Here is a 55,026-nt window from a genome sequence, read left to right on the forward strand (position 1 = left end):
TCCCGGCGGCGCCGGTGGCGGCGCGGGTGCCGGCGGCTTCGCCCAGCGTCCGGGCGGCGGCTACGCCGGTCGTCCCGGCGGCGGCGGCGGTCGCGGTCGTGGACCCGGCGGCGGCACGGCCGGCGCGTTCGGCCGCGGTGGCGGCAAGAGCAAGGCCCGCAAGTCGAAGCGCACGAAGCGCGCAGAATTCGAGATGAGGGAGGCGCCGTCGCTCGGCGGCGTCGCGATCCCCAACGGCAACGGGGCGATCATCCGCCTCCGCCGCGGTGCCTCGATCTCGGACCTCGCGGACAAGATCGAGACCCTGACGAAGATCTCCGTCCAGCCGGGCGCGCTCGTCACGGCGCTGTTCCACCTCGGTGAGATGGCGACCGCGACCGAGTCGCTCGACGAGGCGACCTTCGGCGTGCTCGGCGACGAGCTGGGCTACAAGATCCAGATCGTCTCGCCCGAGGACGAGGACAAGGAGCTCCTCGAGGGCTTCGACATCGACCTCGAGCAGGAGCTCGCCGACGAGGACGACGCCGACCTGGAGATCCGCCCGCCGGTGGTCACCGTCATGGGTCACGTCGACCACGGAAAGACCAAGCTGCTCGACGCGATCCGCCAGGCGAACGTCGTGGCGGGCGAGGCCGGCGGCATCACGCAGCACATCGGCGCCTACCAGGTGTGGACCGAGCACGAGGCCATCGAGCGCGCGATCACCTTCATCGACACCCCGGGTCACGAGGCCTTCACGGCCATGCGAGCCCGTGGTGCCCAGGTGACCGACATCGCGATCCTCGTGGTCGCCGCCGACGACGGCATCATGCCGCAGACGGTGGAGGCGCTGAACCACGCCCAGGCGGCCGGCGTGCCGGTCGTGGTCGCGGTCAACAAGGTCGACAAGGAGGGGGCCAACCCCGCCAAGGTGCGCCAGCAGCTCACCGAGTTCGGCCTGGTCGCGGAGGAGTACGGCGGCGACGTCATGTTCGTCGACGTGTCCGCCACGCAGAAGACCGGCATCACCGAGCTGCTCGACGCGGTGCTCCTCACCGCGGACGCCGGGCTCGACCTGCGCGCGAACCCGAACAAGGACGCGCGCGGTGTCGCCATCGAGGCGAAGCTCGACAAGGGACGCGGCGCCGTGGCGACCGTGCTCATCCAGTCGGGGACGCTGCGCGTCGGCGACGCGATCGTCGCGGGCACGGCCTACGGCCGCGTGCGGGCGATGATGGACGAGAACGGCGACCCGGTCGACGAGGCCTGGCCCTCGCGTCCGGTGCAGGTGCAGGGACTCTCGTCCGTGCCGCGCGCCGGCGACACCTTCCTGGTGACCGAGGAGGACCGCACGGCCCGCCAGATCGCCGAGAAGCGCGAGGCCGTCGAGCGCAACGCCCAGCTGGCGAAGGCGCGCAAGCGCATCTCGCTCGAGGACTTCACCCGCGCCCTCGAGGAGGGCAAGGTCGAGAGCCTCAACCTCATCATCAAGGGCGACGTGTCCGGTGCCGTCGAGGCGCTGGAGGAGTCGCTCCTCAAGATCGAGGTCGATGACAGCGTCCAGCTGCGCATCCTGCACCGCGGCGTCGGCGCGGTCACCGAGTCGGACATCGACCTGGCGACCATCGACAACGCGATCGTGATCGGCTTCAACGTCCGTCCGGACGTGAAGGCGCGCGAGCGGGCGCAGCGCGAGGGCATCGATGTGCGCTTCTACAGCGTCATCTACGCCGCGCTCGAGGACATCGAGAACTCGCTCAAGGGCATGCTGAAGCCGGAGTACGAGGAGGTGCAGTCGGGCGTCGCGGAGATCCGCGAGGTCTTCCGCTCCTCCAAGTTCGGCAACATCGCCGGTGTGCTCGTCCGCTCGGGCACGATCACCCGCAACGCGAAGGCGCGGGTCATCCGCGACGGCGTCGTGGTGGGCGACAACCTGGCGATCGAGTCGCTGCGTCGGTTCAAGGACGACGTCACGGAGGTCCGCACGGACTTCGAGGCCGGCATCGGCCTCGGCAAGTTCAACGACATCCAGATCGGCGACGAGATCGAGACGATCGAGATGAAGGAGAAGCCGCGCGCCTGACGCACGGCGATCGGGATGGTGCGGGCTCCGGCCCGCGCCATCCCGTCCTTCGTCACGGCAGCAGAGCGAGGTGACGCACATGGCGAACAACGACAGAGCGGCGAAGATGGCCGACCGGATCCGCGAGATCATCGCGCGGCGGCTCGAGAAGGGCCTCCGCGATCCGCGGCTCGGCTTCGTCACGATCACGGACGTGCGCGTGACGGGCGACCTCCAGCACGCCTCGGTCTTCTACACGGTGTACGGCTCCGACGAGGAGCGGGTCGACTCGGCCGCGGCGCTCAAGGCCGCGACGGGGATGCTGCGCACCGAGGTCGGCCGCAACATCACCGCGCGTCTCACGCCGTCGCTCGAGTTCATCGCCGACGCGGTGCCCGAGAACGCGGCGGCCATCGAGTCGCTGCTGCGGGAGGCGTCGGACCGCGACGCGGCCGCGGCGACGCTGGCCGCGGGCGCCAGCTACGCGGGAGACGAGGACCCGTACGTGAAGCCGCGCGACGACGACGACGACGAGGACTGATCGCGTGATCGTCCGCGCCGCCGTGCCCGCCGACGCCGAGGCGATCGCGCGCGTGCACGTCGTCGCCTGGCGCGAGACCTACGCGGGTCTGGTTCCGGGCGAGGCCCTCGCCGCGCTGCGGATCGAGGACCGGCTCGCGATGTGGACCGGGATCCTCGGGCGCCCGGAGGCGACGGTCGCGGTGGCGGTGCACCCGTCCGCGGGGCTGGTCGGCTGGGCCGGGTCGGCTCGTGCGGACGATCCCGGCGCGATCCGCCCGGAGGTGCTCAGCGGCATCTACCTGCTCGCGGCGCACCACGGCAGCGGCGCTGCCCAGGAGCTCCTCGACGCGGTGCTCGGCCGCCGGCCGGCCTCGCTCACGGTCGCCCTCGAGAATCCCCGCGCGCAGGCCTTCTACCGCCGGAACGGCTTCCGCGACGACGGCACGCGCGAGACGCACCAGCTCGCCGGACATCCGGTGGAGGCGCTGCGGATGGTGCGCTGAGCGCGCCGCTACTTCAGCAGCCGCGAGAGCACGCGGTCGGCGAGCGGCTTGCCGCCCGTCTGGCAGGTCGGGCAGTACTGGAACGTCGAATCGGCGTAGACCACCTGCTTGATCGTGTCGCCGCACACCGGGCACGGCTCGCCGAAGCGGCCGTGCACCTGCAGGTTCGTCTTCTTCTCGGCCTTGAGCTCCGACGCCGCCACCCCGTCCGCGCGGGCGACGGCGCCGGCCAGCGTGTCGCGGAGCGAGTTGTAGAGCACGTGGACGTCGTCCGGTCCCATGTCGGCGCCCTTGAACGGCGACATCCGGGCCGCGTGCAGGATCTCGTCGGAGTAGGCGTTGCCGATGCCCGCGATCACGTGCTGGTTGCGCAGCACGCCCTTGATGCGCTCCCGTCCGCGTGCGGCGAGGATCGCCGCGAACGCCGCCTCGGTGAAGGCGTCCTCCATCGGATCGGGACCGAGCGTGTCGATCCGCGGCACCTCGGACGGGTCGCGCACGAGCCAGATCGCGACCGACTTCTTCGTGCCGGCCTCCGTCACGTCGAAGCCGGAGCCGTCGTCGAGCACGAGCCGCGCCGCGAGCGGCCCCTTGCCCGGCCTCGTCATCGGCGCGGGCGCGCTCTGCCGCCAGCGGAGCCAGCCGGCCCGGGCGAGATGGATGATGAGGTGCAGTCCGTCGTCGTCTCCGGCGCCGTCGACGAGCAGGTCGAGGAACTTGCCGTGCCGGGTCGCGCCGGTGAACTCGCGACCCGCGAGGTCGGACACCGGCGGGTCGTAGGTCTTCAGCACCGCGAACGAGACGAGCTGGAGCCGCTCGATCCGGCGGCCGGTCAGGCGCGCGCCGAGGTCCGCCGCGAGGGCGTGCACCTCCGGGAGCTCCGGCATCGCTCCAGTGTGCCCCGTCCCGGCGACATCCGCTCGTGCGGATCCCGTCGTCGCGGTCAGCTCGCGCGGCTGAAGCGGACCGTCGCGGAGGCGATGTCGGCGGTCTCGAGCCGGGCGCGGATGCGCGTGCCCGGCTCGAGCTCTCCCGTGCAGGACGCGCTGACCGCCGGGTCGTCGAGCTGGATCGTGCCCTTCCCGGGCGAGGCCGCGATCACGGTGGCGTCGAACTCCTCGCCCACCCGCGGGGCGAGCAGCCCGGCCTCGACGGTGTCGATCGCCGCCCGGTCGAGGCGCCCGGCGAGGGCCCCGGATGCCGCCATCGCGGGCGGGAGCGCGGGCAGCGCATCGCGGACCGCGTCGTCCGGGGTGCCGCCGGCGGCGAGGGCGGCGCAGACGAGCAGCCCGAACCGGTCGACGAGGCGCCGGATGGGCGCCGTGACGTGCGCGTACGGCGCGGCGAGCGCGCTCTGGATCGGGTCGGGCGGCGCCGCGACGCCGCGGGCGGCATCGAACGCGACGTAGCCGGCGCCGCGGAACAGCGACGCTGCGGCGTGGAGCACCGCCAGCGAGCGGGGGTCGTCGAGGTCGAGGCCGGCCAGGTACGCGCCGTACGGCGCGTCCCCGGGCCACGGCAGCCCGAGCGCCGCGGCCTGCCGCCGGAAGCGCGCCAGGGCCTCCGGCTCGGCGGCGGGCATGGTGCGCAGGATGCCGACGCCGCCCGCGAGCATGAGGTCGGCCGCCGCCATCCCGGTCATGAGCGAGAGCTGCGCGTTCCAGCCCTCGACGGGGAGCGGTCGCCGCCGCGTGAGCCGGTAGCCGTCCCCGTCGGGCTCGATCTCCACCTCCGGCGTCGGCAGGCTCGCGCCGCCGCGGAGCAGCTCCTGGTGCCGGCGGGCCGCGCCGACCGCCGGCAGCAGCGCGACGGGCCCGGTCGCCCGACCGGCGTCGAGGTCGCCCTGCACGCCGGCGTAGTCGAGCCGCGCGCGGCTGCGCACGCGCGACCGGGTCAGCGCGGTCTCGCGCACCACGCCGTCGCCGTCGAGGCGGAACCGCCAGAGGAACGCCCCGCGCAGCGCGCCCTCGAGCAGCGACGCCGCGCCCTCGCCGAGCACGGGCGGATGCAGCGGGATGCGGCCGTCCGGGGCGTACAGCGTCTGCCCGCGCCGCCGGGTCTCGGTGTCGAGCGGACCGCCCGGGGCGACGAACGCGCCGACGTCCGCGATGGCGTAGTGCACGATCCAGCCGGCGCCGTCGCGCTCGATGCCGAGCGCCTGGTCGAGGTCGAGCGACCCCGGCGGGTCGATCGTGACGAGGTCGACGTCCGTCGCGTCGTCGTCGGGCAGCACCGGGGCGGCCGCGGCGCGCTGCGCCTCGGCGAGCACCTCCGGCGGGAAGTCCGGGGCGATCCCGAGTGAGGCGGGGAGCGCCGCGAGGGCGGTGCGGAGGGCGTCGTCCGCGTCGGCGCGGGTCAGCCGGACGGAGGTGGCGGTCACTCCGCCAGCGTGTCACACGGCGGCGCGCTCAGTCCGGCAGCGTGTAGCCGCGCCCCGCGTCGCCGACGACGAGTCCGTCGCGCACCAGGCCGGCGAGCGCGCGCCCGCGCTGGTCGGCGTCCGGCCAGACCGCGTCGAGTGCCGCGGCCGGCACCGGCGTGTCCGACCCGCGGAGCTCCCGCAGGAGCAGTCCGCGCACCTGCCGGTCGGACCCCTCGAAGCGCGCCTGCCGCGGCGGACGCGGCGCGTCCGGCTCGGCGGCCGGATAGCCGGCGGCGCGCCACGCGCAGCGGTCCGCGATCGGGCAGGCGTCGCACTGCGGCGAGCGGGCCGTGCAGACGATCGCGCCGAGCTCCATCGTGCCCGCGTTGACGAGCGCGGCCGTGGCCCGATCCTCGGGCAGGAAGGCCTCCATGAGCGCGAGATCGCGGCGGGTGGACGGCGGACCGGGCAGCGCCCGCCCCTCGACGGCGCGGGCCAGCACCCGGCGCACGTTCGTGTCGACGACCGGATGCCGGTGGCCGTAGGCGAAGACCGCGATCGCCCGTGCGGTGTACGGCCCGATGCCGGGGAGGGCGAGCAGCTCGTCGACGTCGTCGGGCACCACGTTGCCGTGGTGCTCGGCGATCGCGGTCGCGGCGGCGTGCAGCGCGAGCGCGCGGCGCGGGTAGCCGAGCCCGCCCCAGGCCCGGATGGCCTCGCCGGCCGGCGCGGCGGCGAGATCCGCCGGCGTGGGCCAGCGCTCGAGCCACTCCTCCAGCCGGGGGATCACGCGGGAGACCTGGGTCTGCTGGAGCATGAACTCGCTGACGAGCGAGCCCCACGCCGGGAAGCCCGGCCGGCGCCAGGGGAGGTCGCGCGCCGCTCGAGGGAACCACTCCGCGATCGCCCCGGCCGCATCCACCCGCCCACCCTAGGCTGAGCGGCATGGCGAGATGGGCTCCGGCGAAGCGGGACACGCTCCGCGCCGTGGCAGGCGAGTTCCTGCAGCACTACGGCCGCGGCCGCGTGATCGTCGCGGTGACCGGCGGACCAGCCGACGGGGTCGTCGAGCTGGCGCACGATCTGGTCGCGGAGCTGCGCGACGAGGGCCGCACGGCGTTCGCGGCCGAGACCGCGCGGTTCTCCCGGCCCTCGTCGCAGCCGATCGAGGGCGACGGCGCGCTGACCGGCTACGGCGAGCGGCTCGACGTGCTCGCCCTGCGCCGCGCGCTGATCGACCCGTTCCGCCTCGGCGGCGGCGCCGGCTTCCAGCTCGGCGTCTACGACCCGGCCCGCGACGCCCACGTCGAGTCCGAGTGGGTGACCGCCGGACCGGATGCCGTGCTCGTCGTCGCGGGACGCCACCTGCTGCGGCCCGAGCTGCGACGGCTCTGGAACTGGTCGCTCTGGGTCGACCTGCCCACGGGCGGCCGGTACGACGACGCCGGCCGTGCGGTGGCGGACGACCCGGAGTGGTCTCGCGCCCTCGCCGATCAGGATCCGCGCGGCGCGGCCTCCGCGCTCGTCGACGGCCGCGATCCGGAGCACCCGCGCCGGATCTTCGCCGACGCCTGCTGACCGGCCCGCTAGGCCGGCACGCGCCGGGTGACCTCGTCGGGCGGGACGAAGCGGCCGGTGTCCTCCACCTCGTGCACGAGCGCCGTCAGGGCGGCGGAGATCGGGGCGTCGAGCCCGTGCTCGCGGGCGACCCGCACGACCGCGCCGTTGAGCGCGTCGATCTCGGTGCGCACGCCGCGGCGGATGCTCTGCAGCGTCGAGCCGGGATTCGGCACCGGCCCCATCCGGCGCGCCATCGCGCGGGGGAGCAGGCCTCCGAGCGCGAGCGGGGCCGCGCCGACCAGCGTGAGGATGCGGTCGTCCAGTCCGCCGAGCTCGGCGAAGCGCACGCCGGCCGCCCGGGCGATCCGCACCGACTCGCGCATGCTCGCGGTGAGCACGCGGCGCAGCCCGGCGTCGGCGATCGTCTCCTGCACGCTGAGGCCCGTGATCGCGGGCAGCGCGTTGACGTGGTTCACGAGCAGCTTCGTCCACTGCGCGCCGGCGAAGTCGTCGACGACGCGGATCGGGATGCCGTCGGCGAGCAGCTCGGCGGCCGCGTCGCGGGGCGCGACGTCGTCGCCGGCGGCCACGCCGAGCACGGTCGGGAGCCCCGTGGTGACCGTGACCTCGCCGGGGCGCAGGAAGGAGGCCGCGATCATCGAGAGCCCGCCGACGATCCGCGCCGCCGGAACCGCCTCCTGGGGCACGCGGATGCCGTCGAGCCCGTTCTGCACGACGACGACCGGGATGCCCGCGAGGCTCTCGGCGCTGGAGCGCAGCGCGGCCGGCGCATCCGCCGCCTTCGTGGCCGCGACGACGAGGTCGAACGCGCCGTGCAGCACGTCGTCCGCCTCCGGGTGCGCGACGTGGTCGCCCCAGGCGCCGGAGAGCGACAGCCCGAGCGCCCGGATCGCGGCGAGGTGCTCGCCGCGTGCGGTGACCGCGACCTCGTGCCCCGCCCGGTCGAGGGTGGCGGCGATCGTGCCGCCGATGGCGCCCGCCCCGAGAACCCCGATCCGCACGGTCCGAGCCTAGGGCTGGGCGGGGGAGCGGCGGGGCCCGACTGCTAGCGTGGCGGGCGTGACCGACCGGCCGTCCCGCCCCGACCGGCCGAAGCCGGACAGCGGCGTCGTGCTCGTCGACAAGCCGCTCGGCATCACCAGCCACGACGTGGTCTCGCTCGTGCGCCGCGCCGCCGGCACCCGCAAGGTCGGCCACGCCGGCACGCTCGATCCGCTCGCGACCGGGCTGCTGCTGCTCGGCCTGGAGAGCTCGACGCGGCTGCTGACCTACCTCGTCGGGCTCGACAAGGACTACACGGCGACGATCCGGCTGGGGGAGTCGACCACGACCGACGACGCCGCGGGCGAGACGATCGAGCACGCGGACGCGTCCGCCATCCGCCGCGCCGACATCGACGCCGGCATCGCGCGCCTCACCGGCGACATCGAGCAGGTGCCCTCGACGTTCAGCGCCATCAAGGTCGACGGGCGCCGCGCCTACGACCTCGCCCGCAACGGCGAGGAGGTCGAGCTGAAGTCGCGCCGCGTGCGCGTCGACGACTTCGAGGTGCTCGAGGAGCGCCGGCTCGGCCGGGCTGTCGAGCTCGACGTGCGGGTGACGGTCTCGTCCGGCACCTACGTGCGGGCCCTCGCCCGCGACCTCGGCGCCGACCTCGGCGTGGGCGGTCACCTCCGCGCACTGCGGCGCACCCGGATCGGCCCGTTCTCGGTCGAGGATGCGGTGCCGCCCGACGACGAGGTGCTGCGTTCCCGGCGCGAGCCCGCGGCCGTCGCGACGGCGCTCTACCCCGGCCTCACGCTCGAGGAGACGGCCCTCGGCGAGCTCATGCAGGGCAAGCGGCCGGTGATCGCGGATCCGGCCGATCCGCTCGCCGACGCTCCGGTCGTCGCCGCGCTGACGCCGGACGGCCGTCTGGCCGGGCTCGTGGAGACCACCGCGGGCCGGGCGCGCGTGCTCGTGAACTTCCCGACCGCGGAGGTGCTGGCGTGATCCTCGGCTACACGATCGCCGAGGTCGCGCTCGCGCTCATCGTCGGGCTGCTCTGCGTCGTGCTCGGACTGGCGGGGCGCCGACCCGGCGACGCGAGCGTGCTGCCGCTCGCCGTCGTCGAGCTCGCGCTGGTCGCGCAGATCGTGATCGCGATCGCCGCCCCGTTCGCCGGCAACCCGCCGACCGGCAATCCGGTCGAGTTCTGGGCGTACCTCATCGCGGCGGCGATCATCCCCCCGGGCGCGCTCGTCTGGGCGCTGACGGACCGGACGCGCTGGGGCACGGTCGTGCTCGGCATCGCGGCGCTGGCGGTCGCGGTCATGCTGTGGCGGATGCAGATCATCTGGACCGTGCAGGGCTCCTGAGCAGCCCGCCGTGTCCGGTCGCGGCCGCGCGGTTTCAGTACTGTGGGAGCCGATGAACCGCTCCTCCCGCTCCCGGGGCCTCGGCCGCGTGCTGGTCGCCGTCTACGCGATCCTCGCGATCGGCGCGACCGGCCGCAGCGTCACGCAGATCCTGACCCGGTTCGGGGAGGCGCCGGTCGCCTACTCGCTGTCGGCGATGGCCGCGGTCGTCTACCTGCTCGCCACGATCGCGCTCGTCGCCCCCGGCGAGGGCTGGAACCGCGTGGCCTGGGCGACGATCGGCTTCGAGCTGGTCGGCGTGCTCGTCATCGGCACGATCAGCCTCGTCGCGCCGCAGCTGCTCGGCATCAGCGACCCGAACCCGTTCGGCCGCCAGTCGACGGTCTGGAGCTGGTACGGCGCCGGCTACCTCGGCATCCCGCTCGTGCTCCCCGTGCTCGGACTGCTCTGGCTGCGCTCGCGCCGGACGGGACCGGCGGAGGCGGCGGCGTGACGCTCTACCGCGGCGCCGAGGAGGTGCCGCCCGGCTTCGGCCCGTCCGCCGTCACGATCGGCAAGTTCGACGGCGTCCACGTCGGGCACCGCGCCCTCATCGGGCGGCTCGTCGCGGAGGCGCGGGCGCGGGATCTGGTGCCCGTCGCGATCACGTTCGACCGCAACCCGCTGGCGCTCATCGCCCCCGACCGCTGCCCGCCGGAGCTCGTGTCGAGCGCCCAGCGCGCCGAGCTGCTCGCGGAGGCGGGAGCGGAGGCCGTGATCGAGTTCACCTTCGACCACGCGTTCGCGGCGCAGACGCCCGAGGAGTTCGCGGCGCACGTGCTCGAGGACGTGACGCACGCCCGCCTGGTGCTCGTCGGCAGCGACTTCCGCTTCGGATCGGGCGGCGCGGGCGACGTCGACGTGCTCCGCGAGCTCGGCCCGCGGCTCGGCTTCGAGGTGCTCGTCGTCGACGACGTGCCGGTCGGCGAGGCACCGCGCGCCTCCTCGACGATGGTGCGGACGCTGCTCGACGAGGGCCGCGTCGCCGAGGCCGCGGAGGTGCTCGGCCATGCGCCGTCCGTCCGCGGCGAGGTGGTGCACGGCGAGGCCCGCGGCCGCACGCTCGGCTATCCGACCGCGAATCTCGCCCAGGCGCACGAGGGCTACCTGCCGCGCGACGGCGTGTACGCGACCCGGGTGCGGGTCGACGGCGACGCGCGGGTGTTCGGCGCGGCGACGTCGATCGGCAACAACCCGACGTTCGAGGGGGTGCCCGAGAAGCAGCTCGAGGCGCACCTGCTCGATGAGCGCCGCGACCTCTACGGCCATGTCATCGAGGTCGAGTTCGTCGAGTACATCCGCCCGATGAACCGCTTCGAGTCGGCGGACGCGCTCGTCGAGCAGATGCACGCCGACGAGGTGCGCATCCGCGAGCTGCTCGGCTACCCGCCGACCTCCGGCACCGCCCGGCTGCCGCAGTGACCGCGGCGTCCGCGCGCGCCCGGGGCGGGGTGCTCGCGTTCGCCGGCATCGTGCTCATCGCCGTCTCGCTGCGCACCGCCGTCTCGTCGATCTCGCCGATCGTCGACGACATCCGCGCCGACATCGGGCTCTCGACGCTCGTCATCTCGGTGATCGGCGCGCTGCCGCCGTTCGCGTTCGCCGCGAGCGGGCTGCTCGTGCCGCTCGTCGTTCGCCGGGCCGGTCTCGAGCGGACGCTGCTCGGCGCCATCGGCCTCATCGTCGTGGGGCACCTGCTGCGCACCGTCGCCCCGAGCGAGTGGGTGCTGCTGGCCGCGAGCGTCGTGATCCTCGCCGGCATCGGCGCCGCCAACGTGCTCGTGCCGCCGCTCGTGCGGCGCTTCTTCCCCGACCGCGTCGGCGCGGTCACGGCGCTCTACGCCGCGATCCTGTCGGTCTCCACGGCGGTGCCCGCCTGGGTCGCCGTGCCGGTCGCCGACACCGCCGGCTGGCGCGTCTCGCTCGCGGTCTGGCTCGCGGTCGCCGTGCTCGCGGCACCGCCGTGGATCGCGCTGCTGGCCGGACGCCGCCGCGCGGCGATCGCCGAGGTCGAGGCGGCGGCCACCGCCGAGATCGAGCAGGTCGAGGCCGCACCGCGCGGCGTCGGGCGCTCGCGCACCGCCGTCGCCATCGCGCTCGTGTTCGGCACGTCGAGCACGGCGGTGTACGTCGGGGTGGCCTGGCTCCCGCAGCTGCTGGTCGACCTCGCGGGCGTGGATCGCGCGGAGGCGGGCACGATGCTCGCCGTGTTCGCGGCCGCCGGCATCCCGGGCTCGTTCCTGGTGCCGCTGCTCGCCTCGCGGCTGCGCAGCGTGCTGCCGATCGTGCTCGTCTGCGTCGCCTTCCTGCTGCTCGGCGCCGGCGGCCTGCTGCTCGCGCCGGCGGCGGCGCCGTGGCTGTGGGTGCTCGTCTACGGGCTCGGCCCGAGCCTGTTCCCGCTCGCGCTCTACCTCATCCCGACCCGGGCGCGCACCGCGCTCGGCGGGGTCGCGCTGAGCGGCTTCGCGCAGGGCGTCGGCTACATCGTGGGCGGACTCGGGCCGCTCGTCGTCGGCCTGCTGCACGACGCGACCGGGGGATGGACGGCGTCGCTGATCTACCTGCTGGTCATCGCGCTGCCGGCGGTGCCGGCCGCGGTGATGCTGCGCCGCCCGTCGTACGTCGAGGACGAGCTCGCCGCCCGCCGTTGAGCGGGCTCAGACGGTGCGGCCGAGCACCTCGGGCCGGTGCACGAGCGCGGCCGCGCCGACGAGCGGGCCGTCGCCGGACAGGCCGGACGGCACGATCCGCACCTTCGTGACGAAGCCGAACACGACCCGCTTCGCGACCGCCGCGCGCATGGCGTCGAAGAGCGCGGGGGAGACGTGCGAGAAGCCGCCGCCGATCGCGACGAGCTCGAGGTCGATGAGGGCCGTCGCGGAGGCGAGGCCCTGGCCGATCGCGCGGCCGGAGCGCTCGACGGCCGCGATCGCGATCGGGTCGCCGGCCGCGTGCGCCGCCGCGAGGTCCTCGCCGGTCGTGCCGGTGAAGCCCTGCGACCGCGCCCAGCGCACCGTGTTCGGACCGGAGGCGATCGCCTCGAGGCAGCCCGCGCCGCCGCAGGGGCACGGGTCGTCGAACCCGGCCGCCTCGACGTGCCCGATGTGGCCGGCGTTGCCGGTCGGGCCGGCGACGGTGCGCCCGCCGAGGATGAGGCCGCCGCCGATGCCGGTCGACACGATCATGCCCATCACGTTGTCGACGCCCTGCGCGGCGCCGACCCAGTGCTCGGCGAGCGTGATGCAGACGCCGTCCATCTCGAGCCGGACGGGCAGCCCGGTGAGCTCGGCGACGCGGTCGCGCAGCGGGAAGTCGCGCCAGACGGCGAGGTTGAGCGGCGAGACGAGGCCCGAGGCGACCGTGATCGGCCCGGCCGAGCCGATCCCGACGCCGGCGACCTCGGCGCCGACGGGACGGGCGGCGAGGGCGTCGGCCACGACGCCGGCCACGGCCTCCCAGAGCTGGTCCGACGAGGCGGCGGGCCCGGTCGGGCGCCGGAAGCGGGTGCCGGCGACGACGGCGCCGTCGGCCCCGACGAGTGCGGCCTCCGCCTTCGTGCCCCCGAGGTCGAGGGCGAGTGCGAGGGCCGGCGTCGTCGCGGTCATGGCGTTCAGCGTAGCGGCGTGGCGCGGCCCGCACGCCGCGCCGGCAGCGCCCCGCCGCCGTACAATCGCCGCATGGCCCGGGCGGTGGTGGAGCGCAGGATCGACATGCCGCGCGCGCTCGTCTGGGAGGCCCTGGTCGACCCGGTGCTGGTCGAGGGCTGGCTGCATCCGACGGCCCGGCTCGTCGACGGATCGGACGTGCTCGAGCTCGAGGAGCCCGCGTCGCTCGCGGTCGCCTCGGACGACCTCGGCGAGGTCGCGGTGACGCTCACGGAGGCCGTCGGCGGCTCGCGCGACAGCTCGACCGACCTCCGCATCGAGATCGGGCCCGACATGGACGCCCCGTTCCTGCCGCCGCGCATCGCCTCGTGGAGCACCCGGCTGGACCAGCTCGAGGACCTGCTGCGCGGGCATCCGGTGAACTGGGAGCGCTGGGAGCTCGACCGCGGCGCCGACTACGCGGCGCACCTCGCCGACGCCGAGGCGCGGATCGCCCGCTGACCCCGCGGCCGGGGCCACGGCATAGGGTCGTTGCATGACCACCACCCCCGACTCGCTGGCGCTCGCGCCGGCGGATCGCGCCGTGCGGCTGCTCGGCGGCGATCTCACGGAGACGAGCCTCCGGCTCCACCTCGAGGGCCTCAGCGGCGTCGACGCCGTCGGCCTCGAGCAGCGCGCCGCCGGACTCGGCACGCGCTCCATCAAGACCACCTCGAAGGCCTGGGCCCTCGACAGGATCATCGCCCTCATCGACCTCACGACGCTCGAGGGCGCTGACACCCGCGGGAAGGTCCGCTCCCTGGTCGCGAAGGCGCTGACGCCCGACCCGGCCGACCCCGGCACGCCGCGGGTCGCGGCGGTCTGCGTGTACGGCGACATGGTGCCGAACGCCGTCGAGGCGCTCGGCTCGGCGCACGGCGACCCGGACCACGGCGGCATCTCCGTCGCGGCCGTCGCCACCGCGTTCCCGAGCGGCCGTGCCTCGCTCGCCGTGAAGCTCGCCGACACCCGCGACGCGGTCGAGGCCGGCGCCGACGAGATCGACATGGTCATCGACCGCGGCGCGTTCCTCGAGGGCCGCTACGGCAAGGTCTTCGACGAGATCGTGCAGGTGAAGGAGGCGTGCCGCCGGCCGGACGGGTCGAGCGCGAGCCTCAAGGTCATCCTCGAGACGGGCGAGCTCGCGACGTACGACAACGTGCGCCGCGCCTCCTGGCTCGCGATCCTCGCCGGCGGCGACTTCATCAAGACCTCGACCGGCAAGGTCAGCCCCGCGGCGACGCTGCCCGTGACGCTGCTCATGCTCGAGGTCGTGCGCGACTGGCACCGCCTCACCGGCGAGCGGATCGGCGTGAAGCCGGCGGGCGGCATCCGCACCTCGAAGGACGCCATCAAGTACCTCGTGACCGTCGCCGAGACGGCGGGCGAGGAATGGCTGCAGCCGCACCTGTTCCGCTTCGGCGCGTCGAGCCTGCTCAACGACGTGCTGCTCCAGCGCCAGAAGCTGACCACCGGCCGCTACAGCGGCCCCGACTACGTGACGATGGACTGACCATGAGCTTCCTCGAGTACGCCCCGGCGCCCGAGTCGACCGCGCTGCTGCACCTGCGCAAGGACTACGGGCTGTTCATCGACGGCGGGTGGAGCGCGGGATCCGGCACGCCCTTCGCCACCATCTCGCCCGCCACCGAGAAGAAGATCGCGACCGTCGCGACCGCCGGCGCCGACGACGTGGACCGCGCCGTCGCGGCCGCGCGCCGCGCCTACGATCGCGTCTGGTCGAAGACGAGCGGCGCCGATCGCGGCAAGTACCTGTTCCGGATCGCGCGGCTGCTGCAGGAGCGCGCCCGCGAGTTCGCGGTCGCCGAGAGCCTCGACAACGGCAAGCCGATCCGCGAGAGCCGCGACGTCGACGTGCCGCTCGTGGCCGCCTGGTTCTTCTACTACGCCGGCTGGGCCGACAAGCTCGACTACGCGGGCCTCGGCGCCGGGCCGAAGCCGCACGGCGTCGCCGCGCAGGTCATCCCGTGGAACTTCCCGCTGCTCATGCTCGCGTGGAAGATCGCTCCCGCCCTCGCGGCCGGCAACACGGTCGTGCTGAAGCCGGCCGAGACGACCCCGTTGACCGCGCTGCTGTTCGCGGACGTGGTGCAGCAGGCCGACCTGCCGCCGGGAGTCGTGAACATCATCACCGGCGCCGGCGACACGGGCCGCGCGCTCGTCGAGCACGGCGACGTCGACAAGATCGCCTTCACCGGCTCCACCGCCGTCGGCCGCCAGATCGCGCGCAGCGCGGCGGGCACGGGCAAGAAGCTCACGCTCGAGCTCGGCGGGAAGGCGGCGAACATCGTGTTCGACGACGCCCCGATCGACCAGGCCGTCGAGGGCATCGTCAACGGCATCTTCTTCAACCAGGGCCACGTCTGCTGCGCCGGCTCCCGCCTGCTCGTGCAGGAGAGCGTGCACGACGAGGTCGTCGACCGCCTCAAGGCGCGGATGACGACCCTCCGGCTCGGCGATCCGCTCGACAAGAACACCGACATCGGCGCGATCAACTCCGCCGAGCAGCTGCAGCGCATCACGGAGCTGTCGGCCGCGGGGGAGGCGGAGGGCGCCGAGCGCTGGAGCCCCGCCTGCGACATCCCGGAGAACGGGTTCTGGTTCGCCCCGACGATCTTCGACGGCGTCTCGACCTCGTCGCGCATCGCCCGCGAGGAGATCTTCGGCCCGGTGCTCAGCATCATGACGTTCCGCACGCCGGCCGAGGCGATCGCGAAGGCGAACAACACGCCGTACGGCCTCTCCGCGGGCATCTGGAGCGACAAGGGGTCGAAGATCCTCGCCGTCGCCGACCGGCTCCGCGCCGGCGTCGTCTGGGCGAACACGTTCAACCGCTTCGATCCGGCGTCGCCGTTCGGCGGATACAAGGAGTCCGGCTACGGCCGCGAGGGCGGCCGGCACGGGCTGGGCGCCTACCTCGAGCCGGCTGGCGCGCCCGCGCCGGCCCGGTTCGTCGACGCGCGGCGGGCCGACGGGGCCGCGCGCATCGAGCGCAAGAAGGGATCCGCGAAGTGAGCCGCCTCGCCGTGCCGAAGACGTACAAGCTGTTCATCGGCGGGAAGTTCCCGCGCTCCGAGAGCGGCCGCACCTACCCCGCGCTGACGCCGAAGGGCCAGTTCCTCGCGAACGTCGCCCAGGCGAGCCGGAAGGACGCGCGGGATGCGGTGGTCGCGGCCCGCGCGGCCGTGTCCGGCTGGGCCGGCGCGACCGCCTACAACCGCGGCCAGGTGCTCTACCGGATCGCCGAGCTCCTCGAGGGGCGCGCCGAGCAGTTCGCCGAGGAGGTCCGCGCGTCGGAGGGCGTGTCGCTCGCGGCCGCCCGCGCGCAGGTCGACGCGGCCGTCGACACCTGGGTCTGGTACGCGGGCTGGGCGGACAAGTACGCCCAGGTCGCGGGGGCCGGCAACCCGGTCGCCGGGCCGTTCTTCAACATCTCGGTGCCCGAGCCGACCGGCGTCGTCGCGGTCGTCGCGCCGCAGGAGGAGAGCGGCGCGAGCCTGCTCGGCCTCACCGCCGTGCTCGCGCCGGCGCTCGTCTCCGGCAACGCGGTCGTCGTCATCGCGGACGAGCAGCATCCGCTCGGCGCGATCAGCCTGGCGGAGGTGCTCGCGACGAGCGACGTGCCCGGCGGCGTCGTGAACATCCTCACCGGCTCGCCGGCGGAGATCACACCGTGGCTCGCCTCGCACGCCGACGTCAACGCGCTCGACCTCGCCGGCGCCGGCGCGCTCGAGTGGGTCGACCTGGTGATCGCGGCGGCGGACACGCTGAAGCGCGTGTCGGACCCGCAGCCGGGTGTGCCCGCGCGGTCGCTGCAGCGGGTGCTGCGCTACACGGAGACGAAGACGGTCTGGCACACGAAGGCCATGATCTAGCGCGCGGTCAGCTCCGCGACGAACGCGTGCGCCTCGACGACGAGGTCGTGCCACAGCTCGTCACCGGCGTCGAGCCCGAGCGTCGCCCACTCGCGCATCGGGCGCCCGCGCATGACCATCGGACACGCCTGCCCCGACTCGTCGAGCTCCGCCACGCGTGCCTCCGGCAGCTTCACCACGAGCGCGCCGGTCGAGTCGGCGAACGCGAACACCTTGCCGTTCACCGACAGGCCCTCGGCGCCGAACATCCGCATCCACGAGATCCCGGGGCGCGCGAGCAGCTCCTGGGCGATGACGTCGAGCCGCGCGCGGCCCGCCGCGCGCTCCGGGGTGTCTGGCATGCGCCGAGCATGGCACTCCGGCGCGCGGAGCGGAACGGCCGGGGAGCTCAGAGCGAGCGGACGAGCGCGCCGAGGATCCGCACGCCCTCGTGCCACGCGGCGACACGGATGCGCTCGTCGATCGCGTGGAGGCTCGCGAGCTCGTCGGCGGAGATCTCGAACGGGCTGAACCGGTAGACCGCCGGGCACCAGCGCGCGAACCAGCGGGCGTCGGTGGCGCCGTTCTGCACGTAGGGCACCGGGACGACGTCGGGGCGCACCGCCGCGACGGCGGCCGTGATCCGCTCCCAGGCCGGCCCCTCCGCGGGGCTGATCGGGGAGGGCTCGCTGCCCTCGACGAGCCGCACGGCGACCTCGGGATCCGCGACGGCGCGCTCGATGTCGGCGACCGCCGCCGCGAGCGTGCTGTCGACCGCGACCCGCACGTTGACGATCGCGCGCGCCCGCTCGGCCAGCACGTTGTCGGCCGCGCTGCCACTGAGCCGGGTGACCGCGCGCGTGGTGCGGACCATCGCCGCCGTCTGCTCGCCGCGGGAGGCCAGCACCGCCGGCAGCACCGGACGCAGCAGCCGCGCGCGCCGCAGCACCGTGCCGAGCACGCCGCCGGCGTGCGGCGCGAGGGTGAGCAGCATCTGCAGCACCGGCTCGGGCAGCGACGCCCGGGCGGGCCGCCGTCCGAGCCGGACGATCGCGGCGGCCAGGCGCTCCGTCGCCGTCGTGCGCGGCGGGGTGGACGCGTGCCCGCCGCGCTGCTCCACGACGAGCTCGACCGAGGCGATCCCCTTCTCGCTCACGCCGATCGCGGCGAGCGGCGCGGTCACGCCGGGGAAGACGCCGCGCACGATCGCCCCGCCCTCGTCGAGCACCAGAGCGGGTTGGACGCCGCGCTCCCGGAGGGTGTCCGCGAGCGCCCGGCCGCCCGTGCCGCCGACCTCCTCGTCGTGCCCGAACGCGAGCCAGACGTCGTGCTGCGGCACGATCCCGTCCGCGAGCGCGGCCTCCACCGCCTCGAGGAGGCCGGCCAGCATCCCGGTGTCGTCGATCGCGCCGCGCGCCCAGAGCACGCGCTCGTCGCGCGCGCCGACCACCTCGCCGCTGAGCTCGGCGCCGAAGGGCGGATGCCGCCAGCCGCCCTCGTCGGCCGGCACGACGTCCTGGTGCGCCATCAGCACGGACGGCGCATCGGGGGACCGGCCGGGCCAGCGCAGCAGGAGCGAGCGGCCGGCGATCAGCTCGGGCCCGAGTGCCTGCACCCGCGGGTACAGCCGGGCGATCGCCTCGTGGAGCGCGGCGAGGGCGGCGTCGTCCGAGCCCTCGGGGCGCGACACCGTCGGGATGCGCAGCAGCTCGCGGAAGCGCTCGAGGGCGGCGTCCTCCTGACCGGTCGGATGCTCGGAAGGCATGGTGCGAGCCTAGGTCGGCCGCGGACGGGAGGACCGCGTCGCGGCCGTAGGCTTGCGAGGTGGCATCGGGACGCGGGACGACGCAGCGGCGCTACCCGGACGCCCCCTTCCGGCGCTACGCGCTGGCGCCCGGCCTCGTCGCGATGATCGCGCTGCTGGCGGGCACGCTGCTGCTCACCTCGGACGCCTTCCTGATCATCCGGTTCCTCGTCGCGATCCTCGGCCTCATCGTGGGCTGGTTCGTGCTGCAGGCGAGGCACTGGTGGTGGCTGCCCGTGATCGCCGCGATCGTCGTGATCTGGAACCCGGTGCTGCCGTTCGAGTTCTCCGGCCCGTGGTGGGGCGGCGCGCAGTACCTCGCCGCGATCGCGTTCCTCGCGATCGGCATCACCGTGAAGCAGCGCAACACCGAGGACCGCAACGCGGCCCGGGGAAGCGGCGCCCGCCGCTGAGCGCCGCGAGGCTCCGCCGTCCCGCGACGCGCCCGGATGCCCGGATTCCCGGCCCTCCGAGGCAGACCGTGCGGTATGCTCGTCATCGGCGCACGACTCACCGGTCTGAAGACCGGGTCTGAGATCGCAGAGCCCGACCGCTCGTCGGCGCCGAAGCAGAACCGATCCGCATCCGACGGGTCGAACAGTGGGCGCCGCCGAGGCGGAGCCGAGGAGAACGATGGCCCCATCTGGCCAGAAGCAGGCCCCGCGCACGTCGGGGCACCGCTCGCAGCAGCAGCGTCGCCGCGTGCATGCCGACGAGGCGGGCATCATCCCCGTCCTCGCGCGCACGGTCCGTGCGATCGAGAGCGCGGCCGAGCGCGGGAAGGTCAACGCCTCCGGGCGCGTCCGGTTCCGCGTCGTCGCGATGCTGGTGCGCGAGGAGCGCGCCCGCATCAAGGCGGACCGCACCCTCGCCGACGGCGAGCGGACCAAGGAGCTGACGCGGCTCGAGGGCATCGCGACGATCATGGCGAAGAGCGCCGCGCGCGACACGAGCCTGATCCAGCTGCTCACCGACACGTCGCCCCTCACCGCCGCCGCGCAGGAGGTGCGGCGCGGGATGCTGCTCGACGCCGGCACGGAGCTCAGCCCCGACGACCTCGTGATCGCGGCCGAGCCGGCGCCGAAGCCGACCGAGGAGCAGGCGCGCCAGGTCGTGCCGCAGTCGGTGCGGCAGTACCGGATGTCGAACCCGTTCCTCGCGCCCGACTTCAGCGGCGTGCAGGCCAAGCCGCAGATCACCGGCCGGCTCTCGAACTGGGAGCTCATCGACCCGCTGTTCCGCAGCTTCGAGATGGGCGGCAGCGCGGCCACCATGGACCTGCCGGGCACCGGTCCGCTGCAGACGCCGGGCGGCCTCGAGCTCATGCGCCACCAGGCGCGCTTCGTGGAGAGCGCCAAGGAGGGCCACCGCACCTACCTGCTCGCCGACGAGCCGGGCCTCGGCAAGACGGCGCAGGCGCTGCTCGCCGCGAGCGTGACGAACTCGTACCCGCTGCTCGTCGTCGTGCCCAACGTCGTGAAGATGAACTGGGCGCGCGAGGTGCAGAAGTGGACGCCGCGTCGCGCGGTCACCGTCGTGCACGGCGACGGCCGCGACCTCGACGCGTTCGCCGACATCGTGGTCGTGAACTACGAGGTGCTCGACCGGCACGTGAGCTGGCTCTCGAACCGCGGGTTCAAGGGCATGATCGTCGACGAGGCGCACTTCATCAAGAACCGCGACTCGCAGCGCTCGCGCAACGTGCAGACGCTCTCGAAGAGCATCCGCGGACGCCTCCCGAACGCCCTCATGATCGCCCTCACCGGCACGCCCCTGATCAACCAGATCGAGGACTTCCGGATGATCTGGCAGTACCTCGGCTGGATCGACGAGAAGCAGCCCCTGCCGGAGCTCATGCACCGGCTCGAGGACACCGGGCTCACCCCGGGCGACCCCGGCTTCTTCGCCGCGGCCCGCAGCGCCGTGGTCGAGATGGGCATCGTGCGCCGCAAGAAGAGCGACGTCGCCGCCGACATCCCCGCCCGCCGCATCGCCGACATCCCGGTGGAGCTCGACGGCGAGGAGGGCCGCTCGATCCGCGAGGCCGAGCGCGCGCTCGTCGCCCGCCTGCTGGAGCGCTACCGCCGGGTGCGCGCGACGCGTCCGGACGCCGATCCCGCCGACCTCGTGCGGCTCGTCGCGAACGCGGAGCTCGAGGAGAGCCGCGCGACCGGCGGCGAGGGCGCCAAGGGCGACAACGTCTTCACGATGGTGCGCCGGATCGGCCAGGCGAAGGCCTCGCCGGCGGCCGACTACACGATCAACCTCGCCCGCAACGTGGGCAAGGTCGTGTTCTTCGCGAAGCACATCGACGTGATGGACCGCGCGACCGAGCAGTTCCGCCAGGCGGGGCTGAAGACGATCTCGATCCGCGGCGACCAGACCGCAACCGCCCGTCAGGGGCAGATCGACGCGTTCGCCAACGACCCGGAGGTCGCGGTCGCCGTCTGCTCGCTCACGGCGGCCGGCGTCGGCGTGAACCTGCAGGCCGCGTCGAACGTCGTGCTCGCCGAGCTGAGCTGGACGGATGCGGAGCAGACCCAGGCGATCGACCGCGTGCACCGCATCGGCCAGTCGCTGCCGGTCACCGCGTGGCGCATCATCGCCGCGCAGACGGTGGACGGCCGCATCGCCGAGCTGATCGACGCGAAGGCGGGTCTCGCGGCCCGTGCGCTCGACGGCGAGACGGGCGACGACACGGTCGCCGGCTCGGTGCAGCTGGAGGCCCTGGTCGCCATGCTGACCGAGGCCGTCGAAGCCTCAACCATCTAGTCAGAGTTGACGTCTTGCGCGGCCTCGGTCGCGCTGGGATAGTCATCTCACTGCGGAGAACGGAAGCCGAAAGGCGGATGAACTCCCGGTGACAGAACGGCCCTCGAGGCCTCGACGAACCCGGTCGCCGCGGTGCGCTTGCGCATCGTCGCGACAGCTCGCGCCGTGCATGACGGCGCGTGGCAGCGCTCCCGCTTGCGGGTGGCGCGCGCCGCGCGATCGCCCGCACAGCCGGGGGGAACGCGGGCGCGGGGGCCGTTCGTCATGTCCGGCGCGTCCCCCGATCGGGGGTGACCCCATGTGGGGGGAGCGGCGGCCGCGCACCGCCGGATAGCTTCGGTTCTGCACTAGTCGGGGGACTAGAGGCGGCGGTGATCCCGTCGAAGTGCACCGGGAATACGGGGGTAGCCCCGGTCGTGAATTCCGGATCACCGCCGCCAGTGTGCACCATCGTCCTCTGGAGGGACAGCCGCGCGAGACCTGGTCTCGAATGGGCGGGAGGGGCCGGGAGACCGGCCCCTTTCTCATTCCCGCGCACGCTCGCGCGGCCCGTTCCCTGAGAATCCCTCCCCCTCGGCGCCGGATCGACGTACTGTGCCCCGTATGGGGGACAACGGAACAGATCGGAACGAGCGACCGGCCTTCCCGAACGACCCGTTCAGCTGGGTCGTGGGGGCTGCGGCCGGACTGGTGCTCGGGATCGCGCTCGGCATCGGCATGCACGACATCGGCGGGGGAGTCGCCGTGGGGCTCGGCATCGGAGTGGCCTTCGCGGTCGTGCTCGGCGCGTCTCGCGCTGACGCCCGTCGGCGACATCATCATCGGCCGCACTAGCCGGCCGCCGGCCTCGGGGTCGGGCGCGCTACTCGGTGCGGGCGAGCAGGAACGCGTTGCCCGCGGCGGTGAGCTCGCGGTCGACGTCGAGCCGTCGGTCGTCGATCGTGTGCAGCGGCGCGGCGTGCCGCACGCTCGACACGAGCCAGGCGGCATCCGCGTCGTCGAGCGCCGACACCGGCAGCCGCCGGTACGCGGTCGGGATGCCGGCCCCCTCCGCCCAGCGGAACAGGTCCGCCTGCGACGTGCCGGGCAGGATGCCGAGCTCGAGCGACGGCGTGACGAGCTCGCCGGCGACGCGGAGGACGAGGTTCGCGGTGGGGCCCTCGAGCAGGAAGCCGTCGGTGGAGGTGAAGATCACGTCGTCGGCGCCGCGCCGAGCCGCCTCGCGCTTCGCCGCCATGTTGACGCCGTAGCTCAGGGTCTTCGCGCCCGCGAGCAGCCACGGCGAGGTCGCGGCGGCATCCGAGCGGAGGCCGCGGTCGAGCGTCACGGCGCGGATGCCGTCGGCCCGCGCGGCGCGGTGATCCGGCGAGGCGGCGCCCCAGGCGAATCCGCTCGGGATCCCGGAGCCCTCCACGCCGCGGGAGAGCACGATCTTGACCCATGACTCGGGCTCGGACGCCATCGCCGTCGCGACGTCGCGCACGACCGCCCGCCAGCCGTCGATGTCGACGGCGCCGAGGTCGAGCATGATCGCGGACCGCGCCATCCGGGCCAGGTGCGCCTCGAGGGCCTGCGGGTGCCCGTGCGCGATGCTGACGGTCTCGAAGACGCCGTCGCCGCGCGTGGCGGCGAGGTCGGCGGCGCTGAGCACCGCGGCGGTCGAGTCGACGCGCCGGGAGCCGCGGACCAGTCCGTCGGCGGCGATATCGAGCACGACGAGCACGGCGCTCATGCGCTGCGCCGCTCGTCGAGGCGGCCGATCATCGACCACACCGTGGTGGTGAGGGCCGGGTAGGCGAGCGCGATCTGGCGGAGCATGCGGTAGTCCCGTTCGGAGGTCGGCAGCCGCGAGCCGTCGCGGCGGATCATCTCGGCGCGGAGCGTCCAGACGACGAGCTCGTCGACCGACGGGATCTCCTCCATGAAGGCCCAGGGGTCCTCGCCGGCGTGGAGCCGCTCGAGCACCACCGTGCCCAGCTCGTCCTGCGCCTCGGCGCGCAGCACCTCGAGGCTGGCTCGGCGCTGGTGTCCGCCGTCCGGATCGAAGTCCATGTCATCGACCCTACGCCCGGCCGCCGAGCGCACGCGGCAGGCGGCGACGGCGCTGCGGAGTCCGCCCCACGAGCTCAGCGGGAGGAGTTCGCGGTGCGCCCCCGCACGATTCCGACGAACACCGGGATGAGGGGATGCTGGTCGTCCTCGCGCCAGGCCAGGCCGATGCCGGTGTCGGGCGCGTCGCGCACGGGCCGGGCGACCACGTCGCGGCGGGAGGCGTCGCGCGCGATCGGCCCGGGCATCAGCGCGAGTCCGGCGCCGGTCGCCACGATCTCGACGACGGCGGCGTCCGCGCCCTCGAGGATCGGCTCGCCGGTCAGGTCCGCGAGGTCGAGCTCGTCGAACGCGGCGACCGGATGATCCTTCGGCGCGACGACGACCGGCGTCTCGCGGTAGAGCGGGATGACGTGCAGCGGCGCCCGGCCGTGCGCACCAGGCTGCTCGCCGCGCTCGACGTCGCGGAGGAAGGCCATCCGCACCTCGCCGGCGAGGAGGGCGCCGAGCGCCTCGTCCTGCGGCAGCGGGCGCAGCTCGAACGGCTCGCGCGGCATCCGATCGCGCCAGGCGCGCCCCCACTTGCCGGGCGCGACGCCGGGGACGAAGGCGACGGTGAACACGTCTCGAGACTAGCCCGGGCCTCGGCCCCGGGCCGCTCGACGGGAATGCGCCGAGGCGGCTGCGCGGTTGTGCCGGTCATGAGCCTGATCGCCATCACCGGAGCCACCGGCCACGTCGGCAGCCGCGTCGCCGCACAGCTCGGCGGTGCGGTCGGACGCCTCGTCGTGCGCGACCCGGCGCGGCTGCCGGAGGCGCAGCGCGGGATCGCCGTCGCGGCCGGCTACGGCGACGCGGAGGCGGCCCTCCGCGCCCTCGAGGGCGTCGACGTGCTGTTCATGGTGTCCGGCTCCGAGTCGCCGACTCGGCGCGACGAGCACCGAACCTTCATCGACGCGGCGTCCCGCGCCGGCGTGCGGCACATCGTCTACACGTCGTTCGCGGGCGCGGCGCCGGATGCCTCGTTCACGCTCGGCCGGGACCACTTCGACGCCGAGCAGGCGATCCACGAGAGCGGGATGCGCTTCACGATCCTGCGCGACAGCTTCTACAGCGACTTCTTCCCGATGTTCGCCGGCGACGACGGCGTGATCACCGGACCGGCGGGTGATGGCCGGGTCGCGGGCGTCGCGCGTGCCGACGTCGCGGATGTCGCCGCGGTGGTGCTGCGCGACCCGGAGCCGCACGAAGAGAGCGTCTACGAGCTCACGGGTCCGGAGGCGATCACGCTGACGGAGGCCGCGGTGCGGATGAGCGATGCGCTCGGGCGCCCGTTCCGGTTCGTCGACCAGACGCTGGACGACGCCTACGCGTCGCGGCGGCAGTGGTCGGACGAGCAGTGGCAGCTCGACGCCTGGGTCTCGACCTACACCGCCATCCGCGACGGCGAGGTCGACCATGTCTCGGATGCCGTGCAGCGCATCACGGGACGCCCGGCGCGCACGCTCGAACAGGCGCTGGCGGGGGAGTAGTCCGCGCGGGCCGGCAGCCCGGGCGTTCGGCTCAGCCGGCCTCGGGGTCGAAGGCGCCGTCGCCGTACTCGGAGCCGTCGTCGGGGCCCTCGCCGGCGTCGTCGAAGACCTCGTCGCCGTCATCCGAATCGGGCTCGGTCGCGCCCAGGTCCAGGTCGTCGTCACGCGGATCGCTCATCGGCTCGCCTTCCGTCGGTGTGCGCTCAGTGTGTCGCACCGCGGCGCTCGCCCGCGGCCGTTGACAGGCTCCGCTCATGCGCCTATCGTAATCAACGAAGCAGTTGATCAAGGGAAGGGTTGACGGCTTGGACGAGGACCAGCGGCTCGACCGGGCGTTCCTCGCCCTGGCCGATCCGGTGCGACGCCGCATCATCGCGCGGCTGAGCCGCGGGTCCGCGACCGTCAACGAGCTCGCCGAGCCGTTCGAGATCACCAAGCAGGCCGTGTCCCGGCACATCGCCGTGCTCGAGCAGGCCGGGCTCGTGACCCGGTCGCGCGACGCGCAGCGTCGTCCGGTGCACCTCGCTCCGGATGCCCTCGAGCGGCTCACCGCCTGGATCGACCGCTACCGCCTCGTCGCCGAGCAGCGCTTCCGCTCGCTCGACGCCGTCCTCGCCGACGCCGGCGACGACGACGCAGCACACCAGAACCAGCGCAAGGAGAAGGAATCATGAGCCACCCCGTCGAGATCGACGCCCCCGTCGGTCTGCCCTTCATCGACATCGTCCGCGAGTTCGACGCACCCCTGGAGCGGGTGTTCGAGGCCCACCGCGATCCGGACCTGGTGCGCCGCTGGCTCGGGCCCGACGGCTACGAGATGGACATCGAGCGCTGGGACTACGTCGACCAGGGCGGCTACCGCTACACGCACCACACGCCGGAGCACGGCAGCTTCTCGTTCCGCGGCACCTTCCACACGGTGCGCCCGGAGTTCTCCATCCAGACGTTCGAGTTCGAGGGGATGCCCGACGTGGTGGCGATCGAGGCGCTGACGCTCGAGCCGCTCGACGGCGGCGCCCGCACCCGCGCGCGCATCCACTCGGTGTATCCGACGGTCGAGGCCCGCGACGGCATGGTCGCCAGCGGCATGGAGACCGGCCTCACCGAGGGCTACGCGCGCCTCGACGGCGTGCTGGCCGAGGTCTGAGGCGCTCACCATGGAGGTCATCGCCGATATCACCGTCTCGCTCGACGGATTCGTCGCCGGCCCGGATGCCGGCGTCGGCAACGGGCTCGGGAACGGCGGCGAGCCGCTGCACCGCTGGGTCTTCTCCGGACACGCGGACGACCAGCGCATCCTCGACGCCGCCATGGAGCGCACCGGCGCCGTCGTGATGGGCCGCAACCTGTTCGACGTCGTGGACGCGCCGGACGGCTGGAGCGAGGAGCTCGCCTACGGCGGACCCGGATCGACCCTGCCGCCGCCGCCCGTCGTGGTCGTGACCCGGCGCCCCGTCGAGCGGGTGCGGCTGGCCGACCGGTTCCGCGACTTCGCGCCCACTGTCGAGGAGGCGGTCGAGATCGCCCGCCGTCACGCCGGCGACCGCGACGTGATCGTGATGGGCGGCGGTGCCGTCATCCGGTCCTGCCTCGCAGCGGGGCTCGCCGACCGGCTGACGCTGCACGTCGCGCCGTTCGTGCTCGGCGGCGGCACGCCGCTGTTCGCGTCCGACTGCGTGATCCCCGCGCTCGGTCGCCTCGACCTCGTGCCCGACGGCGTCGACGTGACGCCGTCCGCCACCCATCTGCACTACCGGACCCGCTGAGAGGACACCGCCATGGACTGGACACTCGAGGTCGTCATCCTCCCCGTCTCCGACATCGACCGCGCCGTCGCGTTCTACCGCGACCAGGTCGGCTTCCACCTCGACCACGACACCACCAACGAGTTCATGCACGTCGTGCAGCTCACGCCGCCCGGCTCCGGCTGCTCGATCGTGTTCGGATCGCTGCCGGCGCAGAACGAGATGGCGCCGGGCTCGATCCGCGGCCTCCAGCTCTGCGTCGCGGACGGCGCCGCGGCCCGCGACGAGCTGGTCGGACGCGGGGTCGAGTGCTCCGAGCTCATGACGTTCACCCCGGACGACGGCGGCACGTTCTTCGGCTTCGCCGACCCGGACGGCAACACCTGGGCCGTGCAGGAGCTGCGCGTGCGCGGCGAGCGGCCGCTCATCCCGCACGACGCGCGAGGGCGCTTCGGCGAGGGCGTCGAGCTGTCGTGAGGGAATCGTCCGCCCGGTTCATGCGTTCGCATCCATCGTGAAGCGAATCGGGTTCCTCTCCTTCGGGCACTGGCAGGACGTGCCGGGATCGCGAGTGCGCACCGCCGCCGATGCGTACCAGCAGGCCGTCGAGCTCGCCGTCGCCGCGGAGGAGGTCGGCGTCGCGGGCGCGTACTTCCGGGTGCACCACTTCGCCCGGCAGTCGGCGGCGCCGTTCCCGCTGCTCGCCGCGGCCGCGGCCCGCACGAGCACGATCGAGCTCGGCACCGCGGTCATCGACATGCGGTACGAGAACCCGCTCTACATGGCGGAGGAGGCGGCCATCGCCGACCTCGTCAGCGCCCACGCCGGCGGTGAGGGCCGCCTGCAGCTCGGCGTGAGCCGAGGGTCACCGGAGCCCGCGCTCCGCGGCTCGGAGGCCTTCGGCTACGTGCCGGGGGACGGCGAGACGGATGCCGACCTCGCCCGCGCGAAGACCGAGCTGCTGCTCGCCGCGCTCGAGGGCCAGGGCGTCGCGATGTCCGATCCGAAGGTCACGGGCCTGAGCCGTCCGCTGCCGATCGAGCCGCGCTCGCCCGGCCTCCGCGACCGCATCTGGTGGGGCGCCGGCACCCGCGCGACCGCCGTCTGGGCGGCCGAGCAGGGCATGAACCTCATGTCGTCGACCCTGCTCACAGAGGACACCGGCGTGCCGCTCTCCGACCTGCAGGCCGAGCAGATCCGGATGTTCCGCGACGCGTGGGCGTCGGCCGGTCACGAGCGCACGCCGCGGGTCTCGGTCAGCCGCAGCATCATCCCGATCATCGACGACGAGACGCAGCGCTACTTCGGCGTGCGTGCGCAGGCCGACGCCGAGGACCAGGTCGGCTACCTCGATGCCGCGACCCTGGCGCGCTTCGGCCGCTCCTACATCGGCGAGCCGGACGTGATCGCCGCCGAGCTGGCGCAGGACGCCGCGGTGCAGGCCGCCGACACCGTGCTCGTCACCGTGCCGAACCAGCTCGGCGTGGCGTTCAACGCCCGCATCCTCGCCTCGATCGTGAGGGACGTCGCGCCCGCACTGGGGGAGCAGCCGGGCCGGCCCGTCGCCGACGAGACCGAGTCGCCCCACCGGCGGCGCCACGGGGAGCATCCCGGTCGCTAGGCTGGCGCGGGTCGCCGTCGTCCGGCGCCCGTGCCGGGCGCCCGAGTCATCCGGAGCCGCCCGTGAGCACCACGTCCCCCGCCCCCGAGTCGCAGCAGGAGCCCGCCCCGCAGTCGGGGCTGAAGGCCCGGCTCGACAGCTGGTTCTCGATCACCGAGCGCGGGTCGACGATCCCGCGCGAGATCCGCGGCGGGCTGGTCACGTTCTTCGCGATGGCCTACATCGTGATCCTCAACCCGCTCATCATCGGCGGGTTCAGCAACGACCAGGCGTCGGTCGACGTGGTCGGCGACTGGCTGCCGAACGCGCAGGTGGCGGCGTCGACCGCGCTCGTGGCCGGGCTCCTCACGCTCGTCTTCGGCGCGATCGCCCGACTGCCGTTCGGCCTCGCGGCCGGACTCGGCATGAACTCCTTCCTCGCCGTCAACGTCGTGAAGGAGGTCACCTGGCCGGAGGCGATGGGCCTCGTCGTGATCAACGGCGTGATCATCGTGCTGCTCGCAGCCACCGGGTTGCGGACGATGATCTTCGCGGCCGTCCCCGCCGAGCTGAAGACGGCCATCACGGTCGGCATCGGCCTCTTCATCGCCTTCATCGGGCTGGTGGACTCCGGACTGGTCCGCTCGAGCGGCGCGAACTCGCCGCCGGTGCAGCTCGGGCTGGCGGGGTCGATCTCCACGCTCCCGACGCTGACGTTCCTCATCGGACTCGTGCTCATGGGCGTGCTCGTCGCGCGGAAGGTGCGCGGCGCGCTGCTCATCGGCATCGTCGGCACGACCGTGCTGGCGATCGTGCTGGAGGCGATCTTCCACGTGGGGTCGAGCGTGAAGAACCCCGCGGGCTGGAACCTCAACGTGCCGGCGCTGCCGTCGTCCGTCTTCGCGCTGCCCGACCTCGGCCTGATCGGCCACGTCGACCCGTTCGGCGCGTTCGCGCGCATCGGGCCGCTGTCGGCGATCATGCTCGTCTTCACCCTGCTGTTCCTCAACTTCTTCGACGCGATGGGGACCATGACGGGACTCGCGAAGGCCTCCGGCGTCGCGGACGCGAAGGGCGATTTCCCGCGCCTCCGCTCGGCGCTCGTCATCGAGGGCGCCGGCGCGATCGCGGGCGGGGTCGGATCGACCTCCTCGAACACGGTCTTCGTGGACTCCGCCGCGGGCATCGGCGAGGGTGCGCGCACCGGGCTGGCCTCCGTCGTCACCGGCGCGCTGTTCCTCGCGGCGATGTTCCTCACCCCGCTGACGCAGGTCGTGCCGCTCGAGGTCGCCGCGGCCGCGCTGGTCGTCGTCGGCGCGCTGATGGTCTCCCAGATCAAGGACATCGACTGGACCGACTTCTCGTCGTCGCTGCCGGTGTTCCTCACGATCATCGTGATGCCGATGACCTACTCGATCGCGAACGGCATCGGCGTCGGCTTCCTGAGCTGGGTGCTCATCCGCAGCCTGTCCGGCCGCGCGCGGGAGATCTCGCCGCTGCTCTGGATCGTCGCCGCCGGCTTCGTGCTCTTCTTCGCCCGCGGCCCGATCGAGTCGCTCATCGCCGGCTAGGCGGCGGTCCGCACCCGGGCCGGCCGCGCATCCCGGATCAGGTCAGGCGCTCCTGCTCGGTGCCGCGCAGCCGTGCGATCGCCGTCATCACGTGGTAGACGACGATCGCGGCGACGGTGCCGAGCACGATGCCGGTGAAGCTGACCTCGCCGGTGCCGGTGGAGATGCTGATCGTGAAATCCGCGATGCCCATGATCAGCGCGATGCCGGCAGCGAGCTGGTTGCGCGGCTGCGAGAAGTCGACCCGGTTCGCCACCCAGATGCGCACCCCGATGATGCCGATGAGGCCGTACAGCGCGGTGGTGACGCCGCCGAGCACGCCCGGCGGGATCGTGAAGATGAGCGCGCCGACCTTCGGCGAGAGGCCGAGCAGGATGGCGACGATCGCCGCGACCCAGTACGCCGCGGTCGAGAAGACGCGGGTCGCCGACATGACGCCGATGTTCTCCCCGTAGGTGGTGGTCGGCGAGCCGCCGCCGAGTCCCGCGAGCACGGAGGCGACCCCGTCGGCGAGCAGCGCGCGACCGGTCAGCGGCGAGAGGTCGCGGCCGGTCAACTCGCCGACGCCCGTGATGTGGCCGACGTTCTCGGCGACGAGCGCGAGCACGACCGGCAGGAACATCAGGTACAGGCCGAGGTGGTCGAGCGAGAACGTCGGCGTCGTGAACTCGGGGAGGCCGATCCAGGCCGCCTTCCCGACCGCGGAGAAGTCGACCTCGCCGGCGACGACCGCCGCGACGTAGCCGACGACGACGCCGATCACGATGGAGAGGCGGCCGAGCAGGCCCTTGAACAGCACCGCCGACAGGATGATCGCCGCGAGCGTGATGACGGCGATCACCGGCGACGCCGTGAAGTTGTTCTTCGCTGCCGGTGCCAGGTTGAAGCCGATGAGCGCAACGATGGCGCCCGACACGACGGGCGGCATGAGCAGGTCGATCCAGCGCGTGCCGACGACCTGCACGACGATGCCGACGACCGCGAGGAGCGCGCCGACGACGATGACGCCGGCGAGGGCGGACCCGCGGCCGCCCGCCGCCGTCGCGGCGGTGATCGGCGCGATGAACGCGAACGACGAGCCGAGGTAGCTGGGCAGCCGGTTCCGGGTGATCAGCAGGAACAGGATCGTGCCGACGCCGGAGAACAGCAGCGTCGTCGACGGCGGGAACTTCGTCAGCAGCGGCACGAGGAAGGTCGCGCCGAACATCGCGACGACGTGCTGGGCGCCGAAGCCGATGGTGCGCGGCCAGCTGAGCCGCTCCTCCGGCTGCACGATCTCGGTGGCGGCGACGGACCTGCCGTCGCCGTGGAGGGTCCAGGGGAGCTGCGGCATCGCGGTGGGTCCTTCGGTGGTGCGGCGGTACGGGCGGGTCGGCCGGGCGCGGACGCCGGGTCGGACCGAGCGTAGCGGCGCGTAGCGTGGCGGCATGGCTCTTGCGATCACGAACGCCCGCATCGTCCCCGTCACCGGACCGGAGATCGAGGGCGGGGTGATCGTCGTCGGCGACGACGGGCGGATCGCCTCCCTCGGCCCGGCATCCGCGGTGGCGGTGCCCGAGGGCGCGCAGATCGTGGACGCGGGCAGCCGGCCCGTGCTGCCCGGCTTCCTCGAGGCGCACGGCCACGTCGGCATCCACGAGGAGGCCAACGGCCCGGCCGGCGACGACACGAACGAGATGACGAACCCGACCACGGCCGGCGTGCGGGCGATCGACGCGATCGACATCGACGACGAGGGCTTCCGCGACGCGCTGCGCGGCGGGGTCACGAGCGTCGTCGTGAAGCCGGGCAGCGGCAACGTCATCGGCGGGCGCACCGTCGCCATCAAGACCTGGGGCGGCCGCACGATCGACGAGCAGCTCATCAGCGACCGGGTCAGCGTGAAGTCGGCGCTCGGCGAGAACCCGAAGCGCGTGTACGGCGGCCGGACCCAGACGCCGTCGACCCGACTCGGCATCTCCTACGTGCTGCGCCAGGCGCTCGAGGACGCGCGGTTCTACGCCGCGCAGCGGGCCGAGGCCGCCACGGAGGGCAAGCCGTTCAAGCGCGACCTCGCGCTCGAGACGCTCGCCGACGTGCTCGACGGCGAGCTCGTCTGGGACCAGCACGTGCACCGGCACGACGACATCGCCACGGCACTCCGGCTCGCCGACGAGTACGGCTACCGGCTCGTCATCAACCACGGCACGGAGGCGCACAAGATCGCGGACGTGCTCGCCGAGCGCGGGATCCCGGTGATCTTCGGGCCGATGTTCACCAGCCGGTCGAAGGTGGAGCTGCGAGACCGGGCGATCGCGAACCTCGCGGCCATCGCCGCCGCGGGCGTGACGGTCGCGATCACGACCGACCACCCCGTCGTGCCGATCGACTTCCTCGTGCACCAGGCGTCGCTCGCGGTGAAGGAGGGGCTCCCGCGGCAGACCGCGCTCGAGGCGCTGACGATCAACCCGGCGCGGATGCTGGGACTCGACGGCCGGATCGGGTCGCTCGAGCCCGGCAAGGACGCCGACCTGGTCGTCTGGTCCGGCGATCCGCTGGATGTGAACTCCCGCGCCGAGCACGTGATCATCGGGGGCCGCACGGTCTACACCTGGGATGCGGCGGCCGGCGCCGGCCGCACGGTCGAGCGCGCCGAGCGGTTCGCCTGAGCCGCGGCGAGGTCCCACCCGGTCTCGCCCGTCGGCCCTCGCACCGAGCGCGTCGGCCCCGGGGGATAGCGTGGAGCGGTGACCAGCATCGACTCCCGCACCGCCGCCCTCGACGCGATCTCTGAGGAGCGCCTCCGCGGCGCGGGCCTGCGCCTGTCGCTCGTCGACACATCCGACGCCGCGGCGTTCGGCACCTGGATGCAGGCGGACTCCCGCGGGTTCCACGGCGGGCGGGTCGGCGATGACATGCTCCGCCGCATCGTCGAGCAGACCGCCTTCCGCCGCACGACGGGCGTCTTCGACGACGACTACCGCGCCGACGAGCCGATCGCGACCTCGCAGTCGTGGGTCGCCGAGCTCACCGTGCCGGGGGAGCGGACCGTGCCCGCCTGGGCGATCAGCTCCGTCACGGTCGCCCCGACCCACCGTCGCCGCGGCGTCGCCCGCGCGATGCTCGAGGCGGAGGTGCGCACGGCCGCGGCGGCCGGGGTGCCGATCGCCATGCTCACCGTGTCGGAGGCGACCCTGTACTCGCGCTACGGCTTCTCGCCGTCGGCGAACGTGTCGACCTGGAAGGTGGAGACGAAGCGCGTGCGGTGGACCGGTCCGACGCCGGAGGGCGCCGTCCGCTTCATCGACCTCCCCACCGCGCGCCGGGAGCTGGCCGAGCTGCACGACCGCACGCGGCTGACCCGTCCGGGCGACATCGAGGTGTGGGACCTGCGGTGGGACCAGATCGCCGGCATCGCGACCGAGGACGAGGGCTCGGCGAAACGCCTCCGCGCGGTGCACTGGACGGATGCGGCCGGGGCGGTGCGCGGCGTGGCCCTCTACCGCGTGGCCGACGACACGGACGACTTCACGAAGCACACGCTCACCGTCGAGCACATCGTCACGGAGGGCGCCGACGCGTATGCCGCGCTCTGGCGGTGGCTGCTCGAGGTCGACCTGGTGGGCACCGTGAAGGCGGAGCTCCGGTCGCCGGACGAGCCGCTCTGGTGGATGATCGGCGACTACCGCGCGGCGACGGTGACCCTCCGCGACCACCAGTGGATCCGGATCGTCGACCCGGTCGCCGCGCTCGGTGCGCGCCGCTATGCGACTGCCGGCCGCTTCGGCCTCGACGTCGTGGACGACCTCGGCGTGGCCGCGGGACGGTTCGTGCTGTCGGTCGACGAGGAAGGGCGCGGAACCGCGGTCGCCGCGGACGAGCTGCCGGACGGCATCCCCGCCCTCGAGGTGCCGGTCACGGCGCTGTCGTCGATCTACCTCGGCGGGATGTCCGCCGCCACGCTCGCGGCCGCGGGACGGCTGCGGGAGCTGGCCCCCGGATCGGCGGATGCCGTCGACGCGGCCTTCCGGTCGCCCCGGACGCCGACGCTGACCGTCTGGTACTGAGCGGTCAGACGCGGTGGCGGCCCGCGCCGACCGGAGCCTCGATCGGCTCGGTGTGCGTCGCGAAGCAGGCGCTGCACTGGAACACGTAGACGCCGTCGATCTCCGTCGACAGGTGCGCGCCGTCCGCGTCGCAGAGGAAGCAGTAGCGGAGCTCGAAGACCTCCGCGGTGCGGCCGGCTGTGCTGTGGTTTCCCATGATCGTCCCCCCGTCGGATCCGGTGAGACGAGTGTCCGCCCGTGCGAGGGTGCGCGGGAATCCCCAGAGCCGGGGCGACCCGCTCGGGGGACAGCCCCGCCGGTCTACTTCTGCTGGGGCGTCCAGCCGGGCTGGCCCTGGGGGATCGGGGTCACGACGACGGCGGTGCCGTACGCGCAGACCTCGGTCCAGTTCTGGCCCAGCTCGCTCGCGTCGAAGCGCATCGCGACGATCGCGTTCGCGCCGCGCTGCTCCGCCTCGATCACCATGCGGTGCATGACCTCCTGGCGGCTCTCGTAGAGCGCGCGGGTCATCTCCGGCAGCTCGCCGCCGCCGATGGCGCGGAAGCCGGCCATGAAGTTCGCGCCGATGTCGCGCGAGCGGACGGTGAGCCCCATGACCTCGCCGAAGACGGCGTCGATCCGGTAGCCCGGGACCTCGAGAGTGGTGACCACGATCATGGGTCGAGGCTAGGACGCGCGGAGGTCATCCGTCGCGCGGCGCGCGGATGACAGATGCTCAGGAGGCGGGGAGCACCGTGATGGTGGCCGAACCGCCCTGCACGATCTCGACTGCGATGCGGGAGACCGCCCCGTCGGCGCCGGTGCCCGTGCAGTCGAACTTCGACCCGACGGCGACCTGCACGTCGGCGGCCGAGCAGTCGACCGTCATCGGCATGCCCTTCGAGGCGAGCTCGGTCTCGATCGTGTTCTCCACGGCGTTCTGCGCGGCGGCGGCGAACGGATCGGCGCCGGGAGCCGCCGGAACCGCGCCGAACGCCGCAGGACCGAACGACTGGTTCACGAAGAACAGCCCGCCGCTGAGCAGCGTGGAGGCGATCAGGTACGCCACGAGCGGTCCGACACCGCGGCCCGGTCCCGGGTTGAGCCGCGTGATGCGGCGCACGAGGTACCAGAACGTGCCGAGCAGGTGCCAGCCGGCGCCGGGCGCCGGATAGCCGCGCGAGCGCAGCTGCGCGCCGTCGAGGATCTCGAACAGCAGCTGCAGCGGGAGCGGGATCAGGGCCGCGAACACGAGCAGCGCGGGCACGGCGCCGATCGAGTGGAGTCCGACGAGTGCGAGCAGGAGCGCGAGGGAGACGGCGGGCATGAGCGCCGCGGCCCAGGCGCGACCGGCGAGCGGCGGCGGGTCCGGGATGCCGTCCTCGTCGCGGTCGAAGCTGATGTAGGTGCGGCCGTCCGCCATGATCGTCGTCGCGCGGGGACCCTCGACCACCGGCTTCGTGCTGCTCGAGCGCGACGTGTAGAGCGTCAGCTCGTCATCGGTGTAGTTCGAGGTCCAGCGGGCGGACGAGGAGTCGGTCGACGGCACGGGGCCGGACGGCGAGAACGGCGCGGCGGCTGCGGTCGGCTGCGCGAGCGGCTGGGCAGCCGCGGTCGCGGGCATGGCCGCCACCGGCGCGGGCGCCGGCGTCACGAGCGGGCGGACGTGATCCGTCCAGCCTTCACCGCTCCACCAGCGCATCGATGCCGGATCACTCGGGTCCTGATACCAGCCAGCGGCCGGCTCAGTCGTGATCACGTCAGACACACTTCCCCCTCTGTCGTGTTCCTCCACGATAGGGACGTCGCCTCACCCTGTTCTCGCCCCCGTTCGGGGCGGAGGTGCGCCGGCGACGTCCTCTCCTCCCGGTTCCGACCGGCGTGGCCGCCATCCCCAGATCGGCGCTTGCGGCGCCTCGGGCAGTCCCGGGCGAGCACGCTCGGAGCATGATCTCCTCCGAGGACGCGGTGCTCCTCCCGCTGGCCGACGACGCCGCCATCCTGCGCCGCGCCGGCGACCTCATCGGGCACGCCATCCGCCGGCAGCTGTGGTTCCTGTTCCTCGATCGTGCCGGCGTGCAGCTGCCGGTGCTCGTCCCGGTCGACGGGCTGCCGGTGCTCCCGGCGGCCGGCGACGACCCCCTCGGCCTCCGCGATCGCACCCTCGCCGAGGCGGTCGAGATGCTCGGCGGACTCGTCTCGGCCACCGGTGCCGCCTCGGTCGTCGCCGTGCTCGAACGGCCCGGCCCCGACCCGCTGACCACCTCCGATCGCGCGTGGGCGTCGACCCTCGACGCGGCCGCGGACCGCTGCGGCGCCCGGCTGCGCGGCGTCCTGCTCAGCTCGGATCACGGCCTCCGCTGGATCGGACCGGAGGACCGCGGATGAGCATCTCCGCCGCGCCCGGCGGCTGGGAGCCGCCCCGAGCGGCGATTGCTAGCCTTCGCTGGTGTCCGACAGCCCGCTCGCCTCGAGCCCGTACGAGGTGCTCGGCGTTCCCGCGGATGCGACGGATGACGACCTGCGCCGTGCCTTCCGCCGCCGGCTTCGCGAGACCCATCCGGATGCCGGCGGCGACGCCGGTGCGTTCACCGCGGTGCAGCGCGCCTGGGCCGCCGTCGGCACGCCGGAGGCACGCGCCGCCTACGACTCGGCACGCCGCGACGGCGGTTCCGGTCCGATCACCCGCGCGCACTGGGCGCCGCGCGCCGCGGAGCCGCGCCGGTCCACGCGCCCCACGGCGCGCTCGACCGGGCATCCGGGCGGCTGGTACCGCGAGCGCTACCTCGCGTCGCTGCGCGAATGGGTGGGACTCGGCGACCCGATCGCCGACCCCTACGACCCGGCGCTCGTGCGCAGTGCGCCTCGGCACGTGCGGCACCTGCTCGCCGCCGCGGTGGCCGAGGAGGAGTCGGCGCGCCGGCTGTCGGAGCTGGGGATCGGGTTCACGCTCTGGCACGACGTCGCGACCGACGCGGGCAAGATCGACCACGTCGTGCTCGGCCCCACCGGGCTGTGGGCCGTCCAGTCTGAGGACTGGGGCGGTCCGGTCGACGTGCACCGGAACGAGCTCGTCGGCGAGGCGATCCCCGCCGCCGAGCGGCCGCTCCACGATCTCGCGGCGCGCGGCCGCCTGCTCGCCCGGGCGGCGCGTGTGAAGTTCTCGGCCGTCATGGTGGTCGTGCCGGACGAGTACTTCGAGGGCGTCGTCGAGGCCGGCCGCATCCGCGGTGCCGAGGCGCTCGTGTCCGAGCGGTCACGGCTGGTGTCGGTGCTCCGCGAGGGCGTCGAGGGTGTCGGCGTCGGCGGCACCGACCTCTTCGAGCTGCGCTCGCGGCTCGGGGCGGCCATCCGCTTCGTCTGAGCTCGTGACCCGCCGAGCGGGTCAGCCGTGCGCAGCGAGGCCGGGTACCCTGGAGACGTGCCGACAGCAGAGTGCATCCACGGCCTCGATCCCGTTCTGTGCGACATCTGCACCCCGCGTCCGGCTCCCGAGCCGGTCCGTGCGACCCGCCCCTCGCGGGCGTCCGCGACGCGGAGCGCACCTGCCAGGAGCTCTGCGACTCGGGGCGCCAGCGGGCCGGCGTCGAGCGCCGGCCGCGCCGCGCCCCGGCCCGGTGCCTCGGGTCCGGCGGTGGATCTGTCGACCCAGCGCGCCTATCACGTCACGCACGTCGACACCCTCGCGGTGATCCTCGACGACGGCGCGCTGCGGGCGGATGCGACGCCGGCGATCGAGCTGAGCTCGTCTGCGACGCGCGAGCTCCGCACCGCCACCGAGCTGCCCGACGGATCCGCGGCGTCGGATCGCGTGCCGTTCTACCTCACGCCCGATGCGACCCGCTGGCGCGAGCTCGTCGACGGCGCCACCGGTCCGGCGTGGTCCGAGGCCGCGCGCGCCGTCCGCTCCACCGAGCTGCTCGCGCTGGCTGTGCCGGCGACCGCGCTCGGCCCGGACTCGGTGCTGACCGACGGCGACGCCGCGGCCACGCTCACCCGCTTCCTGCTGACCGGCGCCGACCCGACCGCCACGCGGGCGCTGCTCCGGCGGCTGTCCGCCGAGGAGGGCGGGCTGCCCGACGCCGAGCTGCTCGGACCCGCCGAGGTGCCGTTCAGCGCCGTGGCGCTCGTCATCGTGCCGAACGACCCGCTGCGCGAGCGCGTGCGGTCGCTCCTGAAGGCGGCGGGACTCGGAACGAAGGTCGCGGTCAACCCGCCCTGGTTCACCGCGTCCTGACGCGATCGTGAGTTCTCCCCGGTTCCGCGCCGCCGGCGAATAGCATGGCCGGGTGCGCGCCCTCCTGATCCGCTGGGTCCGCATCCTCGGGGCGGCCTGGCCGCGGATGCTGGCCTGGTACCTGATCGGCGAGACCGTGCGCAGCGGCATCATCCAGCTCGCGGCGCCGCTGGCCGGCCAGGACAAGGTGCTCGCGCTGCTGCTCGTGCCGCTCGCGATCCTGGCGCGGCTGGTCGCGTACATCGGCATGTTCCTCGCGGCGCGCGACGCCATGGTCGGCTACCGGACGGTCGTCGGCGACGCCGGAGCCGCGCGCGGGCTGCGGCGGCGCGCGGCCGAGTTCACCGAGGTGACGACGGCGGCGATCGTGCCGTTCTTCATCCTGTACGAGCTCATCGGCGGCGTGCGCGACGACGTCGGCGAGTACGCCGTCCTCGCGTTCCGCAACAACTTCCTCGTCGGCGACGACCCCACGGCCGGCTTCGCGCTGCAGGTCGGCGACGGCCCGGCCGTGCTCATCGTGTTCGTCACGGCGTTCTTCGGCCGCATGGTGCTCAAGCGCTTCGGCTCGCGGTTCCCGGCACCCGTCGCGTTCCTCGACATCTACCTCGACGCGATCTGGGTCTTCGTCGCCGTGAACGGCGCGAACTCGCTCATCGGACCGCTGCTCAAGTGGTGGCAGGATCGCGCGGTCGTGGTCGCGCTCGGCGACATCCGGCAGCAGGTCGACGACCTCTGGTCCGGGTTCCGGCTCAGCCTCGCGGCCGCCGACGTGATCGTGCCGCTCGCGCTCCAGCTCGTGCTGCTGCCGCTGGCCTGGGCGCTCATCGCCGCCGTCGTCTCCACGCGGGCGGCGGCCGAGCTGCGCGCCGGGGACGGTGCCGAGGTGCGGGTCGAGGAGCGCCTCGCGCACCTCCGTCGCACCCTCCCGCCGGTGCTCCGCGACATCGTCGCGGTCGTGGGGGAGGAATGGGACGAGAAGGGCCCGCCCGCGTTCGTCTCGCTGCGGATCCTGCGGCGCACCGGCCTGGTGACGATCCTCGCGTTCGTCGGTCTCTCCGCGATCCTCTTCGCCGCCGGTCAGTGGCTCGAGCGCGGCGTGATCCTGGCGCTCGGCCCGCACGAGGAGTCGTTCTGGATCGCGCTGGCGCCGGCGCTCGGCGTGCTCGCCGGCGCGATCATCGAGCCGGCGCGGCTCGCGCTGCTCTCGGCCTTCGTCGACCGCGGCATCGAGCAGCGCGTCGCGGCCGTCGGGCTGCTCGAGGTGCGGGAGGAGCTCGCGGAGGCCACTCCCGACGAGTCGCCGGACGCGCCGCCGGAGTCCGCCGACCCGGTGCTGGTCGATGCCGAGGTCGAGAAGCGCGAGGACGCCTACGAGGACGCGTCGGATCCGCGCGGCCCGACCGGCTGAGCCGCTCGGCTCAGAACACCACCGGGTCCTTCGGCAGCCGGAACCGCACGATCGTGCGCGACGAGGCGTCGGAGAGCGTGACATCGAGCACGGCCGTCGGATAGGTCCGCTTCGGCACGAGGAAGACCTCCTCGACCAGGCGGTCCTCGGGCTCGTCGAGGAGGCAGACGGCCGAGCTGTCGTCGCGCGTGCCGTAGTGGAAGCGCAGCGGGTTCGACTCGGCGTCCCACTGACGGTCCTCACCCGCGGCGGCGCCGGGCGCCGTGAGCCGGAGGTCGCAGAGGCCCACCTTCAGCGGTCTCGCGGCGGCGGTCGCCGTCACGGTGACGAGCACCGCGACGAGTCCGGTGCCGGGCGGCGTCGTGACCGTGCTGTCGTCGGCGCCGTCGGTCCCTGCCGCGCGGATGCTCACCTCCCGCCCGTGCCAGGTGAAGTGCCCGCCGGCGGGGATGACGCGGTCCGGTCCGGCGGGAGCGGCGCGGTCGAGCGGATGGACCACGAGCACGCCGACGGCCAGCGCGAGCGCGACCGCAGCGGCGCCGAGCCCGATCGCGTTCCGGCGCAGCCAGCTCGGCCGTACCGACGTGGTGGTCGCGCGGGCGGCCTCGCCGGAGCCCGCGACGTCGGGCGCGTTCCCGACGTCGGCCGTCGGGCCGCTCTCGCGGCTCGGGACCCCGCGCTCGCCGCTCACCCGGCGTCCTTGAGATCCGCGTCGTGGACCGTGACGCGGTCGGCCACCGGCAGTCCGTCGAGCGGCAGTCGCACGACCGGGACGGTGTCGTCGTGGGGCTCGATGAGCGGGAGCACCCAGAGCTCGCCGACCGAGCCCTCGACCGATCGCGGCACCTCGAAGGCGAAGGAGCCGGTCGTGATGACGCGGGTGCGCAGGCTGCTCGACACGAGGCCGTCGCCGGGCAGCGACGCGGCGCGGTACGACCTGCCGTCGACCCGCAGCTCCGCGTTGCTCAGCGAGCGGGGCGCGACGTTCATCTGCACCTCGGCGTCGACGACGACCCAGAGCGCGTCGGTCGCGATGTCGGGGGCGCGCTCGTCGTAGCCGGCCGCGTCCGGCAGGTGCAGCTCGCGGGCGAGCCGCACCTTGGTGACCCGCACGTCGTAGAGGCGGGCCGAGACGGTGTCGCCGATCGCGCCGCGGACGGGGACGGGGCCGTGCACGGCCTCGTCCCGCGGCGCGACGAGCACCGCCGCGGCACCGGCGACGACGAGCGCGATGCCCGCGACGACGGCGAGCGGACGCGGCCTCATCCGCCGTCGTCCACGGTCAGGTCCGTGATCGCCATCGCCTGCGGACCGGTCAGCGCGCTCGAGCCGAACACGGGATCGTCGAGCCGGTGCTTGCGCTGGTACAGGCCGACCCAGAATCGCTCGCCGACCGAGACCTGGCCCTCGTCGAGCGTCCAGACGTAGTCGAGGTCGACGGGCACGCCGGGCTGATAGGCGACGCCGAGGCGCACGTCGCGGGCGTCGCGGATGTCGGCGACGTCGTTCTGGTCGAGCACGCCCCGCACCGTCGCGCGCACCTCGCCGACGTCGGAGATGTACCAGCGGTCCTCGGTGTTGAGCACGGTGCCGTGCACGACGAGGTACACCTGCCCGTCAGGCGCCGGGTAGCTCTGGCCGGGCAGCCGGTGGGTGAGCTCGGCGCCGTGCACGGTGACCTCGGCCATGTCGCCGCGCACCGTCTCGCCGATCGCGGCGCTCGGCGTCGACGTCTGCCGGGCGTCGTCGAAGCCGCCGGCGCGCCACAGCACGAGACCCCCGCCCGCCACCGCGACGACCGCGATCGCGGCGATCACGATGCTGCGGGTGCGGGGTCGACGCGGCATGCCGCCCAGCCTACGGGCGAGAACGCGAGGAGACGTCAGGCCGCGCTGAGCTGGTTCGCGCGGGCCGTGGCGTCGGTCAGGACGCGGATGAGGGCGGAGTACGGGATGGCGGCGTGGTCGGGCCGGCGACGGCTCTCCCACACGGTGTCGACGACGGCGAAGTCGGCCTCGAGCGCCGCGAGCAGGTCGTGGTCGATCGGCGCACCGGTCGCGGTGTAGCCGTCGAGGAGCGCGCCGCGGGCCGCGGACTCCCATCCCGGGGCGGCACCGGCCAGGCCGGCCGCGTAGTGCAGCGAGCGCAGCGCGGCGGCGACGTCGCGGAGCGCGAGATCGGACCGGTCGCCGGCGGGCAGCGGGTCCTCGCCGCCGAACGCGCGGAGCAGCCAGGTGCCGTCCGGAGTCCGCTCGAGGGCGGAGAGCTCGAGACGGCCGTGCACGGACTGGAGCGCCGGCCAGGCGCCGGGCTCGTCGGCCGCGTCGACCAGCCGGGCGAGCGCGGCCTGCAGCGGTGCGAGCTGCGGCACGTCAGCGCCGGCGGCGGTCAGCCGGGCGCGCCAGGTCTCGACGGTCGCCTCGCGCTCCTCGGCGGTGACCGGGCGGCAGGGGAGCGCGGCGGCCAGCGCCGCGTGCGCGGCGGCGAGCGTCTCACCCATCCGGTACGCGTCGGCGTCGAGCGGCCGGCCGGAGCGGGCGGCGTCGATCGCGAGCGTCCAGGCATCGAGCGTGCCGTCCACGGCCTCCTCGGCGATGGCGAGCGTCGCGGTCGAGTCCTGGTCGCCATCGCTCCAGCGGGCGTCGAGCGTGCCCGCGAGCCGCGCGGTCACGCCGGCGGCGGTGCCCGCCAGCGCCTCAGCGGCGATCGCGTGCGGGTGGATGCCGGGCAGCAGGCGGCGGAACACGGCGACCGCGAGCGCGGGACGCCCGAACGGGCGGACGAGCACCCGCGCAACGCGGCCGGCGTCTTCGAGCACCTCGGTGCCGACGACGAAGCGGTCGTCCGCGGCGTCGCGGAGCGTGCCGGCCTCGTGCATGCCCGCGAGCAGGGCGGCGGCGAACGCGCTGTCGCCCATGCCGTCGAACAGCACGGCACCGCCGTAGCCGCGGCCGATCATGCCGGGGGCCGCGGGATCGGGCAGCACGTCGCGCTCGACGAGCGGCAGCTGGTAGACGACCGGCTCGGTCGGCGCGTCGTCGCGCACGAGCATGACGCGGACACGCGCGAGGGGGTCGGGGGACGGGAGGAACACCTCCGCCAGCTCACGGAGCCGGGGCGCTCCGTCGTCGGCGGGGGAGTACCAGGACTGCCGGGTCATCCACGAGGAGATGCGGTCCAGGGTGCTCTGCATGGGGACAGGCTATATCCCCCGAAGGGGGGACACGAAGGTCCCCCGCTGTGAGGGTGCCGCGGATGCCGCTGCCGGCATGGACGCCCCTCGAGCGACCCGGCGGGAGCGCCGGGGATCCGGCTCAGGAGCGCTCGGCGGCGAGCAGGCGGGTGACCGCGCGGAGCGGGATGCCGAGCCAGTCCGGGCGATTGCGCGCCTCGTAGCTCACCTCGTAGACGGCCTTGTCGAGCTCGAGCGCCTCGAGCAGGATGCGGTGGGCGAGCGGGTCGTGGCTCGCAGCCTCGGCGTACCCCTCGAGGAACTCCGCGCGGCACTCCTCGGCCCAGGCCGTCGAGCCCGCGGAGGGCTGGCCGCCGGACGCGACGCCGGGATCGCCGGCGGCGGCTGCGTAGTCGAACGAGCGCAGCATCCCGGCGACGTCGCGGAGGGCCGGCTCGGGGCGGCTGCGCTCGGACATGGGCCGCAGCGGCTCGCCCTCGAAGTCGATGAACACCCAGCGGCCGTCGGGGGCCCGCAGGATCTGGCCGAGGTGGAGGTCGCCGTGGATGCGCTGCAGCTCGGGCCAGACCTCCTCCTGCGCGCGGTCGTAGACCGACTCGACAGCGCCGCGATAGGGCTCGAGCGCGGTCGAGTCGCGCAGCGCCGCACCGAGCCGGGAGTGCCAGCCGGCCGCCATCGCGACCGTGTCGCCGATGCTCGGCTCGCGCGTCGGCAGCCGTGCCGCGAGCGTCTCGTGCATGACGGCCGTCGCGCGGCCGAGCTCGTGCGCCTCCGTGCCGAACGGCCGCAGCTCCGCGGCGGCGCGCAGAGCGATCCGCCAGGCGTCCTCGGCCCCGGTCACGAACTCCTGCACGACGGCGAGGTGACCGGTTCCGTCCTCATCGTGGCCGTCGACCCATTCGCCGACGACCTCGCCGAAGAACCGCGGCACGAACGGGATGCCGGCCTCGCTGAGCACGCTCTGCAGCTCGGCGTCGGGGTTGTCGCCGTGGTGGATGACGCGGAACACCTTCACGACGAGGTCGACGGCGTGCTCGCGCGGCACCACGATCGAGGTGTTCGACTGCTCGCCCGAGAGCACCGCCGGCTCGCCGAGCGGCTCGTCGCCGAGCTCGGCGGAACCCCCGGTCATGGCGGCCAGCAGCGAGGCGGCGAACACCGGGTCGTGCGGGCCGTCGAAGAGATAGCCGTCGGCATCAGACCGGCCGATGTAGTGCTCGCCGGCGCCGCGGGGGATGGTGCCGCGCTCGACGACGGGCACCTGGTAGACGGGGATCCGCTCGTCGGAGTCGTCGGCGATGAGCAGCAGCGTGACGCTCGAGTCCGGATCGACCGAGGGGATGGGCAGCGCCGCCAGCTCGCGGAGCCGCGGCGCGCTGCCCTTGCCCGAGTACCACCGCTGCCGGACGATCCAGTCGCCGATGCTGTCGCGGCTCGCTCCCATGCCATTCGGTCTATCACACGCGGTCGCCGCTCCCGGCGAGCGTCCACGCTCTGCTCAGGTGGGTCGGAGCCCCTGTGCGAGTGCCGGGACGCCGATCCGAGGTGTTGCCGCCCATCCGCACGACGGCGAGGATCGGGGTGGTGGCGCCGCACTCCGGCGTCCGGACCCCGATCGAAGGAGATCGCATGTTCCGCAGCCCGTTCGCCGACGAGGTCATCCCCGACGTCAGCGTCTTCGACTACCTGTTCGGCGGCCTCGGCGACGCGGAGCGCGGGCGGACCGCCCTCATCGACGGCCCGAGCGGCGCGGAGACGACCTACGGCGAGCTGGTGGATCGGATCCTCGCGCTGGCGGGATCCCTCGCGGCGCGCGGTCAGGGGGTCGGCACGACCATCGCGCTGCACTGCCCGAACACGCCGGCCTTCGCGATCGCGTTCCACGGCATCCTCCGGTCGGGCGCCACCGCGACGACGATCAACGCCCTCGCGACCGAGGAGGAGATCGCCCGCCAGCTCCGCAGCGCCGGCGCCGGGATGCTGCTGACGGTCTCCGCGATCGGGGCGCCCTCGATCGCGGCGGCCCGCTCGATCGGGATCCCCGACGACCGGATCGTCGTCATGGACGGCGCGGACGGGCACGCCTCGCTCGCGGACCTGCTCGGCGAGGGGAGCCCGGCGCCGTCGCCGGAGTTCGATCCCGCGACCCACGTCGCGGTGCTGCCGTACTCGAGCGGCACGACGGGCAACCCCAAGGGCGTGATGCTGAGCCACCGCAACCTCGTCGCGAACGTGCAGCAGTGCGCGCCCGTGCTCGACATCGGGGCCGACGACCGGGTGATCGCGGTGCTGCCGTTCTTCCACATCTACGGCATGACCGTGCTGCTGAACCTCGCGCTGCAGCGCCGGGCCGCGCTCGTGACGATGCCGCGGTTCGACCTGGAGCAGTTCCTCCGGCTGCTGCAGGACCAGCGCGTGACCTTCGCGTTCATCGCGCCGCCGATCGGCGTCGCCCTGGCGAAGCATCCGCTCGTCGACACGGTCGACCTCAGCGCGCTGCGCGGCCTGCTCTCCGGTGCCGCGCCGTTCGACACCGCGCTCGGGGAGGCCGTCGCGGCCCGCACCGGCGCCGAGGTGCAGCAGGGCTACGGGATGACGGAGCTGAGCCCGATCTCGCACGTGCTGCCGCGTTCGCTGCTCGGCACGATCCCGGTCGGCAGCATCGGCGTGCCGATCGCGAACATCGAGTGCCGCCTCGTCGATCCGGAGACCGGCGACGACATCACCGCGTTCGGCGACGACGGCCGCACCCGGCCGGGCGAGCTGCTCGTGCGCGGCCCGAACGTGATGCTGGGCTACCTCGGCGACGAGGAGTCCACCCGCAACACGCTCGAGCCGGACGGCTTCCTGCACACCGGCGACATCGCGACCGTCGACGAGTCGGGCGCGTACTACATCGTCGACCGGCTCAAGGAGCTCATCAAGCACAAGGGCTACCAGGTGGCGCCGGCCGAGCTCGAGGCGCTGCTGCTGACGCATCCGGGGATCGCCGACGCGGCCGTGATCGGCGTGCCGGACGAGGAGAGCGGCGAGGTGCCGAAGGCGTTCGTCGTGCGCGCGGCCGGGTCGGAGGTGACCGCCGAGGAGGTCATGGCGTTCGTCGCCGAGCACGCCGCGCCGTACAAGAAGGTGCGGCTCGTGGAGTTCATCGAGCGGGTGCCGAAGTCGACGGCCGGGAAGATCCTGCGGAAGGACCTGCGGGCGGGCTGAGGCGGTCCGCGGAGGCGGTACGGCGGGCGGCTCGGCGCGGGGGCCCGCCCGAATCAGTGCGGCACGAAGCCGTGCTGGCCGGTCGCGTCGACGTCCTCGGCCTCGACCCCCTCGACGCGGGCCACGGCCGGGCCGTGCCGCAGCCAGGTCTCGAGCGCGCGGACGGCGGCCGGCTCGCCCTCCGCCTCCGCGATCACGCTGCCGTCGTCGGCGTTGCGCGCCCAGCCGGCGACGCCGAGGCGCTGCGCCTCCTCGGCGGTGGCCCAGCGGAAGCCGACGCCCTGCACGCGGCCGCGCACGACGAAGCGCCGCCGGATCCGCGAGGTGCTCACCGGCGGGGCTCGCCGATCGGCGCGTCGGCGGGGTCCGCCGCCGTCGGATCGGCCAGCTGCTCGCCGCCGATCGGACGCCCGTTCCAGCTCGTGACGCGCCACTCGCCGGGCCGGCCGTCGAGCGCGACGACGCCGGTGTTGTCCACCTGGTAGAACGATTCGGAGCTCGCATCGATGTTGACGGCGCGGAGCGAGGACCAGGTGCGGATGGCGGCGGCGTGGCTGAACGCGACCGCGGTCGCGTCGGGGTGCGCGGCGGCATCCGCGGCGATGCGGTCGATCGCGCCGTCGAAGCGGGTCAGGAACTCCTCGCCGTCCTGGGCACCCGGCATGCGCACGCCGAGGTCGCCCTGGCTCCACGCGAAGACGACCTGGATGTACTCGAGCACGGCGTCCCGGTCGGCGCGGCCCTGGAGATCGCCGGCGTCGATCTCGGCCAGCCCGGTCAGCACGGTGGGCTCGATCCCGCGGGCCGCCGCGAGCGGCGCCGCCGTGAGCGCGGTACGGGTGAGCTGCGAGATGTAGATGCGCTCGATCGTCTCGGACGCGAGCGCGGCCGGCAGCGCTGCTGCCTGCTGCTCGCCGAGGGCGGTGAGCCCGGGTCCGGGCGCGGCGGCATCGAGGATGCCGGAGACGTTCGACGGGGTCTGGCCGTGGCGGATCAGCAGGAGGCGCATCGCGGCCACTCTAGGCCGCCCATCCGACGTCCGACCGGGAGTCCGGGGATAGCGGCGGACGCCCGGCCGGAGCTCAGAGGAAGCGGATGCGGAGGAGGAGCGCCCAGGCCCGCAGCTGCTCGCCCTGCGTCCACATCACGTACGCCACGGCCGCGACGGAGAGCACCGAGATCAGCACGGTGGCCACGGTGAGCGCCGTGCCCTTCGCCCCCTCGCCGCGCAGGCGCAGCTGGCGTCCGAGCAGGTAGGAGAACCAGCCCAGCACGATCAGGCCGACGCGCGGCCGGGTCTGCCAGCCGAGCGTCTTCAGCGCGGCCGCGTCGACCACGGCGAGCACGATCGGCAGCACGAGGGCGATGAGCACCATGCCGCCGACGGCCGGCAGCACCCACGCCGGGGCGTGGATCGCGACCCACAGCGCGCCGACGGCGGAGCCGAGGGCGAGCACGGGGGAGAAGGCGAGGAGCCAGGCGGGCACGGTGCTCGACCGCGAGGGCGTGAGCCCCTGCCACCAGGCGGAGCCGGCCGGGGCCATGGCGATGCGGCGGGTCGGTCGAGCGGCGCCGAGCGCTTCCGGATCGACTGGGAGCCCGTTCGGCAGCAGGGCCGGACCGGCCTGCGCGATCGGCGCGGCCGCGGAGCTCGGCACGACGAGCGTGCCGGGCTGCGGCGCCGCCATCGGCGCGGGCACGGCTGCGGGCGACGGCATGACGGGACCGGCGGCCGGGACGATCGGCGCGGACGTGGGCGCCGGCATGGCCGCAGCGGGCACCGGAGCCGGCGCGGACGCCTGGACGATCGGCGCGGAGGTCGGCGGGGCCAGGATGGGCGCGGACGTGGGCGCCGGCATGGCGGCAGCCGCGGGAGCCAGCGGCGTCGGAACGACAGCGGGCGCCGCGGTGACCGGCACTGCGGTGGCCGGCACTGCGGTGGCCGGCACTGCGGCAGCCGGCGCGACGAGCTCGTCGGCGGCCGGACCGGCGACGAGCGTCCCGGGCGCCGGGACGCCGGCGGGCACGCTCGGTGCGGCGAACAGCGGCGCGGGCGCGACGAGGGCCTCGGCCGCGACGGTGGACTCGGCGAGGATCGGCTCGGCGACCGGTGCCTCGACGGCCGGAGCCTCGGCGGCGGGCTCGGGGGGCTCGGTCTCGGCCGGCTCGACGATCTCGGACTCGACTCCGGTCGAGTCGACGTCGGCGACGACGGCCCCGGCGACCGGCGACGCGGCGGCGGCCTCCACGACGGTCGCGACGACCTCGTCCTCGCTCGGCGCGGCAGCGGCCTCCACCGGGGCGGTGGCGACGGCGGCGCGGCGTCCGAAGAGGCGGCGGCGGGTCGGCGCCGGCGGGGCCGGCGGTGCGACCTCGGCGCGGACGGCGGTGGCGGGGATCTCGGTCGGCCCCTCGAGCACGCCGGCGGCCGGCGTGGTCCCCGCGGACGCTGCGACGCCGGCCGGGGCCGCCGTCTCGACCACGAGCGCCGTGTCGACCACGGCCTCCACGACGGGCGCGGTGACGGTCTCGGTCGCGAGCTCGGTCGGCACGGGTGCGGCGGCACCGCGGCCGAAGCGCGACACGCGCTCGGGCTTGGCGGCGCGCTCGGGCTTGGCTGCGCGCGGTGCACGCTCGGCCCTGGGCGTCTTCTCGGCACGGGCGGGACGCGGTGCGCGCTCGGGCTTGGGCGCCTTCTCGGCACGGGCGGGCTTCGGCGCGGGCTCCGGCTTGGCGGGCTTCGCCGGGCGCGGCGCCTTCTCCGGCTTCGGGGCCTTCTCGGCCTTCGGGGCACGTGCGGGGCGCGGGGCCTTCTCGGCCTTCGGCGCGCGGACGCGACGACCGCGGGCGGGCGTCTCGGGCAGCTCGGCCGAGTGGATCTCCGAGACCGGGAGCTGGGGCTCGACGACCGGGCTGCCGTCCACGCCGAACGACGGGATGAACGACGGGCGCACCTCGCCGCCGCCGTTGCCGGGCACGTAGGTGTCCAGGCCGGACGGCATGCCGGTCGGCGCGTGCTGCGGGGCGGGCGACTCGGCGGCCGCACGGGCGGCGAGCTCCTGCAGGTGGGCGAGCGCTGCCGCGGCCTCCGGGGAGGTCGGCGACAGGATGCCCTCGGCGGGCGTGTGCGTCGCGACCTCGACGGGCGCGACCGGGACGGACGCCTCCTCGATCGGGTCGGCGGCCGGCGCAGCCTTGACGACGGGCGCCTCTTCGACGACGGGCGCCTCTTCGACGACGGGCGCGGACACGGCCTCGACGACCTCGACGACCTCGACGACCTCGACGGACTCGACGATCGGCGACGGACCGGTGACCGGTGCGCCGACGAGCGTGCCCGGTGCGGGCACGTCGGCGGCCGGCAGGCCGGACGCCACGACCGCCGTGGGCTCGGGAGCGTCGACCGACTCGGGCACGAGGCCCAGCGGCGGCAGCTCGGTTCGAGCCGCAGCCCGCGGCTCCGCCGACGGTGGGACGACCGCCTGCGGCTCCGCGGACTGCGACGCGCTCGGGCCGGCGTCGGGCGCCGGAAGTCGGAGCGGGATCACGTCGGCGAGGCGGTCGTCGTCGACCTGCTTCTCGGCGGCGCGTGCCGCGCGGCGTCCCGTCGGGCGGTTCTCGTCCACTGTGTAGGCAGCGCCGAGCGGCGGCGGCGCCGACGTCGTCGCGCTCTGCGGCTTCGGCCGGGCGTTGTCCGTCCAGGCCGAGCCGTCCCACCAGCGCAGTCGCTCGGAGTCGGCCGGATCGTCGTACCATCCCGCCGACGGCGGCGCGCTCGCCACATCCGTCATCGTGAATCGCCCCCCATGGCTGGTCCGCGGATTTTCGGGTTCCGCCGACCTCTCGAGTGTATGGACGACAGACCGTCTCGTTCAGCCCCCAAGCCGGGGGCCGAGCGGGGCGATCAGCCGACCGTGAAGATGCCCCAGTCGTCGACCTTCCAGTCGATCCAGCCGTTCGACCGGACCAGCGAGACGGTCACGCCCCACTTGACTGCACCGCGCTCAGCGCTGCAGACGAAGCTCTGGCCGACGATCGTCGGCACGGCCGGCGGGCAGGTCACGTCGATGTCCGCACCGAGCGCCTGCGCCTTCTGGCCGACCGAGACCTCCGCCTGGTGGGCGAAGGCGCCGGGGTCGAGCGCGATGACGAGGCCGGGCACGGCGACGATCGCGCCGATCAGCAGCGCGCCGGTCGCGAACCAGCCGGCGACCGGGCTGAACCCGCGGCCGGTGACGCGGACGGTGCGCAGGAAGCGTGCGATGAGGTACACGGGCGCGGTGAGCGCCGCGAGCAGCCAGTGGGCCGGACGGGCCATGCCGCGCGCCAGCAGCGCGCGCCAGTCTGCGTACGCGAGCACGATGCCGGCCGCGTACGGCAGCAGCACGAGCGCCAGCGCGAAGATCGGAGCGTCGCTGCGGGTCGGCTGCGCCAGCAGGAAGAACATGGCGGCGAGCAGCTGCACGAGCGGCAGCAGCGCGAGGACCCACACCGGGCCGGTGCCCGTCGCGAACCGCACGGGTGCGGACGGAGCGGACGCGGCGGTCTCGGCACCCGGCAGCGGCCCGAGGTCGAGAACCGGCTCCGGGCGCGCGGGCGACGCGGCCGGCGCGAGGTCGGCGAACGCGGTCGCGGCGTCGAAGGCGGGTGCGGCCGGTGCCGGAGCGGTGGCGGCCGCGGGCATCCCGGCACGCCCGACTCCGTCGGGGCTGCCGAGGAGGTCGTCGAAGCGGGTGCCGAGGTCGAAGGCGGGGGTGGTGGGTGCGTTGGCGGGCACGAACTCGGCGAACTTGGCCGCGGGGGAGAGCTCCTCCTCGACGACGACCTGGTCCTCGCGGGCGGGTGCCTCCAGGGCGAGCAGCGCCTCCTGGGTCGGGCGGGCCTCGGCGGTGACGGTGGCGGTGCCGTCGGTGGCGGTCTGGCCGCCGACGGTCGCGGTCTCCCGCTCGCGACGCTCGCGGCGCGACAGGCTCTCCTCGTCGTCCGCGTAGGTCAGTCGCGGCTGCTGGGTGACGGTCTCCTGGGCGACCATCGGCTGGCGGGCGTCGGAGGTGTACTCCGTCCACGCGTGGTTGTCCCACCACCGCAGCTGCGGAAGCCCCAGCGGATCCGGATACCAGCCCGCCGGAACGCGGGAATCACCGTCAGACACGTGTCGTCTCTCTTCGTCGTCCCGTTGTGCGGGTCTCGTCTCAGTGTGCGGCTGTCAGCCGCACGCCCGCGCGTCGTGCGCGCGGAGATCTCCGGGAGGCCCGGCTCAGGCCCGATCGGCGGCGTCGGGGTGCTCGGTGCGGTTGTCGGTCCAGCCGAGGCCGTTCCACCAGCGCAGACGGCCCGCGTCCTCCGGGTCCTCGTACCAGCCGGCCGGCACGACGCGAGGCAGCTGATCGGTCATCGCCGGGTCAGCCGCTCGAGCCGAGGTTGCCGACGCTGAAGATGCCCCAGTCGTCGACCTTCCAGGCGAACCAGCCGTTCGACCGCTCGAGCGAGACGGTGATGCCCCAGCTGACCGGGTCGGACGCGCGCTTCTTGGCGGTGCAGACGAACGACTGCCCGACGATGGTCGGCGGCGCGTCGGGGCAGGTGACCTTGACGTCGGCGCCGAGCGCCGAGGCCTGGTCGGCGACCGACTGCTCCACCTGGCGCGAGAAGGCGCTGGGAGCGGAGGCGATCACGAGGCCGGGCACGGCGACGACGGCGACGATGTTGAGCAGCGCGAACGCGATGCCGCCGAGCAGCGGGCCGAAGCCGCGGCCGGTGGTGCGCACGAGCCGGACGAAGCGGGCCACGAGGTAGACCGGGCCGAGCAGCGCGAGCGTCCAGTGGGCCGGGCGGAGGCCGCGGCCGCGCAGGATGCGCCAGTCGACGTAGGCGAGCGGGATCGAGACGATGTACGGCGCGAGCAGCGCGGCGATCGGCACGATCGTCGCGGCGTCGTCGCCGATCTGGCCCACGAGCACGAACATCGCGGTCAGCAGGCCGAACAGCGGGGTCATCGCGATGATCCACGCCGGGCCGGTGCTCGATCCGCGGGTGGTCTGGCGGACGGGCGCCTCGTCGACCACGGGGGCCGGAGCCGGCTCCTCCACGGCGACGGGCGTGCCGAACGCGGTGGCGGGGTCGAAGTCGAAGGCGGGTGCCGCCGGGGTGCCGGCGTCGCCGAGGAGGTCGTCGAAGCGGGTGCCGAGGTCGAAGGCGGGGGTGACGGGTGCGTTGGCGGGCACGAACTCGGCGAACTTGGCCGCGGGGGAGAGCTCCTCCTCGACGACGACCTGGTCCTCGCGGGCGGGTGCCTCCAGGGCGAGCAGCGCCTCCTGGGTCGGGCGGGCCTCGGCGGTGACGGTGGCGGTGCCGTCGGTGGCGGTCTGGCCGCCGACGGTCGCGGTCTCCCGCTCGCGACGCTCGCGGCGCGACAGGCTCTCCTCGTCGTCCGCGTAGGTCAGTCGCGGCTGCTGGGTGACGGTCTCCTGGGCGACCATCGGCTGGCGGGCGTCGGAGGTGTACTCCGTCCACGCGTGGTTGTCCCACCACCGCAGCTGCGGAAGCCCCAGCGGATCCGGATACCAGCCCGCCGGAACCCGAACATCACCCTCAGCCACTGCACGCTCCCCTCGGCGTCGGTCCCCTGATCGTCGCCGACCCGCTGTGTCCCCCGGGGTCGTAGTGCGACGTCCAGAGTCTATGGAGGCCGCGGTTCCGGGGGAATGCTCGACCCGCGCCCGATTCGGGGGGCACGGCGTCCCCATTCAAGGGGACGCGCAGGGGACGCCCGCGGCGCACCGGCAGGCGACTCCGGCAGAATCGGACGGTGCTGCTCGATCGGATGCCGGACCCCTGGAGTGCGGACGGCTTCCTCGAGGCGTTCACCGAGGACGCCGAGGAGCGCGGCATCCGCCTCTATCCGGCACAGGAGGACGCGGTCATGGAGCTGCTCCTCGAGCGGCACCTGATCCTCAGCACGCCGACCGGCTCCGGGAAGTCGCTGGTCGCCGTCGCGGCGCACGCGATGGCGCTCGCGCAGGGCCGGCGATCGGTCTACACGGCGCCCGTGAAGGCGCTCGTCAGCGAGAAGTTCTTCGACCTGGTCGACGTGTTCGGCCCCGACGCGGTCGGCATGGTGACGGGCGACACGCGCGTGAACCCGGACGCGCCGATCCTCTGCTGCACGGCGGAGATCCTCGCGAACGCGGCGCTGCGCCGGGGCGCCGACGCCGGGTTCGACCAGGTCGTGATGGATGAGTTCCACTTCTACGCCGATCCCGATCGGGGCTGGGCGTGGCAGGTGCCGCTGCTCGAGCTGACCGGCGCGCGGTTCGTGCTCATGTCGGCGACACTCGGCGACACCACCGACATCGAGCGCGATCTCGAGCGGCGCACCGGACGCGAGGTCGCGGCGATCACCGGCGTCGAGCGGCCCGTGCCGCTCGCGTACCGCTACTCGCTGAGCCCGGTGCACGAGGAGGTGGAGCGCATCCTCGAGGAGCGCCGCGCGCCGGTCTACCTCGTCCACTTCGCGCAGGCGGCGGCGGTCGAGCAGGCCCAGGCGCTGAGCAGCACGCGCCTCGCGACGCGCGAGCAGCGCGACGCGATCGCGGAGGCCGTCGCCGACTTCCGCTTCTCGGCGGGCTTCGGCACGACCCTCGGACGCCTGCTCCGCGCCGGTGTCGGCGTGCACCACGCCGGGATGCTGCCGCGCTACCGCCGGCTGGTCGAGACGCTGGCGCAGCGCGGACTGCTCCGCGTCGTCTGCGGAACGGACACGCTCGGCGTCGGCATCAACGTGCCGATCCGCACGGTGCTGCTGACCGGGCTCACCAAGTTCGACGGCGAGCGGCTGCGGCGGCTGTCGGCGCGCGAGTTCCATCAGATCGCGGGGCGCGCCGGCCGCGCGGGCTTCGACACCGAGGGCGACGTCGTGGTGCTCGCGCCGGAGCACGAGATCGAGAACGCGCGGGCGATCGCACGGGCCGGATCCGACCCGAAGAAGCAGCGCAAGGTGAGCCGCAAGCGCGCGCCCGACGGGTTCGTGAACTGGAGCGAGACGAGCCTGGAGAAGCTCCGCACCGCCGTGCCGGAGACGCTCACCAGCTCGATGCGGCTCACGGCCGCGATGCTCATCAACGTCATCGGGCGCGGAACGGACGACGGCCGCGGCGTGTTCGACGACGTGCGCCGGCTCGTGCTCGAGAACCACGAGCCGGAGGCGCGGCGCCGGGCCCTCGCCCGCCGCGCGATCGAGATCTACCGCACGCTGCGCACCTCGGGGATCGTCGCGCAGGAGGGCGGGGGGTTCGACGGCACGGCGCGCATCCGGCTCACGGTCGACCTGCAGCCCGACTTCGCGCTGAACCAGCCGCTCTCGCCGTTCGCGGTGGCGGCCATCGACCTGCTCGACCCGGAGGATCCCGCGTACCCGCTCGACGTCGTCAGCGTCATCGAGGCGACGCTCGACGATCCGCGTCCGATCCTGTCGCAGCAGCGCTTCCGAGCCCGCGGCGAGGCCGTCGCGGCGATGAAGGCGGAGGGCATCGAGTACGACGAGCGGATGGAGCTCCTCGAGGAGATCACCTGGCCGCGCCCGCTGGCGGAGCTGCTCGACCAGCAGTTCGAGGTCTACGCCGCCTCCCAGCCGTGGGTGCGCGACTTCGCGCTGAGCCCGAAGGCGGTCGTGCGCGAGATGTGGGAGCGGGCGATGTCGTTCACCGACTACGTCGGCTTCCTGTCCCTCGGACGCAGCGAGGGGCTCGTGCTCCGCTACCTCAGCGACGCGTTCCGCGCGCTGCGCCAGACCGTGCCCGAGGGCGCGAAGACCGAGCCGCTGCGCGAGCTGATCGACTGGCTCGGCGAGGTCGTGCGCCAGGTCGACTCGAGCCTCGTCGATGAGTGGCAGGCGCGGCGCGACCCGTCCGCGCCGGTGCCCGAGCCGGGCGCCGAGGTGCTGCCGCCCGCACCG

The 55,026-nt window shown here is 74.1% G+C and carries 57 protein-coding genes and 1 pseudogene (1 of these 58 only partly in view); 31 read left to right on the forward strand and 27 right to left on the reverse strand.

The window, feature by feature from the left end; translation table 11 throughout:
* From infB to AC1RSJ_RS11215, 3 genes are all read left to right on the forward strand, one after another.
* Window positions 1–2,062, forward strand: a 2,062-nt coding sequence (gene infB, locus AC1RSJ_RS11205; RefSeq protein WP_493118468.1) for a translation initiation factor IF-2, incomplete at its 5' end; no start/stop codon positions are given.
* A gap of 79 nt (window positions 2,063–2,141) precedes the next feature.
* Window positions 2,142–2,582: a 30S ribosome-binding factor RbfA gene (gene rbfA, locus AC1RSJ_RS11210; protein ID WP_493118469.1), complete on the forward strand. Its 441-nt coding sequence runs from the start codon at window positions 2,142–2,144 to the stop codon at window positions 2,580–2,582.
* A 4-nt stretch (window positions 2,583–2,586) separates the two neighbouring features.
* Entirely contained in the window at window positions 2,587–3,066 is a 480-nt protein-coding gene (locus AC1RSJ_RS11215) for a GNAT family N-acetyltransferase (RefSeq protein WP_493118470.1), read from the forward strand.
* Between the two features lie 8 nt (window positions 3,067–3,074).
* On the opposite strand, the gene AC1RSJ_RS11220 is transcribed toward AC1RSJ_RS11215, so the two are convergent.
* From AC1RSJ_RS11220 to AC1RSJ_RS11230, 3 genes are read right to left on the reverse strand one after another with little or no spacing between them, the layout of a single operon-like run.
* On the reverse strand, window positions 3,075–3,953 hold the full coding sequence (locus AC1RSJ_RS11220) for a DNA-formamidopyrimidine glycosylase family protein (RefSeq protein ID WP_493118471.1): 879 nt from the start codon (window positions 3,951–3,953) through the stop codon (window positions 3,075–3,077).
* A 56-nt stretch (window positions 3,954–4,009) separates the two neighbouring features.
* A complete protein-coding gene (locus tag AC1RSJ_RS11225) occupies window positions 4,010–5,446 on the reverse strand; it encodes an RNB domain-containing ribonuclease (protein WP_493118472.1) in 1,437 nt (478 codons plus the stop codon).
* 28 nt (window positions 5,447–5,474) lie between these two features.
* Window positions 5,475–6,350 (reverse strand): HhH-GPD family protein, encoded by an 876-nt coding sequence (locus AC1RSJ_RS11230; RefSeq protein ID WP_493118473.1) that lies wholly within the window; start codon window positions 6,348–6,350, stop codon window positions 5,475–5,477.
* A gap of 23 nt (window positions 6,351–6,373) precedes the next feature.
* On the opposite strand from AC1RSJ_RS11230, the gene AC1RSJ_RS11235 reads away from it, so the two are divergent.
* The gene (locus tag AC1RSJ_RS11235; RefSeq protein ID WP_493118474.1) at window positions 6,374–7,006 is read left to right on the forward strand and encodes a nucleoside/nucleotide kinase family protein; all 633 of its coding nucleotides are present in this window, start codon (window positions 6,374–6,376) and stop codon (window positions 7,004–7,006) included.
* Between the two features lie 8 nt (window positions 7,007–7,014).
* Here the strand turns inward: AC1RSJ_RS11235 and AC1RSJ_RS11240 are convergent, their stop codons facing one another.
* On the reverse strand, window positions 7,015–8,010 hold the full coding sequence (locus AC1RSJ_RS11240; protein ID WP_493118475.1) for a ketopantoate reductase family protein: 996 nt from the start codon (window positions 8,008–8,010) through the stop codon (window positions 7,015–7,017).
* Between the two features lie 58 nt (window positions 8,011–8,068).
* On the opposite strand from AC1RSJ_RS11240, the gene truB reads away from it, so the two are divergent.
* The 5 genes from truB to AC1RSJ_RS11265 are packed head-to-tail and all read left to right on the forward strand — an operon-like array spanning window position 8,069 to window position 12,056.
* Complete coding sequence (truB, locus tag AC1RSJ_RS11245; protein ID WP_493118476.1) at window positions 8,069–9,001, forward strand: tRNA pseudouridine(55) synthase TruB; 933 nt, start codon at window positions 8,069–8,071, stop codon at window positions 8,999–9,001.
* Window positions 8,998–9,366, forward strand: a complete 369-nt coding sequence (locus AC1RSJ_RS11250) for a hypothetical protein (protein ID WP_493118477.1) — start codon at window positions 8,998–9,000, stop codon at window positions 9,364–9,366. The genes truB and AC1RSJ_RS11250 overlap by 4 nt, the downstream gene beginning before the upstream one ends.
* A gap of 52 nt (window positions 9,367–9,418) precedes the next feature.
* Window positions 9,419–9,859 carry a hypothetical protein gene (locus tag AC1RSJ_RS11255; protein ID WP_493118478.1) on the forward strand — a complete coding sequence of 147 codons (441 nt, stop codon included), beginning with the start codon at window positions 9,419–9,421 and terminating at the stop codon, window positions 9,857–9,859.
* The gene (locus tag AC1RSJ_RS11260) at window positions 9,856–10,827 is read left to right on the forward strand and encodes a bifunctional riboflavin kinase/FAD synthetase (RefSeq protein ID WP_493118479.1); all 972 of its coding nucleotides are present in this window, start codon (window positions 9,856–9,858) and stop codon (window positions 10,825–10,827) included. The genes AC1RSJ_RS11255 and AC1RSJ_RS11260 overlap by 4 nt, the downstream gene beginning before the upstream one ends.
* Window positions 10,824–12,056 carry an MFS transporter gene (locus tag AC1RSJ_RS11265; RefSeq protein ID WP_493118480.1) on the forward strand — a complete coding sequence of 411 codons (1,233 nt, stop codon included), beginning with the start codon at window positions 10,824–10,826 and terminating at the stop codon, window positions 12,054–12,056. Before AC1RSJ_RS11260 ends, AC1RSJ_RS11265 begins: the two co-directional genes overlap by 4 nt.
* Window positions 12,057–12,062: 6 nt before the next feature.
* Here AC1RSJ_RS11265 and AC1RSJ_RS11270 read toward each other — a convergent pair whose 3' ends face one another.
* The gene (locus tag AC1RSJ_RS11270; protein ID WP_493118481.1) at window positions 12,063–13,010 is read right to left on the reverse strand and encodes an ROK family protein; all 948 of its coding nucleotides are present in this window, start codon (window positions 13,008–13,010) and stop codon (window positions 12,063–12,065) included.
* 72 nt (window positions 13,011–13,082) lie between these two features.
* Here AC1RSJ_RS11270 and AC1RSJ_RS11275 point away from each other — a divergent pair, with 72 nt between their 5' ends.
* Genes AC1RSJ_RS11275 through AC1RSJ_RS11290 form a run of 4 tightly spaced genes read left to right on the forward strand, consistent with a single transcriptional unit; the run spans window position 13,083 to window position 16,945 of the window.
* Window positions 13,083–13,511 carry an SRPBCC family protein gene (locus AC1RSJ_RS11275; protein WP_493118482.1) on the forward strand — a complete coding sequence of 143 codons (429 nt, stop codon included), beginning with the start codon at window positions 13,083–13,085 and terminating at the stop codon, window positions 13,509–13,511.
* 34 nt (window positions 13,512–13,545) lie between these two features.
* Entirely contained in the window at window positions 13,546–14,562 is a 1,017-nt protein-coding gene (deoC, locus tag AC1RSJ_RS11280) for a deoxyribose-phosphate aldolase (RefSeq protein ID WP_493118483.1), read from the forward strand.
* Between the two features lie 2 nt (window positions 14,563–14,564).
* Window positions 14,565–16,085, forward strand: a complete 1,521-nt coding sequence (locus AC1RSJ_RS11285) for an aldehyde dehydrogenase family protein (RefSeq protein ID WP_493118484.1) — start codon at window positions 14,565–14,567, stop codon at window positions 16,083–16,085.
* Entirely contained in the window at window positions 16,082–16,945 is an 864-nt protein-coding gene (locus tag AC1RSJ_RS11290) for an aldehyde dehydrogenase family protein (RefSeq protein ID WP_493118485.1), read from the forward strand. Before AC1RSJ_RS11285 ends, AC1RSJ_RS11290 begins: the two co-directional genes overlap by 4 nt.
* On the opposite strand, the gene AC1RSJ_RS11295 is transcribed toward AC1RSJ_RS11290, so the two are convergent.
* Together AC1RSJ_RS11295 and AC1RSJ_RS11300 are read right to left on the reverse strand one after the other, a co-directional pair.
* A complete protein-coding gene (locus tag AC1RSJ_RS11295) occupies window positions 16,942–17,286 on the reverse strand; it encodes a hypothetical protein (protein ID WP_493118486.1) in 345 nt (114 codons plus the stop codon). The genes AC1RSJ_RS11290 and AC1RSJ_RS11295 overlap by 4 nt on opposite strands.
* A 47-nt stretch (window positions 17,287–17,333) precedes the next feature.
* Window positions 17,334–18,689: a M20/M25/M40 family metallo-hydrolase gene (locus AC1RSJ_RS11300; protein WP_493118487.1), complete on the reverse strand. Its 1,356-nt coding sequence runs from the start codon at window positions 18,687–18,689 to the stop codon at window positions 17,334–17,336.
* 59 nt (window positions 18,690–18,748) lie between these two features.
* On the opposite strand from AC1RSJ_RS11300, the gene AC1RSJ_RS11305 reads away from it, so the two are divergent.
* From AC1RSJ_RS11305 to AC1RSJ_RS11315, 3 genes are all read left to right on the forward strand, one after another.
* The gene (locus AC1RSJ_RS11305; RefSeq protein ID WP_493118488.1) at window positions 18,749–19,141 is read left to right on the forward strand and encodes a DUF6804 family protein; all 393 of its coding nucleotides are present in this window, start codon (window positions 18,749–18,751) and stop codon (window positions 19,139–19,141) included.
* A 220-nt stretch (window positions 19,142–19,361) separates the two neighbouring features.
* On the forward strand, window positions 19,362–21,500 hold the full coding sequence (locus AC1RSJ_RS11310) for a DEAD/DEAH box helicase (protein ID WP_493118489.1): 2,139 nt from the start codon (window positions 19,362–19,364) through the stop codon (window positions 21,498–21,500).
* Between the two features lie 603 nt (window positions 21,501–22,103).
* Window positions 22,104–22,334: a hypothetical protein gene (locus tag AC1RSJ_RS11315; RefSeq protein WP_493118490.1), complete on the forward strand. Its 231-nt coding sequence runs from the start codon at window positions 22,104–22,106 to the stop codon at window positions 22,332–22,334.
* A 28-nt stretch (window positions 22,335–22,362) separates the two neighbouring features.
* Here the strand turns inward: AC1RSJ_RS11315 and AC1RSJ_RS11320 are convergent, their stop codons facing one another.
* From AC1RSJ_RS11320 to AC1RSJ_RS11330, 3 genes are all read right to left on the reverse strand, one after another.
* Window positions 22,363–23,232, reverse strand: coding sequence for an aminodeoxychorismate lyase (locus AC1RSJ_RS11320; RefSeq protein WP_493118491.1), 870 nt, complete (start codon window positions 23,230–23,232; stop codon window positions 22,363–22,365).
* Window positions 23,229–23,552, reverse strand: a complete 324-nt coding sequence (locus AC1RSJ_RS11325) for a tryptophan synthase subunit alpha (protein ID WP_493118492.1) — start codon at window positions 23,550–23,552, stop codon at window positions 23,229–23,231. Before AC1RSJ_RS11325 ends, AC1RSJ_RS11320 begins: the two co-directional genes overlap by 4 nt.
* Before the next feature lie 74 nt (window positions 23,553–23,626).
* Window positions 23,627–24,172 (reverse strand): LysR substrate-binding domain-containing protein, encoded by a 546-nt coding sequence (locus tag AC1RSJ_RS11330; RefSeq protein WP_493118493.1) that lies wholly within the window; start codon window positions 24,170–24,172, stop codon window positions 23,627–23,629.
* Between the two features lie 78 nt (window positions 24,173–24,250).
* Here AC1RSJ_RS11330 and AC1RSJ_RS11335 point away from each other — a divergent pair, with 78 nt between their 5' ends.
* Window positions 24,251–25,081 carry an SDR family oxidoreductase gene (locus tag AC1RSJ_RS11335; RefSeq protein WP_493118494.1) on the forward strand — a complete coding sequence of 277 codons (831 nt, stop codon included), beginning with the start codon at window positions 24,251–24,253 and terminating at the stop codon, window positions 25,079–25,081.
* Window positions 25,082–25,112: 31 nt separating this feature from the next.
* On the opposite strand, the gene AC1RSJ_RS11340 is transcribed toward AC1RSJ_RS11335, so the two are convergent.
* Window positions 25,113–25,259 carry a hypothetical protein gene (locus AC1RSJ_RS11340; protein ID WP_493118495.1) on the reverse strand — a complete coding sequence of 49 codons (147 nt, stop codon included), beginning with the start codon at window positions 25,257–25,259 and terminating at the stop codon, window positions 25,113–25,115.
* A 127-nt stretch (window positions 25,260–25,386) separates the two neighbouring features.
* Here AC1RSJ_RS11340 and AC1RSJ_RS11345 point away from each other — a divergent pair, with 127 nt between their 5' ends.
* The 6 genes from AC1RSJ_RS11345 (at window position 25,387) to AC1RSJ_RS11370 (ending at window position 29,997) form a co-directional block, all read left to right on the forward strand.
* Window positions 25,387–25,755, forward strand: a complete 369-nt coding sequence (locus AC1RSJ_RS11345) for an ArsR/SmtB family transcription factor (RefSeq protein WP_493118496.1) — start codon at window positions 25,387–25,389, stop codon at window positions 25,753–25,755.
* Complete coding sequence (locus tag AC1RSJ_RS11350) at window positions 25,752–26,228, forward strand: SRPBCC family protein (RefSeq protein ID WP_493118497.1); 477 nt, start codon at window positions 25,752–25,754, stop codon at window positions 26,226–26,228. The genes AC1RSJ_RS11345 and AC1RSJ_RS11350 overlap by 4 nt, the downstream gene beginning before the upstream one ends.
* A 10-nt stretch (window positions 26,229–26,238) precedes the next feature.
* Window positions 26,239–26,847, forward strand: coding sequence for a dihydrofolate reductase family protein (locus AC1RSJ_RS11355; RefSeq protein ID WP_493118498.1), 609 nt, complete (start codon window positions 26,239–26,241; stop codon window positions 26,845–26,847).
* Window positions 26,848–26,859: 12 nt separating this feature from the next.
* A complete protein-coding gene (locus tag AC1RSJ_RS11360) occupies window positions 26,860–27,303 on the forward strand; it encodes a VOC family protein (RefSeq protein WP_493118499.1) in 444 nt (147 codons plus the stop codon).
* A 37-nt stretch (window positions 27,304–27,340) separates the two neighbouring features.
* Window positions 27,341–28,447, forward strand: coding sequence for an LLM class flavin-dependent oxidoreductase (locus tag AC1RSJ_RS11365; protein WP_493118500.1), 1,107 nt, complete (start codon window positions 27,341–27,343; stop codon window positions 28,445–28,447).
* Window positions 28,448–28,509: 62 nt separating this feature from the next.
* Window positions 28,510–29,997 carry an NCS2 family permease gene (locus tag AC1RSJ_RS11370; protein WP_493118501.1) on the forward strand — a complete coding sequence of 496 codons (1,488 nt, stop codon included), beginning with the start codon at window positions 28,510–28,512 and terminating at the stop codon, window positions 29,995–29,997.
* A 37-nt stretch (window positions 29,998–30,034) separates the two neighbouring features.
* On the opposite strand, the gene AC1RSJ_RS11375 is transcribed toward AC1RSJ_RS11370, so the two are convergent.
* Complete coding sequence (locus AC1RSJ_RS11375) at window positions 30,035–31,330, reverse strand: uracil-xanthine permease family protein (protein ID WP_493118502.1); 1,296 nt, start codon at window positions 31,328–31,330, stop codon at window positions 30,035–30,037.
* A gap of 94 nt (window positions 31,331–31,424) precedes the next feature.
* On the opposite strand from AC1RSJ_RS11375, the gene AC1RSJ_RS11380 reads away from it, so the two are divergent.
* Window positions 31,425–32,645 carry an amidohydrolase gene (locus AC1RSJ_RS11380; protein WP_493118503.1) on the forward strand — a complete coding sequence of 407 codons (1,221 nt, stop codon included), beginning with the start codon at window positions 31,425–31,427 and terminating at the stop codon, window positions 32,643–32,645.
* Between the two features lie 78 nt (window positions 32,646–32,723).
* Window positions 32,724–34,043 (forward strand): GNAT family N-acetyltransferase, encoded by a 1,320-nt coding sequence (locus AC1RSJ_RS11385; protein ID WP_493118504.1) that lies wholly within the window; start codon window positions 32,724–32,726, stop codon window positions 34,041–34,043.
* 4 nt (window positions 34,044–34,047) lie between these two features.
* Here the strand turns inward: AC1RSJ_RS11385 and AC1RSJ_RS11390 are convergent, their stop codons facing one another.
* From AC1RSJ_RS11390 to AC1RSJ_RS11405, 4 genes and pseudogenes are all read right to left on the reverse strand, one after another.
* Window positions 34,048–34,239, reverse strand: a complete 192-nt coding sequence (locus AC1RSJ_RS11390) for a hypothetical protein (RefSeq protein ID WP_493118505.1) — start codon at window positions 34,237–34,239, stop codon at window positions 34,048–34,050.
* Window positions 34,240–34,343: 104 nt separating this feature from the next.
* Window positions 34,344–34,700: a YbjQ family protein gene (locus AC1RSJ_RS11395; protein ID WP_493118506.1), complete on the reverse strand. Its 357-nt coding sequence runs from the start codon at window positions 34,698–34,700 to the stop codon at window positions 34,344–34,346.
* 58 nt (window positions 34,701–34,758) lie between these two features.
* Window positions 34,759–35,646, reverse strand: coding sequence for a hypothetical protein (locus AC1RSJ_RS11400; protein WP_493118644.1), 888 nt, complete (start codon window positions 35,644–35,646; stop codon window positions 34,759–34,761).
* A 24-nt stretch (window positions 35,647–35,670) separates the two neighbouring features.
* A pseudogene (locus AC1RSJ_RS11405) lies at window positions 35,671–35,817 on the reverse strand (DUF2510 domain-containing protein); the annotation flags it as partial.
* 152 nt (window positions 35,818–35,969) lie between these two features.
* Here AC1RSJ_RS11405 and AC1RSJ_RS11410 point away from each other — a divergent pair.
* The 4 genes from AC1RSJ_RS11410 to AC1RSJ_RS11425 all read left to right on the forward strand — a co-directional run bounded on the left by AC1RSJ_RS11410 (window position 35,970) and on the right by AC1RSJ_RS11425 (window position 39,670).
* A complete protein-coding gene (locus tag AC1RSJ_RS11410) occupies window positions 35,970–36,410 on the forward strand; it encodes a hypothetical protein (protein WP_493118507.1) in 441 nt (146 codons plus the stop codon).
* 61 nt (window positions 36,411–36,471) lie between these two features.
* Window positions 36,472–37,386, forward strand: coding sequence for a DnaJ domain-containing protein (locus tag AC1RSJ_RS11415; protein ID WP_493118508.1), 915 nt, complete (start codon window positions 36,472–36,474; stop codon window positions 37,384–37,386).
* Between the two features lie 270 nt (window positions 37,387–37,656).
* Window positions 37,657–38,259: a DarT ssDNA thymidine ADP-ribosyltransferase family protein gene (locus AC1RSJ_RS11420; RefSeq protein WP_493118509.1), complete on the forward strand. Its 603-nt coding sequence runs from the start codon at window positions 37,657–37,659 to the stop codon at window positions 38,257–38,259.
* Window positions 38,260–38,311: 52 nt separating this feature from the next.
* A complete protein-coding gene (locus AC1RSJ_RS11425) occupies window positions 38,312–39,670 on the forward strand; it encodes a hypothetical protein (RefSeq protein ID WP_493118510.1) in 1,359 nt (452 codons plus the stop codon).
* 10 nt (window positions 39,671–39,680) lie between these two features.
* Here the strand turns inward: AC1RSJ_RS11425 and AC1RSJ_RS11430 are convergent, their stop codons facing one another.
* The 5 genes from AC1RSJ_RS11430 to AC1RSJ_RS11450 all read right to left on the reverse strand — a co-directional run bounded on the left by AC1RSJ_RS11430 (window position 39,681) and on the right by AC1RSJ_RS11450 (window position 44,307).
* The gene (locus AC1RSJ_RS11430; protein ID WP_493118511.1) at window positions 39,681–40,361 is read right to left on the reverse strand and encodes a hypothetical protein; all 681 of its coding nucleotides are present in this window, start codon (window positions 40,359–40,361) and stop codon (window positions 39,681–39,683) included.
* Window positions 40,358–40,936, reverse strand: a complete 579-nt coding sequence (locus tag AC1RSJ_RS11435; protein WP_493118512.1) for a hypothetical protein — start codon at window positions 40,934–40,936, stop codon at window positions 40,358–40,360. The genes AC1RSJ_RS11430 and AC1RSJ_RS11435 overlap by 4 nt, the downstream gene beginning before the upstream one ends.
* Window positions 40,933–41,517 carry a DUF4352 domain-containing protein gene (locus AC1RSJ_RS11440; RefSeq protein WP_493118513.1) on the reverse strand — a complete coding sequence of 195 codons (585 nt, stop codon included), beginning with the start codon at window positions 41,515–41,517 and terminating at the stop codon, window positions 40,933–40,935. Before AC1RSJ_RS11440 ends, AC1RSJ_RS11435 begins: the two co-directional genes overlap by 4 nt.
* Window positions 41,518–41,552: 35 nt before the next feature.
* Entirely contained in the window at window positions 41,553–42,863 is a 1,311-nt protein-coding gene (locus AC1RSJ_RS11445; RefSeq protein WP_493118514.1) for a maltokinase N-terminal cap-like domain-containing protein, read from the reverse strand.
* Between the two features lie 121 nt (window positions 42,864–42,984).
* Window positions 42,985–44,307 (reverse strand): maltokinase N-terminal cap-like domain-containing protein, encoded by a 1,323-nt coding sequence (locus AC1RSJ_RS11450; protein WP_493118515.1) that lies wholly within the window; start codon window positions 44,305–44,307, stop codon window positions 42,985–42,987.
* A 185-nt stretch (window positions 44,308–44,492) separates the two neighbouring features.
* Here AC1RSJ_RS11450 and AC1RSJ_RS11455 point away from each other — a divergent pair, with 185 nt between their 5' ends.
* Window positions 44,493–46,073 carry an AMP-binding protein gene (locus AC1RSJ_RS11455; RefSeq protein WP_493118516.1) on the forward strand — a complete coding sequence of 527 codons (1,581 nt, stop codon included), beginning with the start codon at window positions 44,493–44,495 and terminating at the stop codon, window positions 46,071–46,073.
* Window positions 46,074–46,126: 53 nt separating this feature from the next.
* Here the strand turns inward: AC1RSJ_RS11455 and AC1RSJ_RS11460 are convergent, their stop codons facing one another.
* The 6 genes from AC1RSJ_RS11460 to AC1RSJ_RS11485 all read right to left on the reverse strand — a co-directional run bounded on the left by AC1RSJ_RS11460 (window position 46,127) and on the right by AC1RSJ_RS11485 (window position 52,672).
* On the reverse strand, window positions 46,127–46,405 hold the full coding sequence (locus AC1RSJ_RS11460; protein ID WP_493118517.1) for an acylphosphatase: 279 nt from the start codon (window positions 46,403–46,405) through the stop codon (window positions 46,127–46,129).
* The gene (locus AC1RSJ_RS11465) at window positions 46,402–47,082 is read right to left on the reverse strand and encodes a histidine phosphatase family protein (protein WP_493118518.1); all 681 of its coding nucleotides are present in this window, start codon (window positions 47,080–47,082) and stop codon (window positions 46,402–46,404) included. The genes AC1RSJ_RS11460 and AC1RSJ_RS11465 overlap by 4 nt, the downstream gene beginning before the upstream one ends.
* 73 nt (window positions 47,083–47,155) lie before the next feature.
* A complete protein-coding gene (locus AC1RSJ_RS11470) occupies window positions 47,156–49,855 on the reverse strand; it encodes a DUF2510 domain-containing protein (protein WP_493118519.1) in 2,700 nt (899 codons plus the stop codon).
* 122 nt (window positions 49,856–49,977) lie between these two features.
* Window positions 49,978–51,225, reverse strand: coding sequence for a DUF2510 domain-containing protein (locus tag AC1RSJ_RS11475; RefSeq protein WP_493118520.1), 1,248 nt, complete (start codon window positions 51,223–51,225; stop codon window positions 49,978–49,980).
* 105 nt (window positions 51,226–51,330) lie between these two features.
* Window positions 51,331–51,468, reverse strand: coding sequence for a DUF2510 domain-containing protein (locus AC1RSJ_RS11480; RefSeq protein WP_493118521.1), 138 nt, complete (start codon window positions 51,466–51,468; stop codon window positions 51,331–51,333).
* 7 nt (window positions 51,469–51,475) lie between these two features.
* A complete protein-coding gene (locus AC1RSJ_RS11485; RefSeq protein ID WP_493118522.1) occupies window positions 51,476–52,672 on the reverse strand; it encodes a DUF2510 domain-containing protein in 1,197 nt (398 codons plus the stop codon).
* Window positions 52,673–52,896: 224 nt separating this feature from the next.
* Between AC1RSJ_RS11485 and AC1RSJ_RS11490 the strand changes: the two genes are divergently transcribed.
* Window positions 52,897–55,026: the 5' portion of a DEAD/DEAH box helicase gene (locus tag AC1RSJ_RS11490; protein WP_493118640.1), read on the forward strand. 360 nt of this gene lie beyond the right edge of the window; the window shows 2,130 of its 2,490 coding nt (coding positions 1–2,130); it begins with the start codon at window positions 52,897–52,899; its stop codon lies beyond the right edge, outside the window.

The organism is Schumannella sp. GW821-FHT10F01 (genome assembly GCF_058809295.1).

Bases quoted from the DNA above. Each gene is read 5' to 3' on its own strand.
- rbfA (WP_493118469.1), top strand. From the start codon at position 2,142: ATGGCGAACAACGACAGAGCGGCGAAGATGGCCGACCGGATCCGCGAG.
- AC1RSJ_RS11220 (WP_493118471.1), bottom strand. From the start codon at position 3,953: ATGCCGGAGCTCCCGGAGGTGCACGCCCTCGCGGCGGACCTCGGCGCG.
- AC1RSJ_RS11235 (WP_493118474.1), top strand. From the start codon at position 6,374: ATGGCGAGATGGGCTCCGGCGAAGCGGGACACGCTCCGCGCCGTGGCA.
- AC1RSJ_RS11255 (WP_493118478.1), top strand. From the start codon at position 9,419: ATGAACCGCTCCTCCCGCTCCCGGGGCCTCGGCCGCGTGCTGGTCGCC.
- AC1RSJ_RS11270 (WP_493118481.1), bottom strand. From the start codon at position 13,010: ATGACCGCGACGACGCCGGCCCTCGCACTCGCCCTCGACCTCGGGGGC.
- AC1RSJ_RS11275 (WP_493118482.1), top strand. From the start codon at position 13,083: ATGGCCCGGGCGGTGGTGGAGCGCAGGATCGACATGCCGCGCGCGCTC.
- deoC (WP_493118483.1), top strand. From the start codon at position 13,546: ATGACCACCACCCCCGACTCGCTGGCGCTCGCGCCGGCGGATCGCGCC.
- AC1RSJ_RS11285 (WP_493118484.1), top strand. From the start codon at position 14,565: ATGAGCTTCCTCGAGTACGCCCCGGCGCCCGAGTCGACCGCGCTGCTG.
- AC1RSJ_RS11295 (WP_493118486.1), bottom strand. From the start codon at position 17,286: ATGCCAGACACCCCGGAGCGCGCGGCGGGCCGCGCGCGGCTCGACGTC.
- AC1RSJ_RS11300 (WP_493118487.1), bottom strand. From the start codon at position 18,689: ATGCCTTCCGAGCATCCGACCGGTCAGGAGGACGCCGCCCTCGAGCGC.
- AC1RSJ_RS11310 (WP_493118489.1), top strand. From the start codon at position 19,362: ATGGCCCCATCTGGCCAGAAGCAGGCCCCGCGCACGTCGGGGCACCGC.
- AC1RSJ_RS11315 (WP_493118490.1), top strand. From the start codon at position 22,104: ATGGGGGACAACGGAACAGATCGGAACGAGCGACCGGCCTTCCCGAAC.
- AC1RSJ_RS11320 (WP_493118491.1), bottom strand. From the start codon at position 23,232: ATGAGCGCCGTGCTCGTCGTGCTCGATATCGCCGCCGACGGACTGGTC.
- AC1RSJ_RS11325 (WP_493118492.1), bottom strand. From the start codon at position 23,552: ATGGACTTCGATCCGGACGGCGGACACCAGCGCCGAGCCAGCCTCGAG.
- AC1RSJ_RS11335 (WP_493118494.1), top strand. From the start codon at position 24,251: ATGAGCCTGATCGCCATCACCGGAGCCACCGGCCACGTCGGCAGCCGC.
- AC1RSJ_RS11340 (WP_493118495.1), bottom strand. From the start codon at position 25,259: ATGAGCGATCCGCGTGACGACGACCTGGACCTGGGCGCGACCGAGCCC.
- AC1RSJ_RS11350 (WP_493118497.1), top strand. From the start codon at position 25,752: ATGAGCCACCCCGTCGAGATCGACGCCCCCGTCGGTCTGCCCTTCATC.
- AC1RSJ_RS11355 (WP_493118498.1), top strand. From the start codon at position 26,239: ATGGAGGTCATCGCCGATATCACCGTCTCGCTCGACGGATTCGTCGCC.
- AC1RSJ_RS11360 (WP_493118499.1), top strand. From the start codon at position 26,860: ATGGACTGGACACTCGAGGTCGTCATCCTCCCCGTCTCCGACATCGAC.
- AC1RSJ_RS11375 (WP_493118502.1), bottom strand. From the start codon at position 31,330: ATGCCGCAGCTCCCCTGGACCCTCCACGGCGACGGCAGGTCCGTCGCC.
- AC1RSJ_RS11380 (WP_493118503.1), top strand. From the start codon at position 31,425: ATGGCTCTTGCGATCACGAACGCCCGCATCGTCCCCGTCACCGGACCG.
- AC1RSJ_RS11390 (WP_493118505.1), bottom strand. From the start codon at position 34,239: ATGGGAAACCACAGCACAGCCGGCCGCACCGCGGAGGTCTTCGAGCTC.
- AC1RSJ_RS11395 (WP_493118506.1), bottom strand. From the start codon at position 34,700: ATGATCGTGGTCACCACTCTCGAGGTCCCGGGCTACCGGATCGACGCC.
- AC1RSJ_RS11400 (WP_493118644.1), bottom strand. From the start codon at position 35,646: ATGCCCGCGACCGCGGCTGCCCAGCCGCTCGCGCAGCCGACCGCAGCC.
- AC1RSJ_RS11410 (WP_493118507.1), top strand. From the start codon at position 35,970: ATGATCTCCTCCGAGGACGCGGTGCTCCTCCCGCTGGCCGACGACGCC.
- AC1RSJ_RS11435 (WP_493118512.1), bottom strand. From the start codon at position 40,936: ATGAGGCCGCGTCCGCTCGCCGTCGTCGCGGGCATCGCGCTCGTCGTC.
- AC1RSJ_RS11440 (WP_493118513.1), bottom strand. From the start codon at position 41,517: ATGCCGCGTCGACCCCGCACCCGCAGCATCGTGATCGCCGCGATCGCG.
- AC1RSJ_RS11445 (WP_493118514.1), bottom strand. From the start codon at position 42,863: ATGCAGAGCACCCTGGACCGCATCTCCTCGTGGATGACCCGGCAGTCC.
- AC1RSJ_RS11450 (WP_493118515.1), bottom strand. From the start codon at position 44,307: ATGGGAGCGAGCCGCGACAGCATCGGCGACTGGATCGTCCGGCAGCGG.
- AC1RSJ_RS11455 (WP_493118516.1), top strand. From the start codon at position 44,493: ATGTTCCGCAGCCCGTTCGCCGACGAGGTCATCCCCGACGTCAGCGTC.
- AC1RSJ_RS11465 (WP_493118518.1), bottom strand. From the start codon at position 47,082: ATGCGCCTCCTGCTGATCCGCCACGGCCAGACCCCGTCGAACGTCTCC.
- AC1RSJ_RS11480 (WP_493118521.1), bottom strand. From the start codon at position 51,468: ATGACCGATCAGCTGCCTCGCGTCGTGCCGGCCGGCTGGTACGAGGAC.